This is a genomic window from Acinetobacter sp. Ag2 (genome assembly GCF_001005515.1).
Taxonomy (GTDB): domain Bacteria; phylum Pseudomonadota; class Gammaproteobacteria; order Pseudomonadales; family Moraxellaceae; genus Acinetobacter; species Acinetobacter bereziniae.
This window is the reverse complement of sequence record NZ_LBNA01000059.1, coordinates 173,014-230,684: the sequence shown is the minus strand read 5'-3', so window position 1 is coordinate 230,684 and position 57,671 is coordinate 173,014. Positions and strand designations below refer to the sequence as shown.

The 57,671-nt window shown below is 37.2% G+C and carries 49 protein-coding genes, 1 tRNA gene, 1 pseudogene and 1 CRISPR repeat array (1 of these 52 running past the window's edge); of the genes and pseudogenes, 24 read left to right on the top strand and 27 right to left on the bottom strand.

Annotation, left to right across the window (positions count from 1 at the left end; translation table 11 throughout):
- Positions 1 to 217, top strand: the end of a protein-coding gene (locus AAV97_RS20265; RefSeq protein ID WP_009584207.1) for a tRNA-(ms[2]io[6]A)-hydroxylase. The gene continues 440 nt to the left of window position 1, outside the view; the window shows 217 of its 657 coding nt (coding positions 441–657); its start codon lies beyond the left edge, outside the window; its stop codon occupies positions 215 to 217.
- 79 nt (positions 218 to 296) lie between these two features.
- Here AAV97_RS20265 and AAV97_RS20260 read toward each other — a convergent pair whose 3' ends face one another.
- Genes AAV97_RS20260 through AAV97_RS20250 form a run of 3 tightly spaced genes read right to left on the bottom strand, consistent with a single transcriptional unit; the run spans position 297 to position 2,474 of the window.
- Positions 297 to 1,286 (bottom strand): aldo/keto reductase, encoded by a 990-nt coding sequence (locus AAV97_RS20260; protein ID WP_046761561.1) that lies wholly within the window; start codon positions 1,284 to 1,286, stop codon positions 297 to 299.
- Positions 1,283 to 1,924 (bottom strand): hypothetical protein, encoded by a 642-nt coding sequence (locus AAV97_RS20255; protein ID WP_046761560.1) that lies wholly within the window; start codon positions 1,922 to 1,924, stop codon positions 1,283 to 1,285. Before AAV97_RS20255 ends, AAV97_RS20260 begins: the two co-directional genes overlap by 4 nt.
- Before the next feature lie 10 nt (positions 1,925 to 1,934).
- Positions 1,935 to 2,474 carry a RidA family protein gene (locus AAV97_RS20250; RefSeq protein WP_228136575.1) on the bottom strand — a complete coding sequence of 180 codons (540 nt, stop codon included), beginning with the start codon at positions 2,472 to 2,474 and terminating at the stop codon, positions 1,935 to 1,937.
- A gap of 148 nt (positions 2,475 to 2,622) precedes the next feature.
- Here AAV97_RS20250 and AAV97_RS20245 point away from each other — a divergent pair, with 148 nt between their 5' ends.
- Entirely contained in the window at positions 2,623 to 3,456 is an 834-nt protein-coding gene (locus tag AAV97_RS20245; protein ID WP_046761602.1) for a LysR family transcriptional regulator, read from the top strand.
- A 470-nt stretch (positions 3,457 to 3,926) separates the two neighbouring features.
- A CRISPR array of direct repeats spans positions 3,927 to 4,493; the repeat unit is 28 nt; unit sequence GTTCACTACCGCATAGGTAGCTTAGAAA.
- Between the two features lie 104 nt (positions 4,494 to 4,597).
- Here the strand turns inward: AAV97_RS20245 and AAV97_RS20240 are convergent.
- Positions 4,598 to 4,673, bottom strand: a tRNA-Asn gene (locus tag AAV97_RS20240).
- Positions 4,674 to 4,919: 246 nt separating this feature from the next.
- On the opposite strand from AAV97_RS20240, the gene AAV97_RS20235 reads away from it, so the two are divergent.
- Entirely contained in the window at positions 4,920 to 5,402 is a 483-nt protein-coding gene (locus AAV97_RS20235) for a hypothetical protein (RefSeq protein WP_009584186.1), read from the top strand.
- Between the two features lie 33 nt (positions 5,403 to 5,435).
- Here AAV97_RS20235 and phrB read toward each other — a convergent pair whose 3' ends face one another.
- The 4 genes from phrB to AAV97_RS20215 all read right to left on the bottom strand — a co-directional run bounded on the left by phrB (position 5,436) and on the right by AAV97_RS20215 (position 10,283).
- Positions 5,436 to 6,866, bottom strand: coding sequence for a deoxyribodipyrimidine photo-lyase (gene phrB / locus AAV97_RS20230; protein WP_046761559.1), 1,431 nt, complete (start codon positions 6,864 to 6,866; stop codon positions 5,436 to 5,438).
- A gap of 110 nt (positions 6,867 to 6,976) precedes the next feature.
- Entirely contained in the window at positions 6,977 to 7,459 is a 483-nt protein-coding gene (locus AAV97_RS20225; protein ID WP_004829245.1) for an FKBP-type peptidyl-prolyl cis-trans isomerase, read from the bottom strand.
- 143 nt (positions 7,460 to 7,602) lie between these two features.
- Entirely contained in the window at positions 7,603 to 8,889 is a 1,287-nt protein-coding gene (locus AAV97_RS20220) for an NAD(P)/FAD-dependent oxidoreductase (RefSeq protein ID WP_046761558.1), read from the bottom strand.
- Between the two features lie 125 nt (positions 8,890 to 9,014).
- A complete protein-coding gene (locus AAV97_RS20215; protein WP_046761557.1) occupies positions 9,015 to 10,283 on the bottom strand; it encodes a D-alanyl-D-alanine carboxypeptidase PBP6B in 1,269 nt (422 codons plus the stop codon).
- 178 nt (positions 10,284 to 10,461) lie between these two features.
- Between AAV97_RS20215 and AAV97_RS20210 the strand changes: the two genes are divergently transcribed.
- Positions 10,462 to 12,165, top strand: coding sequence for a M61 family metallopeptidase (locus AAV97_RS20210; RefSeq protein ID WP_046761556.1), 1,704 nt, complete (start codon positions 10,462 to 10,464; stop codon positions 12,163 to 12,165).
- A gap of 79 nt (positions 12,166 to 12,244) precedes the next feature.
- Here the strand turns inward: AAV97_RS20210 and uraH are convergent, their stop codons facing one another.
- Positions 12,245 to 12,646, bottom strand: a complete 402-nt coding sequence (uraH, locus tag AAV97_RS20205) for a hydroxyisourate hydrolase (RefSeq protein ID WP_171249401.1) — start codon at positions 12,644 to 12,646, stop codon at positions 12,245 to 12,247.
- 471 nt (positions 12,647 to 13,117) lie between these two features.
- Between uraH and AAV97_RS20200 the strand changes: the two genes are divergently transcribed.
- Both AAV97_RS20200 and AAV97_RS20195 read left to right on the top strand, forming a co-directional pair.
- Positions 13,118 to 13,621, top strand: a complete 504-nt coding sequence (locus AAV97_RS20200) for a hypothetical protein (RefSeq protein ID WP_009584204.1) — start codon at positions 13,118 to 13,120, stop codon at positions 13,619 to 13,621.
- Between the two features lie 229 nt (positions 13,622 to 13,850).
- Complete coding sequence (locus AAV97_RS20195) at positions 13,851 to 14,270, top strand: hypothetical protein (protein ID WP_004829233.1); 420 nt, start codon at positions 13,851 to 13,853, stop codon at positions 14,268 to 14,270.
- 63 nt (positions 14,271 to 14,333) lie between these two features.
- On the opposite strand, the gene lipA is transcribed toward AAV97_RS20195, so the two are convergent.
- On the bottom strand, positions 14,334 to 15,347 hold the full coding sequence (lipA, locus tag AAV97_RS20190) for a lipoyl synthase (RefSeq protein WP_004829230.1): 1,014 nt from the start codon (positions 15,345 to 15,347) through the stop codon (positions 14,334 to 14,336).
- A gap of 200 nt (positions 15,348 to 15,547) precedes the next feature.
- On the opposite strand from lipA, the gene sthA reads away from it, so the two are divergent.
- A complete protein-coding gene (sthA, locus tag AAV97_RS20185; RefSeq protein ID WP_004829228.1) occupies positions 15,548 to 16,963 on the top strand; it encodes a Si-specific NAD(P)(+) transhydrogenase in 1,416 nt (471 codons plus the stop codon).
- Positions 16,964 to 17,069: 106 nt separating this feature from the next.
- Here sthA and mgtA read toward each other — a convergent pair whose 3' ends face one another.
- On the bottom strand, positions 17,070 to 19,826 hold the full coding sequence (gene mgtA / locus AAV97_RS20180) for a magnesium-translocating P-type ATPase (RefSeq protein WP_046761555.1): 2,757 nt from the start codon (positions 19,824 to 19,826) through the stop codon (positions 17,070 to 17,072).
- 106 nt (positions 19,827 to 19,932) lie between these two features.
- Positions 19,933 to 20,628: a hypothetical protein gene (locus AAV97_RS20175; protein ID WP_042087654.1), complete on the bottom strand. Its 696-nt coding sequence runs from the start codon at positions 20,626 to 20,628 to the stop codon at positions 19,933 to 19,935.
- 569 nt (positions 20,629 to 21,197) lie between these two features.
- Here AAV97_RS20175 and AAV97_RS20170 point away from each other — a divergent pair.
- The 4 genes from AAV97_RS20170 (at position 21,198) to AAV97_RS20155 (ending at position 24,165) form a co-directional block, all read left to right on the top strand.
- Positions 21,198 to 22,265, top strand: coding sequence for a 4-phosphoerythronate dehydrogenase (locus AAV97_RS20170; protein WP_046761554.1), 1,068 nt, complete (start codon positions 21,198 to 21,200; stop codon positions 22,263 to 22,265).
- Positions 22,262 to 23,236 carry an EF-P lysine aminoacylase EpmA gene (gene epmA, locus AAV97_RS20165; RefSeq protein WP_046761553.1) on the top strand — a complete coding sequence of 325 codons (975 nt, stop codon included), beginning with the start codon at positions 22,262 to 22,264 and terminating at the stop codon, positions 23,234 to 23,236. Before AAV97_RS20170 ends, epmA begins: the two co-directional genes overlap by 4 nt.
- An 83-nt stretch (positions 23,237 to 23,319) precedes the next feature.
- Positions 23,320 to 23,793 (top strand): hypothetical protein, encoded by a 474-nt coding sequence (locus AAV97_RS20160; RefSeq protein WP_005032747.1) that lies wholly within the window; start codon positions 23,320 to 23,322, stop codon positions 23,791 to 23,793.
- Positions 23,794 to 23,823: 30 nt separating this feature from the next.
- A complete protein-coding gene (locus AAV97_RS20155) occupies positions 23,824 to 24,165 on the top strand; it encodes a hypothetical protein (protein ID WP_005032744.1) in 342 nt (113 codons plus the stop codon).
- 47 nt (positions 24,166 to 24,212) lie between these two features.
- Here the strand turns inward: AAV97_RS20155 and AAV97_RS20150 are convergent, their stop codons facing one another.
- From AAV97_RS20150 to ahcY, 6 genes are all read right to left on the bottom strand, one after another.
- On the bottom strand, positions 24,213 to 25,451 hold the full coding sequence (locus AAV97_RS20150) for a multifunctional CCA addition/repair protein (protein WP_004829214.1): 1,239 nt from the start codon (positions 25,449 to 25,451) through the stop codon (positions 24,213 to 24,215).
- Between the two features lie 108 nt (positions 25,452 to 25,559).
- A complete protein-coding gene (locus AAV97_RS20145; protein ID WP_009584199.1) occupies positions 25,560 to 27,830 on the bottom strand; it encodes an NADP-dependent malic enzyme in 2,271 nt (756 codons plus the stop codon).
- Positions 27,831 to 27,967: 137 nt separating this feature from the next.
- Entirely contained in the window at positions 27,968 to 30,406 is a 2,439-nt protein-coding gene (locus tag AAV97_RS20140) for an EAL domain-containing protein (RefSeq protein WP_228136574.1), read from the bottom strand.
- A 563-nt stretch (positions 30,407 to 30,969) separates the two neighbouring features.
- A complete protein-coding gene (locus AAV97_RS20135; protein WP_046761551.1) occupies positions 30,970 to 31,683 on the bottom strand; it encodes a 16S rRNA (uracil(1498)-N(3))-methyltransferase in 714 nt (237 codons plus the stop codon).
- A gap of 38 nt (positions 31,684 to 31,721) precedes the next feature.
- Entirely contained in the window at positions 31,722 to 32,558 is an 837-nt protein-coding gene (gene metF / locus AAV97_RS20130) for a methylenetetrahydrofolate reductase [NAD(P)H] (RefSeq protein ID WP_042087640.1), read from the bottom strand.
- A gap of 124 nt (positions 32,559 to 32,682) precedes the next feature.
- Complete coding sequence (gene ahcY, locus AAV97_RS20125; RefSeq protein WP_004829204.1) at positions 32,683 to 34,065, bottom strand: adenosylhomocysteinase; 1,383 nt, start codon at positions 34,063 to 34,065, stop codon at positions 32,683 to 32,685.
- A gap of 287 nt (positions 34,066 to 34,352) precedes the next feature.
- Here ahcY and AAV97_RS20120 point away from each other — a divergent pair, with 287 nt between their 5' ends.
- From AAV97_RS20120 to AAV97_RS21515, 5 genes and pseudogenes are all read left to right on the top strand, one after another.
- A complete protein-coding gene (locus AAV97_RS20120; RefSeq protein ID WP_046761550.1) occupies positions 34,353 to 35,195 on the top strand; it encodes a hypothetical protein in 843 nt (280 codons plus the stop codon).
- A 4-nt stretch (positions 35,196 to 35,199) separates the two neighbouring features.
- Entirely contained in the window at positions 35,200 to 35,760 is a 561-nt protein-coding gene (locus tag AAV97_RS20115; RefSeq protein WP_046761549.1) for a hypothetical protein, read from the top strand.
- A 657-nt stretch (positions 35,761 to 36,417) separates the two neighbouring features.
- A complete protein-coding gene (locus AAV97_RS20110; protein WP_042087635.1) occupies positions 36,418 to 36,600 on the top strand; it encodes a hypothetical protein in 183 nt (60 codons plus the stop codon).
- A complete protein-coding gene (locus AAV97_RS20105) occupies positions 36,590 to 38,008 on the top strand; it encodes an Asp-tRNA(Asn)/Glu-tRNA(Gln) amidotransferase GatCAB subunit A (RefSeq protein ID WP_046761548.1) in 1,419 nt (472 codons plus the stop codon). Before AAV97_RS20110 ends, AAV97_RS20105 begins: the two co-directional genes overlap by 11 nt.
- Before the next feature lie 78 nt (positions 38,009 to 38,086).
- A pseudogene (locus AAV97_RS21515) lies at positions 38,087 to 38,230 on the top strand (DUF4424 family protein); the annotation flags it as partial.
- A 44-nt stretch (positions 38,231 to 38,274) separates the two neighbouring features.
- On the opposite strand, the gene AAV97_RS20100 reads toward AAV97_RS21515, so the two are convergent.
- The 4 genes from AAV97_RS20100 to AAV97_RS20085 all read right to left on the bottom strand — a co-directional run bounded on the left by AAV97_RS20100 (position 38,275) and on the right by AAV97_RS20085 (position 41,314).
- The gene (locus AAV97_RS20100) at positions 38,275 to 38,799 is read right to left on the bottom strand and encodes a tetratricopeptide repeat protein (protein ID WP_046761547.1); all 525 of its coding nucleotides are present in this window, start codon (positions 38,797 to 38,799) and stop codon (positions 38,275 to 38,277) included.
- Positions 38,800 to 38,887: 88 nt separating this feature from the next.
- Positions 38,888 to 39,226: a DUF3325 domain-containing protein gene (locus AAV97_RS20095; RefSeq protein WP_046761546.1), complete on the bottom strand. Its 339-nt coding sequence runs from the start codon at positions 39,224 to 39,226 to the stop codon at positions 38,888 to 38,890.
- On the bottom strand, positions 39,223 to 40,959 hold the full coding sequence (locus tag AAV97_RS20090; protein WP_046761545.1) for a PepSY-associated TM helix domain-containing protein: 1,737 nt from the start codon (positions 40,957 to 40,959) through the stop codon (positions 39,223 to 39,225). The genes AAV97_RS20095 and AAV97_RS20090 overlap by 4 nt, the downstream gene beginning before the upstream one ends.
- Position 40,960: 1 nt before the next feature.
- Complete coding sequence (locus AAV97_RS20085) at positions 40,961 to 41,314, bottom strand: hypothetical protein (RefSeq protein ID WP_042087625.1); 354 nt, start codon at positions 41,312 to 41,314, stop codon at positions 40,961 to 40,963.
- A gap of 295 nt (positions 41,315 to 41,609) precedes the next feature.
- Between AAV97_RS20085 and AAV97_RS20080 the strand changes: the two genes are divergently transcribed.
- Positions 41,610 to 41,864 carry a hypothetical protein gene (locus AAV97_RS20080; protein WP_004829182.1) on the top strand — a complete coding sequence of 85 codons (255 nt, stop codon included), beginning with the start codon at positions 41,610 to 41,612 and terminating at the stop codon, positions 41,862 to 41,864.
- 63 nt (positions 41,865 to 41,927) lie between these two features.
- Here AAV97_RS20080 and AAV97_RS20075 read toward each other — a convergent pair whose 3' ends face one another.
- Together AAV97_RS20075 and AAV97_RS20070 are read right to left on the bottom strand one after the other, a co-directional pair.
- A complete protein-coding gene (locus tag AAV97_RS20075; RefSeq protein ID WP_035300046.1) occupies positions 41,928 to 42,317 on the bottom strand; it encodes a carboxymuconolactone decarboxylase family protein in 390 nt (129 codons plus the stop codon).
- Positions 42,318 to 42,468: 151 nt separating this feature from the next.
- Positions 42,469 to 44,925, bottom strand: a complete 2,457-nt coding sequence (locus AAV97_RS20070; RefSeq protein WP_046761600.1) for an acyl-CoA dehydrogenase — start codon at positions 44,923 to 44,925, stop codon at positions 42,469 to 42,471.
- A 598-nt stretch (positions 44,926 to 45,523) separates the two neighbouring features.
- Here AAV97_RS20070 and AAV97_RS20065 point away from each other — a divergent pair.
- Positions 45,524 to 47,755 carry an NADP-dependent isocitrate dehydrogenase gene (locus tag AAV97_RS20065; RefSeq protein ID WP_046761544.1) on the top strand — a complete coding sequence of 744 codons (2,232 nt, stop codon included), beginning with the start codon at positions 45,524 to 45,526 and terminating at the stop codon, positions 47,753 to 47,755.
- A 114-nt stretch (positions 47,756 to 47,869) separates the two neighbouring features.
- Positions 47,870 to 49,111 (top strand): PD-(D/E)XK nuclease family protein, encoded by a 1,242-nt coding sequence (locus AAV97_RS20060; protein WP_046761599.1) that lies wholly within the window; start codon positions 47,870 to 47,872, stop codon positions 49,109 to 49,111.
- Positions 49,112 to 49,158: 47 nt separating this feature from the next.
- Here AAV97_RS20060 and AAV97_RS20055 read toward each other — a convergent pair whose 3' ends face one another.
- Positions 49,159 to 49,947, bottom strand: a complete 789-nt coding sequence (locus AAV97_RS20055) for an rRNA large subunit pseudouridine synthase E (RefSeq protein ID WP_004829176.1) — start codon at positions 49,945 to 49,947, stop codon at positions 49,159 to 49,161.
- A 581-nt stretch (positions 49,948 to 50,528) separates the two neighbouring features.
- Between AAV97_RS20055 and icd the strand changes: the two genes are divergently transcribed.
- From icd to AAV97_RS20035, 4 genes are all read left to right on the top strand, one after another.
- The gene (icd, locus tag AAV97_RS20050) at positions 50,529 to 51,785 is read left to right on the top strand and encodes an NADP-dependent isocitrate dehydrogenase (RefSeq protein ID WP_005032709.1); all 1,257 of its coding nucleotides are present in this window, start codon (positions 50,529 to 50,531) and stop codon (positions 51,783 to 51,785) included.
- Positions 51,786 to 52,273: 488 nt separating this feature from the next.
- A complete protein-coding gene (locus AAV97_RS20045; protein WP_005032707.1) occupies positions 52,274 to 52,756 on the top strand; it encodes a DUF2867 domain-containing protein in 483 nt (160 codons plus the stop codon).
- A 172-nt stretch (positions 52,757 to 52,928) separates the two neighbouring features.
- Entirely contained in the window at positions 52,929 to 53,285 is a 357-nt protein-coding gene (locus AAV97_RS20040) for a hypothetical protein (RefSeq protein ID WP_042087611.1), read from the top strand.
- A gap of 201 nt (positions 53,286 to 53,486) precedes the next feature.
- Positions 53,487 to 53,726, top strand: coding sequence for a hypothetical protein (locus tag AAV97_RS20035; protein WP_009584119.1), 240 nt, complete (start codon positions 53,487 to 53,489; stop codon positions 53,724 to 53,726).
- A gap of 68 nt (positions 53,727 to 53,794) precedes the next feature.
- On the opposite strand, the gene argG is transcribed toward AAV97_RS20035, so the two are convergent.
- Together argG and AAV97_RS20025 are read right to left on the bottom strand one after the other, a co-directional pair.
- On the bottom strand, positions 53,795 to 55,138 hold the full coding sequence (gene argG, locus AAV97_RS20030) for an argininosuccinate synthase (RefSeq protein WP_005032700.1): 1,344 nt from the start codon (positions 55,136 to 55,138) through the stop codon (positions 53,795 to 53,797).
- Between the two features lie 388 nt (positions 55,139 to 55,526).
- On the bottom strand, positions 55,527 to 56,378 hold the full coding sequence (locus AAV97_RS20025; protein WP_004829163.1) for a LysR family transcriptional regulator: 852 nt from the start codon (positions 56,376 to 56,378) through the stop codon (positions 55,527 to 55,529).
- 150 nt (positions 56,379 to 56,528) lie between these two features.
- On the opposite strand from AAV97_RS20025, the gene AAV97_RS20020 reads away from it, so the two are divergent.
- A complete protein-coding gene (locus AAV97_RS20020; RefSeq protein ID WP_046761543.1) occupies positions 56,529 to 57,446 on the top strand; it encodes a DMT family transporter in 918 nt (305 codons plus the stop codon).
- Positions 57,447 to 57,671 lie beyond the last annotated feature (225 nt).

Genomic DNA, 57,671 nt, shown 5'->3' with positions numbered 1-57,671 from the left:
GCGTTATTACCGTTATTTGCTAAAATCAGAGTCACGCCACTATGAAGACTATTTGGCATTGGCTTTAGATGTTGCTCAAACTGCAAAATTAAAAGATCCTGAAGAAGATATTCAACAACGTATTGAATTGATTCGTGAAGTGGAAAAAGAGTTGATTTTAACTCCAGACAAAACTTTCCGCTTCCATAGTGGAGTACCCCTCAAGGGACGTGCTTAAGTCGAGATCTGTAGAAAAGACCAAAGTACTATTTTGGTCTTTTCGATTTTATAATCAAAAAAACGATAAAAACACTGATTTAAAATTTTTCTATTCCAGCCCAACCTGCTTGAGGATAGCGATCTCCTTGTATGTGCTCAGGGCTAAAGAGTTGATCTAGTTGCTGAATCTGTATATCACTCAACATGACCTGATTAGCTTTTAAGTTATCTTGTAAATAACGTGATTGTCGGGTTCCAAAAATAGGCGTGACATGAGTAAATTTACCCATTAACCATGCTAAAGCGACTTGGGCATTGCTATGTTTCCATGAAGCACATATTTGACTAAACTTTTCTAGCAAAAGCTGATTTTTATGGAATGAATCCCCTTGTAATCGAGGGAGGTGTTTTCTGAAATCTTGTGCATCCATTGTTGCTGGATTTAAATCAGCCGTTAAAAATGCACGTCCTAATGGACTATAGGCAACAAACTCAACATTGAGTTCTGAGCAGGTCTGGAGTAACTCTTGCTCTGGCTCTCTTGACCAAAGTGAATACTCACTTTGTACTGCCGTAACAGGTGCAACCGCATTTGCTCTTTTGAGCGATTGAGCAGAAATTTCGGAAAAACCAAAACTTTTGATTTTGCCTTGTCGAATTAAGTCTGATAGTGTCCCTGTTACATCCTCAATCGGGACTTCAGTTTGTCGACGATGACAATAATATAGATCAATCTGCTCAATGCCTAAACGTGTTAAAGATGCTTCACAAGCTTGGCGAATATATTTTGGCGTGTTGTCGATACGTCGTTCATAGTGATTTTGATCACGTACAATTCCAAATTTAGTTGCAATCACTATCGCATCTCGTTGATTTCGATAATGTGCGATAAACTGTGCTAATAATTTTTCGTTGTGTCCATGTCCGTAAGTATCTGCGGTATCAAAAAAATTAATCCCAGAATCAAATGCTTCCTCTAAAATTCTAAGTGAATTTTGATCATCTGTTTGACCATAAAATTCACTCATTCCCATACATCCTAAGCCCATTGCTGAAATTTCAAGTGATGTCTGATTTAAATTCTTCATTTTGCTTGACCTATATAAGAGGGTTCATCTTTCAACCATGAGTCGTGTAGCCATTTTTCTGTTTTGCGATGTCCAGGAAAGTTAATCCAAACAATATCTCTTTCAAAAATAATTGGATGTTGATTTTTTCCAACTATGACCCAAAACCAACGACCATCATTTAAATTGCGCATTTTGACTTTCATGCCTGAAATTTTTTGATTATTTCCATTGAGCTGTATAGTTTCATCATGCTGATCAACCCATTGAATTTTTCTATGTTGCAGTAAATCAGGTGCATAACGTTGTAAAAAATCATCAGCAATTTTTTGTGCCTGTACTTTGCTGGGTAAATTTCCATGAACCAGACTTGCATCTAAATAAGAAAATCCTTTCAAATTATGTGCAGCGTCTGATAAATAGCTAAAGTTTTCTTCACCTAATCTAAATGATGGTGATTTTTGAAAGCGTATCCATTGCACTTGTTGAGCATCAGTCGGGACAGGTTGCTCATGTACTTTTTGATAATGTGTGGGCATAAATTCAGCCAAAAATTGAGATACTTTACTTTCCTGACTGGGGGTATTTATCGGTGCTGTAACATTTGCAGAGCATGAAGCAGTAAATAAAGCACTGCCAAAAATTAAGGCGTATTTCATAGGGTGACTCCTAAATTGTTAAGTTAAGATTTGCGGGAATAACAGCAATAGCTTCTACTTCAACTAAAACATCAGGGTGAAATAATTGTGCAACTCCGATCAGACTACTTGCAGGTGGCAATTGCGGATCAATAAATTTGTCTCTAACTTTACGAATCATGAGCAACTGATCAGGCTTTAGATCACGGATATAAATAGTCACTTTTACTAAGTGTTGAGTGCCGATACCTGCCTGATGTAGTGTTTTTTCAATATTTTGAAAGACTAAATGAAGTTGTTTCTCCAGATCAGCCAGTAAAATTTCTCCTTGTTCTGTTATTGGCACATGCCCTGACAAGTACATGAGTTGTCCTTGTTGCACGACGATTGCTTGTGAAACATTAGGAATATTCAAATGGATCGGATTGATTGCATGGATGATTGGATTGGTTGATGGTGTTGTTTGTTGATACATATCGACCTCATGTGAATTGTTATTGTGTGCGTAGCTTAAATTGCTGATAAAGAGCAAAACGAAGAAAAATGGAAAAGCAAAGTAGCGGTAACGCATATTAGTCAACCTATTTAAAAAGCTGATTTATTGTGCTTCGATTTCATTTTTTATAGAATGATGATTATTAGTAGTTATAAATTCCAAAAATGAAATGTTAGATGATTTGAGTTTATTTATAGCGATTGTCAGAGCTGGAAGCTTGAATATGGCATCTGAACAACAAAATATTCCCGCTGCTACATTGACCCGTCGTTTAAAAAAATTAGAAGAAAGCTTGGGCTGTAAGTTATTACATCGAAACAGCCGAGGAATACAGTTAACTCAAGAAGGGCAACGTTATTACGAACGTTGTCAGCCTTTACTGACCGCGTTATTGCAAAATACACATGAAATAAAAGAAGAAACAACTCAAGTTAAGGGTCGTATTAAAATTTTGGCGCCGATGAATCTTGCGATTTTTCCTTTGCAAGAATTTTGGAATACTTTTCTAAAACGCTATCCAGAGATTGAACTTGAATTGCAATTAGACAATGTACTTGATGATTTAATGACTCAAGGCGCAGATTTAGCTTTGCGTGTCGGTAAAATGCCCAATAGTGTATATATTCAAAAACGATTAGCCAGTATTAAAACCTGTATCGTGGCTTCTCAAGACTATTTAAATCAGCATGATATTCAGACGCTAGAAGATTTAGCGCAACAAGACTGGTTATTGGCTTATCCTTTAGAACAACTTGAACTACGGTATCAACAACAAAATTATCAATTTAAAATTCAAACTAGTCGCTTAAAAGTGAATGAAATCAGTCTATGTGTCAGTCTTGCAGAACGTGGCTTGGGCTTATGCTATGTTCCATTTACCCAATGTGAAGATGCTTTGAAGGCTGGAAGACTCAAACAGGTTTTACCTGAATGGCAATTGCCAATCAGAGATGTCTATGCTGTTTGGCATGCTCAAAAAGTCATACCTGCAAGAGTCAAAGTTATCATTGAAGAGTTAGCTATTTTTTTCCAGAAACAGACTTGGAATCATACATAATTCAAAATTTTATTCTTATAAAAACAATAAGCACTATTTTTGATGAAATTTACGTTATAGCACAAGTTTTATTGAACTTTAACATCATATAAAAATAATCTTTTTTAGCAGTTTATTGAGTTGCAAAGGAAGTATGTATTATCGTTTGCAAGATAAATTAAATTTTAAATATTTGATTGATAAATAAATTATTTTATATGAGGTATGTCGTATGATTCTAAGGAGTGAATCTATTAGAGTTTGTATTATATACTGCTATAACTTGTTGCTGATGAGGCAAAAGGGAACAATTTAGGGAAATATGCTTTTAATAGAATTACGATTGTTCGAATATTTTAACCCAATATTTTTTTACTCTTTAGCAACTGAAAAAAATCAATAAGTTATATTGGTAAGTAAAAACTTGGGTCATTTGATGATTTTTAGGTTTAACTTACTGTTATCACTTTATTTTTTGATCTAAAATTATAGTTCACTACCGCATAGGTAGCTTAGAAAATCGCAGTATCTTCAGTAATGTTGTTGGTGATGTTCACTACCGCATAGGTAGCTTAGAAAAACATAAGAGTGCCCACGCACCGCATGGGCGAGTTCACTACCGCATAGGTAGCTTAGAAATTAAAAATAAGATATGAGAAAAAAGACAGTGTGTTCACTACCGCATAGGTAGTTTAGAAATAAAGTTTGACTTTTTTAATGCCATATTCTGAGTTCACTACCGCATAGGTAGCTTAGAAAAAAAAGTTAATTCAATTTACTGATATGGTTAGTTCACTACCGCATAGGTAGCTTAGAAAAATCATTTGCTTGAATAATTGCTCTGCAATTTGTTCACTACCGCATAGGTAGCTTAGAAATGACTTCGAGCTACTGCACAGCCGTCATTGTTGTTCACTACCGCATAGGTAGCTTAGAAATAATAGAAACGAGAAATAATCACGAATAATATGTTCACTACCGCATAGGTAGCTTAGAAATACCAATATTTGGGATGATGGTACATTTACTTGTTCACTACCGCATAGGTAGCCTAGAAAAATTGTTAAACCTCTCTGATGATTTTAAAAATTTATAGTTGTATAAATTGTTTATTTTATAGCAATAAAAAAAGCCCACTTGAATGAAGTGGGCTTTTAGAATTTGGCTCTCCAACCTGGGCTCGAACCAGGGACCTGCGGATTAACAGTCCGTCGCTCTACCGACTGAGCTATTGGAGAATCTGCATGCGATTATAAGGATATATCACGAGTGGTCAAGCCTTTGATGTCATCTTTTCTTCATTTTTGACTTGTATGCTTTTTATTTAAACAAATAAGATCAAAATTAAAAAAATGGATTTGAGTGGTTGCAAAGCGAGAGCTGACTTGTTAGATTAAAAACATAAAGAGCGTTTAAGTTTAACTTAAACCGTGTGGATTTAACCAACTTGCCAGCACTAAAATGGCTAAATAGGAGACAGCGCGATGACGACGCTAACTATTTCTCAAATTTTTGAAAAATTTTCTTTTTATCAAGAAAACTACCTTTCTATCCTGCAAAATCCTGAACAATATCATATTGAAGTTGAGCAAGCATATTTAGATGTTTGGCCTTTTTCTGAGAAAAAACTGTACTTAGGCGATTTGTTACAACTGTGGTTTAGTGAAAAGTGGTTGATTAATTCAACATGCAGATTATTACTGAATTCATCGACATTAGATTCATCTGATTTAACTGCTGAACCCACTCAAAAACAGATCCAAAGAATACAGGATTTATATTTATTTCAATTAAGTGGCAGTACTTTATCAGGTTCAAACCATGCACAAGTCTGGTCTGTTTCTGAACAGAAAGTACTGTATGTCTCTTTAAACAGTATTTTTAAATATTACTGCTATTTTGAATCGATTGAACGTCCAAAAAATTACCCAAACCATCAATTTAAAACTTTTGGTCAAGCCATCTAATCCACAATTTGAGAAGCTTTTAAGTTGAGTATTTTAAATCTGCTTAAAAGCTTCAATTGCGCGGATGCGACTTTGTTTTAAATCAACAATAGGTTGAGGATAATTCAGTTGTATTTCTGAATTTTTGGCATAAGGTTCGTGAATGGTTTTTGCATCCAAATCAGCAAGTTCGGGTACCCATTTTCGGATATATTCACCTTCAGCATCAAACTTTTGTGATTGGCTGACTGGATTGAAAATACGGAAATAGGGAACTGAATCTGTGCCTGTTGAAGCGCACCATTGCCAACCACCATTATTTGCAGCCAAGTCGCCATCAATTAAATGTTGCATAAACCATTGTTCCCCTAATCGCCAATCAATCAAAAGATTTTTGCTCAGGAACATGGCAACAATCATTCGTACACGGTTATGCATCCAACCTGTTTGTAGTAATTGGCGCATCCCAGCATCAACAATCGGGATGCCTGTCTGCCCCATTTGCCAAGCGATTAGATCCTCAGGCGCATCACGCCATGCTAATTTTTGTGTTGTTTGTTTAAATGGTAAGTGCTTTGATACACGAGGAAAATCAAACAGTATATGTTGATAAAATTCTCGCCAAAGCAACTCGTCCATCCATGTTTGTTGACCTATATTTTCAATCGTAAATTGACCGTGTTGCGCTCTAAATAAAGCATTTAAACACTGTCGAATCGAAATGATGCCAATATTTAAATATGCGGAGAGTTGACTGGTGGCTTCAAGATTTGGAAAATCTCGATGTACTTGATAATTTTCAATATGATTGTCTACAAATTCATCTAAAAGATGCCATGCATGTGCTTCGCCTACTTGCCATTGCGTTTTGGTATTTTTCTCTACACATTCAAATCCGAGAGTTTTTATTGTTGGAAGCGGATTTAATTTATCTTTGTAAATACTCATATCCAAAGATTGAGCTTCAGGGGCAGGATAACACTGAGGTACTGAAATACTCAGTTGTTCATAACAATATTTTTTAAATGCGCCAAAGACTTGATAGGGTTGATTTGATTTATTACGGATCGAGCCTACAGGAAACAATGTACGATCATGATATAAAATTAGATCATGTCCATTTTTATTTAAACGCTTTTGAACGTCAAAATCTCTATTTAACTCATTGACGCCACACTCAATATTGGCATGAATATTTTCAATATTTAATTTTTGACAGAGTTGAGTGACTTCTGTTGCTATATTTTCCCACAATGGAATGGTTTGAATGATCAGCGGAATATTTAGCTTAGCTAGAGCGTGTTGCAGCACCTCTATTTGACGTAGATAGAAGTCGATTTTAATCGGTGCATCATCATGTTTTTGCCATTGTTGAGGTGAAAGTACAACCAGTGCGATCACCGTGCCTGACTGGCGAGCATGCCAAAGGGCGGCGTGGTCATGGATACGTAAATCTTGTCTAAACCAAATGAGTTGTTTTTGCATAAAATTTTCACAAATCGTTTTATTGATACATGATGCAAATCACTTTAACGCGATACATATAAAAAAGGCAAAGTAAAAACTTTGCCTTTTCAGATCAGATGAAACAGATCTTAGTGGTGATGACCACCTGCGCCATGTACATGACCGTGTTCTAATTCTTCTGGAGAAGCGTCACGTACTTCTACGATTTCTACTTCAAAAGTAAGATCTTGACCAGCCAATGGGAAGTTAGCATCAACGATTACGTTTTCGCCTTCAACTGCTTTAACTGTAACGATTTGAACGCCATCATCAGTTTGAGCTTGGAACTGCATACCCGCTTCAATGTTTTCAACGCCTTGGAACATTTGAGCAGGAACTTCTTGAACAAGGTCAGGATTGTATTCACCATAACCTTCAGCAGCAGGGATAGTCACTGTAAATTTGTCACCTACAGTTTTACCTTCTAAAGCTTTTTCTAAACCAGGAATGATGTTACCTGCGCCATGTAAATATGCAAGTGGTTCACCTTGAGATTTATCAAGAGTTTCACCCTCAGCGTTAGTTAACGTATAGTGGAAAGAAACCACGTTGTTATTTGCAATAGCAGTCATGTTATTGATCCATTCGGTAATCGATAATTTTAAGGCTACATCATAAAGTGAAAAGCAATTTTTGTAGACTAAATTTAATAAAAAATTGCATTTTCAGCTGTATTTTGACCATTTTTTCATAGATTGGGACTAAAAATTAGATTTCAATGCAATTTAATTTTAGGTGCAATTTTTCGTGTAACAAAATCTTTGGCTGTTAATAGACCTGCATGTGCATAACCATAAATGGTAGCTTGATGGATACGGTATAAAGAGACATACATTGATTTTGCAACAAAGCCTTGCACATTGACTTGACCCAACAATTCACCCACAGCTTTATTTTCGCTTAGAGAGACCAGTGAACCTTTGTCTGCAAATTGGAACATCGGCTGTTGGTGTCCTTTGATACGTGCATGCATGGCATCTACCAGAAAAGCGGCTTGTTGACTTGCTACTTGTGCACGTGGACCAAGCGGGGCTTCACGTGCATCTAAGATACAGTGTGCGCAATCTCCAAAAGCAAAGATATTTGGATCTGCTTGGGTTTGTAAGGTTGCATATACTTTCAAACGACCCATGCGGTCTTTTTCAAAACCTTCTAGGTTTGCAATTACTTTAGGTGTTTTGATACCCGCCGCCCAGACTTTTAATTGTGCTTCTACAGATGTACCATCATTGAAATAAACCGCTTCAGCATCGACTTTTTCAACACGCTTTCCAGTTAAGACATCAATTTTCATGCGTGTTAATTGCTGAGTTGCATGTTCAGCCATTTTTTCAGACAGTGCAGGCAAGATACGGTCAGCACCTTCAACCAAGGTGATTTTGACATTGTTAGGATTGATTTTATTCAAGCCGTATTTATAAAAGTTTTGTTTGGCTTGAACCAGCTCAGCGGAAAGTTCAACACCTGTTGCACCCGCACCAATGACAGCAATATGCAGTTCACGATCAATATTTTTATTTTGTGCGTCTAAGTACAAGTGGAGCAAGTCTTGTTGGAAAATTTCCGCTTGTTGTCGGCTATCCAAATAGTGACAAAACTCTTTAACGCCAGGTGTATTAAAATCATTGGAAACAGAACCAACAGCAAGAATCAAAGTGTCATAACTGAGCACTATTTTTTCTTGGTTGGATTCATACTTACTGATTTGCGTCTTACTTAGCTCAATGGTTTTATGCTCACGATCGAGCTGTTCAAACCGCCCTAAAACAAACTCATAATGATGTTTAGCAGCATGTGCATAGTAGTTGGTTTCTTCATCGCTTGGATTCATGGTTCCTGCAGCGATTTCGTGGAGTAGCGGCTTCCAAATATGGGTAAGTTTTTGGTCGACAAGGGTGATTTTGGCTTTCTTACTTTTACCAAGCGTATCACCCAGTTGTGTCACCAGCTCTAAACCACCAGCACCACCACCAACAACCACAATATGATGTAGATTAGACATAAAAAACCTAAATAGTTGTTATAAAAAAGGATGGCTTAAATATGCCATCCTATTTAATTATTTAGGTTTTTTTTGTATTACAGGTTACATAATTACAATAAATCTAAGTGAATTGGTTGGTTTTATTAAATCCCAAAAATTGACTTGATCCACTCCATTAAACGTTCGAACCAAGAGGCTTGTTCAATATGAACCTCATCTTCAATGTCGAAGCTTTGGATAAGTTGATTGTCTTGATAAACATTCACTTTAGCCAAATGCATGATTTTTTCTAAAGGTGCGGTCAATGATGTTTCATTGAGTTGAACATTTAAACGCGTTTGTGTTGTTGTCAAAGGTTCTACAGCTGTTAATAATCCATTGCTATCAGTTTTCATGACACGGCTATTGACTACATCAAAGGTGTTTAGATCAATTGGATTTACATCGTTATAAAGTGAGGTGGTAACCAACTGAGGCTTTCTTGCCTCAACTTTAAACATTTTTAATGTGGATTTGACCACAGGGAGTTCAGCAATTAATTGTTTGTCTTTGATTGCTACTTCGTCTCGTGTATAGGCATAGCCCAAATTTAACAGCTTATGGGCAATTTCAGCACGTTTAACGGCACTTTTAGCACCCATGACCACAACAATTAAACGACGGTCAGGAGACTCAGCAATAGCAGAAGGGCGGTGTGCTGTTAAAGCCAAATTATAACCAGCAGCTTTGGTAAAACCTGTTTTTAAACCATCAACACTTGGGTCTGTTTTTAAAACAAGATTGGTTGCATGATGAAAATGTTGGTTATAACTGAAACTTGGCATGACTGAATAATGCATATATTCAGGAGTTTGTGAGGTTACAGCTTGACCCAAGATCGCCATGTCATGCGCAGAAGAAAAATGATCTGGCATGGTGATCCCTGGTGGATTGGCAAAATGAGTATCTTTCATTCCCAAAGCTTGTGCTTCTAGGTTCATACGCGCAACAAATGCGGGTACGCTACCAGAGATGCGCTCTGCCAAAGTCACTGCTGCATCATTGGCAGACATGACAATCAATCCAGCAAGAAGTTGATCAATCGAGATCTGCTCACCTTGTTTCAGGTACATCTGAGATTCATCCCACTGTACGACTTGAACCACAGGTGTCGCGGTAATAATCTCTTCTTTTTTAAGATGACCTGCTTTTATTTCTTTTAAGGCAATATATGCCACCATCATCTTGGTCATGGATGCAGGTGCACGCTGAACATGACTATTATATTCCGCAATGGTCTGACCTGATTGCGTATCTAATATTGTCCAAGCTTCAGCTTCAACAGATTGCGGGTTAATATTTAAGAGAGCGGCATTAACAAACGTGGAACAAACCAAGCCCGTTATTGCAATAAAAGAAGCAAGAATTTTCAACAGATTTACCTTTAAGCCAATCCAATGGCAAGAGTAGACAAACTGTGCGAATGCTATGCCTTTTTTGCATTCTACGCTAGTAAGAATTGCAGACAATTTCGACTAAAATCGCCCGACTTTGTAAAAAAATGCTAATCTAATTGGTAATTTCTCACTGTCTATTTTCGAATATATATTTATGTTGCATTATCAGATTGAATTTGACGATTATCGTCAACACCTCATCCATGTCACATTGCGCTTTCTTGCGAATCCAACTCAAGTGTTGTCACTGCCGACATGGATTCCAGGAAGTTATTTAATTCGCGAATTTTCAAAGCATATCGAATCGGTTAAAGCTTATGATGAAGCTGGTCGTCAACTTAAAATAAATAAATTTGAAAAAAATAAATGGCGTTTATATAACACAGATCATGAACTGATTACGGTTGAGTACGATGTTTATGCCTATGATCTTTCAGTGCGAGGTGCATATGCTGATCAAAGCCGTTTGTATGTGAATCCAGCTTGTGTATGTTTAGGGCTTCAAGATCAACAAGATTCTGCGATTGAAGTTGAAGTGTTTTTACCCGAGGAGTTAAAGCATTTTCAACTTGCGACGGGTTTAGTATCGAAGAGTTTGGTGAAAGGTCGTTTTACCTTAAAAGCCGATCATTATGCTCAACTGATCGATGCACCATTTGAGTTGGCAGAACAAACAAGATTTAGCTTCGAGGCGAATGGAATTCCACATGAGTTTGTGGTTTCTGGTCAACATGCAATGAATGCTGAGCGTATGAAGCAAGATCTTGAAAAAATCTGTAGTACAGAAATTAGCATGTTTGGTTCAGCACCTTTCGAAGACTATACGTTCATGACAATGGCAACGGGCAATAGCTATGGCGGGTTAGAACACCCAAATAGCACGAGTCTGATTACTCCACGTAGTGACTTGCCAAAGTTGAACGAGCCTGAGGAACCATCGACAGATTATCAACGATTCTTGGGGCTTTGCAGTCATGAGTATTTTCACTCATGGTTAGTTAAATTTATTCGACCAGAAAACTTTGCCAATTATGATTTAGATCAGGAAGGTTACACTTCATTGTTGTGGATTTTCGAAGGTTTCACTTCATATTATGATGATTTGATTTTGTACCGCAGCGGTGTGATTTCTCAAGCGTCATATTTGAGTTTGCTGAAAGGACAAATTGATCGTTATTTGCAAAATCCGGGACGTTTTATTCAGTCTGTTTCTGAATCAAGTTTTGATGCTTGGATTAAATTTTATCGTCAAGATGAAAACTCAAACAATGCTGGAACCAGTTACTATAACAAAGGCTGTTTAGTAGCACTAAGTTTGGATTTGGGATTACGTTTACGTGGCTCTAGTCTAGATGCTTTGATGCGCCGTTTGTATGAAAATACTCAAAAAGGTATTCAAGTCAATGAGCGCACAATTGTTGAATTATGTAATGAATTGACAGGCAGCAATTGGATTGAACAAATTAATCATTTGATCAATACCACTGATGAATTGCCACTGGATCAATTGTTCCCTGAATTTGGTTTGAGTTATCGTTTAAAAAATGAAAAGGCATTGCCATTTGGACTGAAATTGGTGGATAAACCTGAAGGGGTGCTTATTCAACAGGCGAGACGTGAAGGTACCGGTGCGATTGCAGGACTTTCAGCCAATGATGTGATAGTTGCGATTGATGGGTTAAAAGCCTCAGAAAAACTTTTATCCCAATATTCCAAACAACAAGATAGATTTACCGTGTATGCCTTCCGCCGAGATGAATTTATGCAGTTCGAGCTTCAAGGTGGGGAAATTGATTTAACTACCGTTGAATTGACTGTTTTAGATCAAGACAAAGCAGAAAAATGGCTCAAGGTTTAAATTGGCTTGAACTGAAAACCGATGTTTGATACATCGGTTTTTTTAGGGCGGAATTTAAACTAGGGTTGATTATTTAAGTTTAATTACCACGATAAGTCGAATAACCATATGGGCTGATGAGTAACGGAATATGATAATGCTCAAGCGTACCATCGATTACAAAAACCACAGGGACTTCAGGAAAAAAGCTTCGTTGGTTCTTTTGTTTAAACCATTCACCTGTTTCAAAAGTAACTTTATAGACACCTTTGTCGAGCACTTTATTTTCAGGGTATAAGGCTAAAATTCTTCCATTACTGTCAGTAGTGCCTTCATTAATTTTTATCCATTTATCTTTTTGCTGCGCTTCAAGAATGACTTTAACATTGCTTGATGGTAGACCACTTTCAAGATTTAGAACATGCACACTCAATGGATTTTGAGCAAAACAAAGCCCAGAAAAAAAAGTGGCGAACATTAATAAGGTGAGTTTTTTCATCATCATGTTTAGCTTAGATTAAAATCTCTATGTTAAAGTCAATGTACAATTGTGCCGCTAAAAAAATGTAAGATTATATTAACTGTTCAAATTTATTTTACTTACTTTCTTTTATATCATTTATTAAACAATGATTTAGTTGAAGTTTTTTCATTTATTTAAAACTGTTCTTTTATTCATTTGATTTGCTGATTCAAGGCAAAGTACGATATTTTCTCAATACAAAGCAAATTTTCTCCTGTGTCTAATCATTACTTGGCATCATTTAGATTTGATTTTGTATAGTAAAAAGAATGAGCAATTCGCTTTTTTGAATTTTCGATGATATATTTAAATTTTATTGTTTAGTTTTATAAAAATAATATATTAATTAAATTTTACAGTAAATTTTTAAATTTATATTGCGGCAACGAGTTGGAAAAATAAAAAGTTGTTTGCAATATTTGATTAAATCAGAAAACAAGGAAATACAAAATGGGACAATTTCAAATGTATATTTTACGTATCGTGCTGTGTTGTAGCCTTTTATTCACAGCATCAGTTACACGAGCAGATAATACCGGAAAACTACAGTTTTTATATACAGCATATTTGGATGTACCAGCACTCATTTCAAATGTGCTCGAGTCTTGTGAGCAATTCGATCCCTCGACCAGAAAAGAGTTGCAGAATATGTATGATGAATGGAATCAAAAACATGGGCGCTATCAAAATGAGTTACAACAACTTTTATTTAAATTTCTCAGTCAGCAGATGGGAACGGAAAAAGCGCAGGAGTTGGTGACTTATCTCAAAGTACAAGTTCAAAAAGAGCTAGGAAGTTTGCATTTTCCTCAGAATCATACATGGAAAGACAATTGGTACTGTACTCAAGGATTACCTGATGACTTAAGAGGTAAAGGTTTAATGCTGGATTATGCAGACTACGTAAAAGAGCTTAAGCAAAATTTGGATCAACTTAAACAGGAAGTAGAATAAGTTATTTTATTGATTTCAAATTTTAACTGATTTTGTCTTGGTGGCAATTCAGTCTTATTCATAAACATGTAAGCACAATTCAAATAAAAACAAATAAGTATTTTTGCTTACTTTTGATTAATAAATGACAACATATTTGTCATTCAACCCCTAAACGACATATTTTAAGATCGATAAATAATAAATTTAATTTTTAAATTTAAAATGAATAATTCAAAGGGTTGTATCAATGAAAAAACTTTTCCTAAATACCATCATCATTTCATGTGGTTTAACGGCTGCGCAACTTGGATTTGCAGCAAATTGCACAGGTGCAATCAACAATAATGCGGTGTCGAATTTAACAGTACCCGCAGGTGCAACTTGTACCTTAAATAGTAGTTCTGTCGATGGTAATGTTAATGTACAAAATGGAGCCAGTTTGATTCTCAACAATTCTTCGGTGAGTGGTAGTGTCCAAGCCAATTCCGCCAAAGTATTGAAGTTAGTCAACTCTTCAGTAGAGGGGGATGTGGCTGCATCTCAAGTCTCAACGACATTGAGCTTAAATAAGTCGATGGTTTCGGGAAATTTACATTGTTCAACATTAACAAAATTACAAAGCAATATGAGCAGTATCGAAGGTAAAACAATTGGAAAGTGCCGTTAACAACTGCTGATACTAAAAAAGCACGCTTTAGAGCGTGCTTTTTGGTATATGCTTGAATCAGTTTTAAGCTTCGATCGCTTGGACTGCAATTTTCTTAGCAGGATCTACTTTACGACGAACTTGTGGAACAGGCTCTCCATAATATTGACGATCAGCAAAATAACTTGAGCGAACCATCGGTGCTGCCCAAATATTTCTAAAACCTAGTTTTTGTCCATGCGCAGTATAACGTTCAAACTCTTCTGGCGTTACAAAACGATCAATAGGAGCATGTTCTTTTGATGGCTGTAAATATTGTCCAATAGTGACATAGTCAACACCATGAGCATGCAAGTCATCTAACAATGCAATCACTTCGTCTTCAGTTTCACCAATACCAACCATTAGACCACATTTGGTAGGGACATCAGGACAGTATTCTTTAAACATTTTCAATAGATTTAAAGAGTGCTGATAATCTGAACCTGGACGCATCGCCTTATATAAACGAGGTACTGTTTCAATGTTGTGGTTAAACACGTCAGGCGGACATTCAGTCATGATACGCAATGCAATGTCCATACGACCACGGAAGTCAGGCACTAAAATTTCCAGTAAAGTTTTTGGACTAAGCGCACGAGCTTCTTTAATACAGTCTACAAAATGCTGAGCTCCACCATCCAATAGATCATCACGGTCTACTGAAGTGATCACAGCATATTTCAAACCTAAGTTTGCAATCGTTTCAGCCATGTGACGTGGTTCATCTGGGTCAAGCGCATTTGGTCGACCATGTGCAACATCACAGAAAGGGCAACGACGGGTACAGATATCACCCATAATCATAAAGGTTGCAGTACCACCACCAAAACACTCAGGAAGGTTTGGACAAGCAGCTTCTTCACAGACCGTATGTAATTTTTGCGCACGTAATGTGGTTTTGATACGTTGAACTTCATCAGGCGCAGCCATTTTCACACGAATCCAATCCGGCTTTCGTGGTGCTTCAACCGTGGGAATAACTTTTACAGGTATACGAGCAACTTTTTCCGCGCCACGTAATTTGACACCCTGTTCTGGTTTACGGTTCTCTGACATATTCAACTTTTCCACTGTTTTCTACGGGGGAGATAAACCATTATAGCGGAAATGCAAAACGATAGGGCAAAAACACTATTCATATACTAAATGTCGTTATCACAGAATATATGCATGTGAAATACAGAAAATTGTTTCGGTTTAGTTCATAATATCGCATGAGAAAAGATATAGACTGAATTTACTATAAGGAGCTTTGAATGCCACGTAAGAAAGAAGTCGTTAGTGGGAATTTTGTGAAATACGATGCAGTCGTACTTGGCTCTGGTCCTGCTGGTGAAGGCGCGGCAATGAAGCTTGCTAAATCGGGTAAGCGTGTTGCAATTGTAGATATTCGTGAGCAACTGGGTGGTAACTGCACGCATGTCGGTACTATTCCAAGTAAAGCTTTGCGTCAAACAGTTTCAAGTATTATCCGTTACCAACGTGATCCAATGTTTAAAAAAGTGGGGGATTGGAAACAATTCACCATGAAACAAGTATTGCGTAATGCACATAAAGTGATTCAACAGCAAGTTGATACACATTCACGTTTTTATGACCGTAATAATATTGATGTTTTTCATGGTCGTGCATATATCCAAGATAAAAATACCGTCATTATTTTTAGTGAAGATGGCATCAAAGAAACTTTGGGCTTCAAACAACTCGTTGTTGCGACTGGTAGCCGACCGTATCATCCACAAGGTTTAGACTTTAATCACCCACGTGTATTTGATTCGGATAAAATTTTAGATCTCGATTTCACTATTCATAAGATTATTATCTATGGTGCAGGTGTTATCGGCTGTGAATATGCGTCTATTTTCATTGGCTTGGACCATAAAGTTGATTTGATTAATACTCAACATCAACTCTTAAGCTATTTAGATGACGAAATTGCAGATGCATTGTCATATCACTTACGTGAACAAGGGGTGTTGATTCGCCATAATGAACAAATTGATCATTTAGAGACTTTTGATGATCATGTTGTGCTTTATTTACAAAGTGGTAAGAAGATTAAAGCAGATGCCATTCTTTGGTGTAATGGTCGTTCAGGAAATACGGATGGCATGGGACTTGAAAATGTCGGTCTTACGCCAAACAGTCGCGGTCAACTTGCAGTCAACGATCAATATCAAACAGAAGTTGAAAATGTGTATGCTGCGGGTGATGTGGTAGGTTGGCCATCGCTTGCTTCGGCTGCATATGACCAAGGTCGTTGCGCAGGATCGAACATGGCTGGTGAAAAAGATGTCAAGCCTGTAAAAGATATCCCAACAGGAATCTACACGATTCCAGAAATTTCTTTCTTTGGTAAAACTGAAAGTCAGTTGACTGAGGAAAAAATTCCATATGAAGTGGGTCAAGCATCTTTCCGTCATTTGGCTCGTGCGCAAATTACGGGTGACACAGTGGGTGAACTTAAAATTTTATTCCATCGTGATACCTTGGAATTGTTAGGTGTCCATTGTTTCGGTAACAATGCCGCTGAAATTATTCATATTGGGCAAGCTGTGATGCAAAGCGGTAACAACACCATTAAGTATTTTGTTGAAACCACCTTCAACTATCCGACCATGGCGGAAGCTTATCGTGTTGCGACCTTGAATGGTATGAACCGATTATTTTAGTCAAAGCGGTTCATGTAAGTAAGTACTAGTACGACCATTGAATAAAAAAACGAAAGCCTTTCTCTTGAATAAGGGAAAGGCTTGTTAGTTTCAATGACGCTGGTTTTTATTGCCAACCATAACGGCGGATGTACATTGTTTTAACCCACTGTGTCAGACACATATAGGCAATTAAAATAAATGGTAAGTAGAAGAAATAACTCAGCGGTAATGCTTCCAGTTTTAAATAACTCGCCAATGGTCCCATAGGTAAGAATATACCAATACACATAATGATTGCGGTCATGACCAATAACGGCGTTGCGGCACGGCTTTGAAAGAATGGTACTTTGGCTGTGCGAATCATATGTACGATCAGTGTTTGAGTGAGTAGTCCCACCACGAACCAGCCTGATTGGAATAAGGTTTGTTGTGCTGGCGTATTTGCTGAAAAAACAAACCACATTAAGGCAAAGGTTAAAATATCAAAAATTGAGCTGATTGGTCCAAACACAATCATAAAACGACCAACTTCACCCGGCTGCCAACGTTGTGGTTGAGCAATTAATTCTTCATCCACATGGTCAAATGGAATAGCGATCTGAGAAATATCGTAAAGTAGATTTTGAATCAATAGGTGAATCGGCAACATTGGTAAGAAAGGAATAAAGGCACTGGCAACCAATACTGAAAATACATTACCAAAATTGGAGCTTGCGGTCATTTTGATATACTTCAGCATATTGGCAAAAGTTCTACGACCTTCAATCACGCCGTTTTCCAAGACCATTAAGCTTTTTTCAAGCAGAATTAAATCTGCGGATTCTTTGGCAATATCCACGGCTGTATCAACCGAAATCCCAATATCGGCAGCACGAATTGCTGCCGCATCGTTGATTCCATCACCCAAGAAGCCAACCACATGCCCATTGGCTTTGAGTTGTTCAACAATACGTTCTTTATGAACAGGACTAAGTTTTGCGAAGATATCATAGTGCTCAACGGCTTCTTTCAATTGTTTATCTGACAGTGTTTCAATAATTCCACCAAGTAAGATGCGTTCACATTGAATACCAATTTCACGACATACTTTCTGTGTGACAAATTCATTATCTCCAGTCAGTACTTTGACAGTGACACCATGCGCATGCAGGCTTTTTACAGCAGCCGTGGCTGATTCTTTCGGCGGATCTAAAAAGGCAACATAACCAATTAAAATCAAATCACTTTCATCGGCAACAGAAAAATTTTCTTGGTCAATTGAAAATTCACGATAAGCCACAGCTACGACACGCAAACCATCTTGGTTATAACGTTGAGTCAGTGTTTCGATAGCCGTTTGCTTTTGTACGGTTAAAGCTTCTACTTTGCCATCAATTTCAACATAACGGCAAACTTTGAGCATTTCCTCAACTGCACCTTTGGTGATCATGCGGACTTTGTCTTGAGGGGTTTTGACTACCACTGACATGCGTCGACGATCAAAATCAAAAGGTACTTCATCTATTTTTTTATAACGTAACTTTTGTGTTTTGATCTCTGGGTCAACGGCGTCTAATACAGCAACATCAAGTAGATTTTTCAAACCAGTTTGATAATAACTGTTTAAAAATGCCTGCATTAAAACATAGTGTGAGGTTTGACCATGGATATCGACATGTTGTGATAGAAAGATTTTGTCCTGAGTTAAGGTTCCTGTCTTATCTGTACATAACACATCCATTGCGCCAAAGTTCTGAATGGCGTCCAGACGTTTAACAATGACTTTCTTCTTAGATAAAAATACTGCACCTTTTGCTAAAGTTGAAGTGACAATCATCGGCAACATTTCAGGTGTTAAGCCGACTGCTACTGAAAGTGCGAATAAAAAAGCTTCTGTCCAATCGCCTTTAGTGAATCCATTGATAAATAGCACAACAGGTACCATGACCAGCATAAAGCGAATCAGTAACCAACTGACTTTGTTGACCCCCATTTGAAAAGCGGTTGTACCACGATCTGTTGCCGTTACACGATGAGCCAAAGCACCAAAATAAGTCTGTATTCCTGTGCTCACTACTATTGCATGTGCTGAACCTGAAACCACATTGGTTCCCATAAATACAATATTTTCTAGCTCCAAAGCATTGCTTTGCTCTAGATTTGACTGCACAGAGAATTTTTCTACAGGCATCGATTCGCCTGTCATGGCTGCTTGCGAGACAAATAGATCTTTAGCAGAGAGAATGCGGCAATCAGCAGGAATCATGTCTCCAGCGGAAAGTAGAATAATATCACCAGGAACCAGATATTGAATTGGCATTTCAAATTGGGAATTTTTTTGATGTTTAACATCAATTCCATAGCGTTGTTGCATCAGGACAAGATCATCATAACTCAGCTGATCTCTTAAAACTGTTGCGGTATTAGTCACCATCGCTTTTAAGGCATCGGCGGCTTGGTTGGATTTAGATTCCTGCCAGTAGCGAAGTAAGGTGGAAAGAATCACCATGACACTGATAATACATGTGCCTGTCAAATCATCGGTAAGAAATGCCACCAGCGCTAAAAGACTTAATAAAATATTGAAAGGATTGCGATAGCAATACCAAAGGTGTTGCCACCACATCAATGGCTTTTCATGGGAGACTTCATTTAAGCCGATAACCTTTTGTTGGGCATTTGCTTGTTGTTCGGTTAAGCCTGCTTCTGAACTGTTAAATTTGTGGAGCAGTTGCGCAGAGTCAAGTTTCGCAGCCTTCACTAATCTGGTAGATAATGTTTTGCTGATTTCTTGTGCATAACTGGATTGATGCAATTCTTTAAAAGATTGACTGCGCCCAAAGAAACGCATGAGGTGAAATCTTTTGAGAAAGGTTGTAAATAGCTTGTGCCAGAGTTTCATATCGAAGTCCTCTTTTTTTAGGCGTGCAAAGTCTCTGACCTTATGGTTAAAATAAAGCCGATTTAAAAAATATTTTATAAAATTAAGGGGTTAATTAAGCTTGTAATTAAGGTGTGTAACTTAATCCAAGTCCAAACCATCGCTGTCGGAAAGCATTGAAACGATCACCGAAAGTAGCTTCAAGTGTTATGATATTTGGGATCAGGCGATAGTGCACAGCGGTCTGAAAGAAGGGTGCATCACGATCTTGATTATAGGTTTCTGCACTTAACGCCCAACGATCGTTAAGCGAATAATGCGTTGCAATTCCCCAACGAATTAAACGTGAATGATCAGGCGCATATTGGTAACCCAAGTTGGTATCAAGTTCTAAACGCGGAGTTAAATTAAAACTCATCGGTAGATTGAGAAACCAATCGAGATCAGAAGAATGCTGAGACTGTTCGTCTTGTGACAGCATCAGACTACTTGCAATTCCCCAGAACTGATTCATAGGTTTTAATACAGTTTTTGCTTGAGCTGAAAAACCATGGACATTATCAACATCTTTCGATGCATGATATCCTACTGAAATTTCTAAATTTTCAGAAAAGTTACATGCAGGAGTGACTTGGTATGACCATGTACCTGATGTACTATGTGAATAAGCACTTTCTAATTGGCAGCGGTGTGCTGCAGTAATGGATGCATCGTCAGTATTTAAAAGAGGATCAGCTTTACTCTTTTGAGCAAGCACAATAATCCCACAGAGTAAAAATACACTGATTGCACAATACCATTGAATGGAAGCATGTAAAAACATCGGCTTCTCCCCATTTTTAGGTGAGAAACTAAACGGGTTGTAGTCAACACATTAAATTTTTGCTGATATGTAAAAATTTTATAGGGGGGATTAAAGTATAATTTTTTCAAGGCTATCTCATTGCAAGATAGCCGACCTAATAGGCTATATTGCTCAGTATTCGCTTTGATTTAAAAGATAATTAAACCCGAACCTCGAACAACTTCCCATTTAGGATCTCCATTGAATAAACTCAACGGCATTATAGTGCAAGTGCTTGGATTAACAAGTCCTATTTGATGAATTTTTTATTATAAATTTAAAATTAACAATCAATGCTTTGTAAATAAAGGACTTGGCTGAGTTTTTTTATTTTCTAAGCTTCTTAATAATTATGAGTCGTCAGAATAATTCGATTTAATTATTTAGATAATATTTGTTTCTAACAAGACTTAAAAGTCTAAATAATGATATTGAATATGGCTGTTTGACTTAAGCGGCGTACTTTTTAGAAAATTGATCTATGAACTACATAGTTTTAATAGGTTCAAAGGTTTATCATAGCTACAGCTTAATGTGTGGATAGTGTTATGAAAATTGTTGCAGATGAAAATCTAGCATTTACTGAATATTTCTTTTCAGAATTCGGAGAAATTCATCAAGCAGCAGGGCGCAATCTTAGCCATGACAATGTTAAAGATGCTGATGCTTTATTGATTCGATCGGTCACAAAGGTTAATCAACAGTTAATCGCAAATACTGCATTAAAATTTGTAGGAAGTGCGACGATTGGTACAGATCACTTAGATATTGAAGCTTTAGAAAATCATCAAATTAGATGGTCGAATGCAGCAGGATGTAATGCACAAGCTGTTGCAGAATACGTCATCACCGCTTTATTACATCTTCATCCAGAATTCTTGGACGCAGGAAAACAGTTTACTTTAGGCATTGTGGGTTTAGGTAATGTGGGAACACGTTTAGCTTACATGGCGCAATTATTGGGCTGGAATGTGATCGGTCATGATCCTTTTGTGCAAGATGGTAGCATTCGACAAGTTGAACTTGAAGAATTACTTAAAAATTCCAACGCAGTGACCCTACATGTACCTTTAACACACACAGGGCAACATCCAACACATCATTTAATCAACGCTGAAACATTAGCGATGATGCATCCAGAAACAATCCTCATTAATTCTGCACGTGGTGCAGTAATTGAAGAAGCGGCATTGATTGCAGATATTTTAACAACACGACGTCAAGTGGTGCTCGATGTATTTGAACATGAGCCTGAAATTTCGCAACGCTTACTTGATTTAATTACTCTCGTAACACCCCATATCGCAGGCTATAGTTTAGAGGGCAAGGCGAGAGGGACACAGATGATCTACGAAGCATTTTGCAAACGATTTGATTACTCAGCACACAAAAAATTTGAATCACAATTGCCTGCTTGCGAACAATATTTCTATGGCAATAGTATTAAACAGACACTGAAAAACTATTTGACTGAAATCTATAATATTCAGCGTGATGATGATAATTTGCGCGATTGTCTAAAAGATGGAAAGGTGGATCAAAAAGCGTTTGATTATCTCCGTAAAAGCTATCCTTTACGCCGTGAATGGTCTGCTCATGGAGGTCCAAAAGCATGATGACTAACTTTAAACCGACTTGTGATCTTCGGGCACTGAAAGCACGTGCAAAATTGTATCAGCAAATTCGTCAGTTTTTTGAGCAACGGGATGTTTTGGAAGTTGAAACACCTATCTTGTCGCAAGCAGGTGTCACAGATGTTCATTTGGCTTCCATACAAGCGCAACGCCATCTACAAGGTAAAAAGCTGACGCATTATTTGCAGACTTCTCCTGAATTTGCGATGAAGCGTTTATTGGCAAGTGGCAGTGGGGCAATTTATCAAATTTGCAAAGTATTCCGAGATGATGAGCATGGTCGCAAGCACAACAGTGAATTTACCATGTTGGAATGGTATCGTCCGCACTTTAGTTTAAAAGACTTGATGTTTGAAGTGACAGATCTATTAAATGTTGTTTTGGCTGAACGTTTTGGTGATGTTTGTCCAACAGTCTTGAGTTATAAACACGCATTTATTGATCGTTTAGATTTAAATCCGCTTAAGGCAACTTTGTCAGAACTTAAAGATGCAGCCCACCGAGTCGGGTTAAATCTGGATTTGGGTGATGACCGTTTGGCATATATTGATTTGTTATTTTCACATATGGTTGAACCGAGTTTAGGCTTTGATACACCTGTATTTTTAACTGATTTCCCACCAGAATTGGCATCATTGGCGAAAACTAAAATTGATGAAGATGGTGAGTTAGTTGCTGCACGTTTTGAGCTTTATATCGAGGGACTTGAGCTTGCCAATGCCTATGATGAATTGATAGATGCAGCAGTTTTACGTAGTCGTTTTCAAGCGGATAATGCTGAGCGTGAAAAACTTGGTTTACATGTCATGCCTATCGATGAGTATTTATTGACGGCTTTGCCGAATATGTCAGAATGTGCAGGGATCGCTTTAGGAATCGATCGTCTATTGATGGTGGTCATGAACCAAATGAAGCTGGAAAAGGTGATTACATTTCCTGCGGATGTGTCGTAGTTAATTTTGCATACCTAGTTAGTTTTTAGTTGGGTATGCAATCATATTATTTTAAATAAAATAAATAATTAAAGAGTGACTAAATGAAACCATACTTTATACAAGATGATGATGGAAATTACTTAAATCCAGATTATATATTTAATATTCAAGTTATTAGATTTTGTAATTTAGGCTCATTATTTGCATTTGAGACTGTAAAAAAAGTAAGAACGAGTAGTCCTGATTTACCAAGTTTTAAAAATATTGAAACGTATAATGTTCATAGTTGGATGGAAAGTTTTCATAAAATATTCCCTGATTTTGAAGAAGAATTGAATAGTTATAGTTGTGAAAATTTAAACTTAAAATCTTTTGAAATATCTGATCTAATCAATGTAGAAAAACATACAGCATTGGATAGTGATAAAATTTCACATATAAACTCTATTTATGGAAACAATATTTTAAAGTATTTTGAGATCATCTATATAGATTCTGATCAAGCTACTATCAAAGAATTTGAATCAGAAGAACTAGCACAAGCTTGGATAAATGAGAATTTTACGATTATTTAAATATCAGTAAAATGATTAAAGGAGACGGTCATGAGTTTTTATACAGAATTACATATAACCAATAATAACTTTGAAGAAATTGATATCTCTGAGCATAAGCAAAAAATTCTTGAAATTTTAAAAGAAGATGCTATTCATGAGGATGTGTATCTTGATTTACTGAATGCTTTTAGCGAGGGGAAAGCAGATTTTGCAGTTCATTCACTTTATCTATTTGAATTATTGGTGAAAATTGTACCATTATTACCTCAAGCAAGTTTTGAAAGTCGAGGTTTAGGTGAAGAATTTTTTTACACATGGATACTCTGTGTAGAGGACGGTAAAATTATTTATAGAAATGAGCCATGGAATACACCAAACCCATTTAGCTAACATTTTGAATTTACAAAAACATCTCAAATTTCTGAGAGGTTTTTTGCTTAAACCGTATGATGATGACCTAATTGATCTTTTACGTGCACAATCGCCTCGATGCGTTTTTGAATCAGCATCTCACCAATATCTGCACCTTGAACTTCTGATGGTAAGTCTGAGGCTTTGATGCTACGTACAGTTTTCATCACCTCTAAAAGGAAATGGGCTTGAGGGTATTCACGATCTTCTAAACCCAAACGACCTTTTGCATCACATTCACAGGCTTGAACAAACGCTTCAACACGCTCTGGACGGCGCAATACGTCTAAACGTTGTAGTAAGCGCCATAATGTGCCTGCTTTTAAAGTAAAGGCTTGGTGGCATTTTAAATGCTCTTTACATACAGCAAGAGCAAGTTGTTTGGTTTGAGTTGGTACACGCAAACGATCACACACCGCCGTAACAGGTTGAATACCACGTTCTTCATGCATGATATGCCGTGGCAACTCATCCTTCGGCGTAAGCGCTTTACCCAGATCATGTACCAGTACAGCAAAGCGCACATCTAAAGCATAATTGGCTTTACATGCTTGTTGCAGAGACATCAGGGTATGAATACCACAGTCAATTTCAGGATGATATTCAGGTCGTTGTGGTACACCAAACAGTGCATCAATTTCAGGGAATAAAACTTTTAAAGCACCACATTCACGTAATACTTCAAAATAAACATCAGCATGATCTTCCAATAATGCACGAGAAGTTTCTTTCCAAACTCGTTCTGGTGTTAAAGCTTGTAACTCACCAGACTCAGCCAATAGGCGCATTAAGCTGATGGTTTCATCAGCGATACGGAAACCATATTGGGCATAACGAGCAGCAAAACGTGCTACACGCAACACACGTAAAGGGTCTTCTGCAAAAGCACTAGAAACATGACGTAAAACTTTATGTTCAAGGTCATCTTGTCCGTGATAAGGGTCATAAACTTGACCAGCATCATCCATTGCCATGGCATTGATGGTGAGATCACGGCGAATCAAATCTTCTTCTAAAGTGACATCGGGATCAGTAAAAAACTCAAAGCCATGATACCCATGTCCTGACTTGCGTTCAGTACGTGCGAGCGCATATTCTTCTTTTGTTTCTGGATGTAAAAACACAGGGAAATCTTTTCCCACAGGTTGATAACCTTGGGCAAGAAGTTGTTCTGGTGTAGCACCAACCACAACATAATCTTTTTCGTGATAGGGATGACCGAGTAAATGATCTCTAACGGCACCGCCTACTAAATAAACTTGCATGAAAAAACCTCTATTCTTGATGCCATCATGCAACAGAATAGAGGTTTTCTCAAGTACAGAACTTGAGTTGCTTGACTAAAGTTCTGCAGTATTTACAACTAAGCTGGGTTAGCCTTGAGCTTGTTGAATTTCAGCAACAGTTAAAGCAGTCATATTCACCAAACGACGTGTTGTTGCAGTTGGTGTTAAGATATGAACTGGCTTCGCAGCACCAAGCAAAATAGGACCAATCGTTACATTATTGCCTGATGTAGATTTTAACAAGTTGAATGAAATGTTTGCCGCATCAAGATTTGGCATGATCAACAAGTTTGCAGAACCTTTGAAGCGAGAATTTGGGAATGCAAAATGACGAATATTTTCGTCTAATGCCGCATCTGCGTGCATTTCGCCTTCCACTTCCAACTCTGGTGCAATCTCAGTCAAGATTTCAAACACTTTACGCATTTTCTGTGCGCTTGGATCGTTTTGGTCTGAACCAAAGCTTGAATGCGACAATAAAGCAACACGTGGCGTCATACCGAAACGACGAACTTCTTCAGCAGCTAAAATTGTCATTTCAGCAAGCTGTTCAGCCGTTGGGTTGGTGTTTACATAAGTATCGGCAATGAAAATATTGCGATCTTCAAGCATCAATGCGTTTAGAGTAAAGAATGTGCTACGACCATCTTTCAGACCAATCACATTTTTAACAAAGTCTAAATGAATGTCATAACTTGCATAAGTACCACATAACATACCGTCTGCTAAACCATGTCGAACCAACATTGCAGCGATCAGCGTAGAACGACGACGTGACTCACGTTGAGCATACTCAGGCGTTACGCCTTTGCGTTGCATCAAGTTGTAATAGTCATCTGCAAACTTATCGTAATCAGGGTTTTTCTCTTGATCAACGATCGTGATGTTTACACCATGTTCTAGACGTAAGCCCAATTTCTTAATGTTGGTTTCGATGACAGAAGTACGACCCACAAGAATAGGTTGTGCTAAACCTTCATCAACTGCAATTTGTACTGCACGTAATACACGAAGATCTTCACCTTCAGCATAAGCAATACGTTTAGGTGCAGTTTTTGCTTGCGCAAAAATAGGTTTCATCATCAATGCTGAGTTATAGACAAACTCAGATAAACGTTGACGATAAGCAGAGAAGTCAGCAATTGGGCGACTCGCTACACCTGAGTCCATCGCAGCTTGAGCGACAGCAGGTGCAATTTCTAAAATCAGACGTTGATCAAGTGGACGTGGAATTAAATAATCACGACCAAACGATGCAGATTTTTCACCATAAGATGCAGCATCTGCTTCAACATGTGCCATACGTGCAATTGCATGCACACAAGCAATTTTCATCTCTTCATTAATTGTTGTTGCACCCACGTCAAGCGCACCACGGAAGATATAAGGGAAGCACAGCGCATTGTTGACTTGGTTTGGATAGTCTGAACGACCTGTCGCCATAATCACATCTGGACGTACTTCATGTGCATGTTCAGGCAAAATTTCAGGATCTGGGTTGGCTAAGGCAAAGATGATAGGATCTGCTGCCATCACTTTAACCATTTCTTTGGTCAAGATACCTGCTGCTGAAAGACCTAAGAACATATCCGCATCTGCAATCACATCTGCGATTTGAGAGCCTTCAATATCTTGTACATAACGCTTTTTCGACTCATCTAAGCCTTCACGTTTTGTGGTTAATAGACCACGTGAGTCTGCCACAATGATGTTTTCTTTTTTCGCACCAATCGCGCAAAGTAAATCTAAACATGAAAGTGCCGCAGCACCAGCGCCAGAAGCGACAATTTTGATTTCATCAATTTTCTTACCGTTTAATTGTAAGGCATTGAGAAGTGCTGAACCAACAATGATAGAGGTACCGTGTTGATCATCATGGAACACAGGAATTTTCATGCGTTCACGAAGTTTTTGTTCAATATAGAAACATTCTGGTGCTTTAATGTCTTCGAGGTTGATTCCACCAAAAGTAGGTTCTAATGCTGCTACGATATCAACAATTTTATCAGGATCATTTTCAGCAATTTCGATATCGAAAACATCGACACCCGCGAATTTTTTAAATAATACGCCTTTACCTTCCATTACTGGCTTAGATGCCAATGGACCAATGTTACCCAGTCCTAAAACGGCTGTACCATTACTGACCACTGCGACCAAGTTACCACGCGCAGTATAAAGCGCAGCTTTAGAAGGGTCTTTTTCAATTTCTAAACAAGGTGCTGCGACGCCAGGAGAGTAGGCAAGTGCTAGATCATGTTGATTGACCAATTGCTTGCTTGGTGTAACGCTGATTTTTCCTGGTGTTGGAAATTCGTGATAGTAAAGGGCTTGCTGTTTTAAAGATTGATCATCCATCTGAATCTCGATTATTACATGTTCCAGCGAGGCTGGTGGTTTGACTAAATTTGATCGAATATAACATTTGTTGAACAATACCGACAGTCAAAAAGCAGTTATTTCCAACAAAGTTATAGATTTAAAGTCTAAAAAAATTAGCAAATCGTAATTAGCTTATGCTGTTCTAAATATTTTGTACTGTCTGCTGAAGAAAGTGCTTTAGAAAAATAGAATCCTTGTAAAATATAGCATCCATGTTTTTCTAAAAATAATGCCTGTTCTTTGGTTTCTACACCTTCAGCAACAAGCGTAATCCCTATGGCATTTCCCATGGCAATAATTGCATTCACAATCGCTTCGTCTTTTTCTTGACCAATTTTTGAAATAAAAGCTTTATCTATTTTTAAAATATCAAATGGATAACTGGTGAGATAGGCGAGGGAAGAATAACCTGTACCGAAATCATCTAAAGAAATTGAAATATGACGATCTTTCAGTTGTTTTAAAAGTAAATTGACTTGGTCAGACTTTTCAAATAAAGAAGATTCGGTTAATTCAAGTTCAAGCATATCACCAGAAATATTATATTTTTTTAGCGCATAATCAATATCTTCAATCAACTGACCACGATAGATTTGTTGGGCAACAATATTGATGGATACTCTAAAGTGATCAAAGCCAAGAGATTGCCAATACTGAATCTGTTTACAGGTTTCATGCAATACGATCAATCCAATATCAGAAATTAAACTGGTTTCTTCTGCCAGTGGAATAAAAATATCAGGCAAAATATAGCCCAGTGTAGGATGATGCCAACGCACTAAAGCTTCAAAACCATAAATACGTTGTGTTTTAACACAGATTTTAGGTTGATAGTGGACAGTCAACTCTTTATGTTTAATCGCTTTTCGAAGTTCGCTTTCTAAGTTTATACCTTGATTGAGTAAAGGTGTTTTCTTATCAGAATAAAAATAAACTGTATTGCCACCTAAGTGTTTGGCTTCTCTCAAAGCAGATTCTGCGTGACCATTTAAACTATCCAGTTGCAGCCCATGCTCTGGGTACAGGGCAATCCCAATTGAAAGCGTAATGGTTTGTTCTTGTGCATTGATTTCAAATGGCTGTTTAAATGCATCTAAGATGTTTTGTGCATGCTGATGAATATTGATATTACTGTTTAAATTATATATCACAGCAAAATCATCATTGTTCAAATAGGCAATAAGCGAGGCATTGCTACAACATAATCTTAAACGATGTGCCACTCGTTTGAGTAATTCATCACCTTCTTTATGGCTCATGAACTCATTAAACAGTTTAAAACGATCAATGTTAATGCGTAAAACCGCAAAGTTTTTAAATGTACTCGAATAATGGGTTAAATAATGATGAAGTCGTTGCTTGAAATAAAAGCGATTAGGCAGATCGGTGAGAATATCATAATGCTCTAAGTAAGAAAGTCGTTGTTCCTGCTTTTTACGATCAGTTAAGTCCGTAATAATGCCCACATAGTTTGAAATTTTATTTTTTTCATCATAAATCGCATTAATATGTACCCAAAGTACCAACTTTTTTCCTGATGTGAAATCAATTTGTAATTCTGATTCAAATTCACCATGTTGGACTAAACTTTGGGTAATCACCGTATACATCTTTTGCGTACGTGCATTGTTGTTGAGTGTAATATCAAAGAGATGGCGACCAATCAAATCATTTTCGGTATATGCCAGAAGTTGTTCAAAATAGGGATTTACTTCTAAATAACACAAATTATTGTCTAAAATAAATACACCTTCAGCCACTTGTTCTAAAACATTCGCAGCCAGTTTTAATTTTTCTTGATCTGTTTTTTCTTTTTGAATATTGCGTTGAATACCCACCATTCTTAATGGTTTATTGTTAAAGTTCTTTGAAACTACTTTACCAATATCCTGAATCCAGCACCATTGATCATCGCGTTTTACACGATAAATTGCTTCAAAACGTTCAGTCTTGCCTTTGAGATGTTGTTTAAGTAGCGTTTTATAATTTTCAATATCTTCAGGATGAATGAAATCATCTACACTGTTCTGTTTAAGATTTAATTGTCTAAATTCAGCATCACTCTTTGAGTCGGCTATTTCAAAGGTCCGTTTCTCTATGTTCCAGACCCATGAATGGATTCCAGCGGTTTCATGTGCAAAGGTAAGATTGGCTTGATGATTCTCAAGACGATCATTCATTTGCTTAAAATCATATGTTCGCTCTTTAACTTTTTGTTCTAATAAATGATTATGCAGTTGCAACTCATTTTTCATGGTTTCAGTTTTGGAGATTTCATTTTTGAGTTGAAGCTGTAAACTTTTTGATTGTTCAAGTTGTTGCTGAGATTGTCTAATCAATACACGATTTTTTAGATTTAAAATTTCCGAATTCAAGTAAATTTTATGTGAGATATACGCACTGAAAAATAACAATGCGAACCAAACAATAAATACTGTGCTATACACTTCATTGGTATTTTGTGGAAATAGTAATGGAATGCTGAAAACAGGAATCGAAGACGGGACAAACAAAGCGGTGAAATAACTGAATCGTTGATTCAGAAAGTTCATCGCCATAACATAAGAAAAACTCAACAAAAAACTGGATAAAAGAAAAGAATAAAAAGGGTTAAGTGTATCGGGTAATCTGGTCAATTCTAAATTGATAATATAGATGCCAATACCAAAGAGACTGCCTAAAATTAGACTAAAAAATTGAAAAAATACATGCATATGCTTAAAAGATTTTTTTTTCTTTTGATAAAGCATACAGGTTAGAAAAATACAGGTCGACAGGATAAATAAAACAGTGGCAGCAAACCAAGATGTCAGTAAATCGGTATGTGTCTTAAACAAATAAAGATAAATAAAGGCATCACAAATGCACGTAAATAATACCCAAATAAAAAAAATTCGGATATTTTTAACAGTCTTTCTGATGTTCGATGAATTCACATCATATGAAAGAAGCTCTTCCTGAACATCATTCATTAGCTGTTGCACCTCTGCTATTTTTAGAATGCGTAGGTTTAAGGGGAGCAACTATTGAAAATTTGTTAATTAATAGTCTCTTTGCTACTAAAATACTGTGAAATCACCAAATTTGCAATTGCTTTGTGTGATAGAAGTCACTTTTATGGGAAATAATAATTCAAAATAGACAGGGCAACGATAGGTGCAGTCTCGGTTCTTAATACACGTTGACCAATACACCAATTTTTAAAGCCATATTGGTTCGCTGTCAAGATTTCTGCTTCACTGAGTCCACCTTCTGGACCAATCAACAGTGCAAGATTTGAGGATGCATTTGCTAGAACATCGGTTTGCTCTTTTTCAGGAGCAAGAACAAAACGAGTCTCTGGTAATTTACTTTCCAGCCAGCTTTGTAAGCTCAAAGGAGCAAGAATTTCAGGCACAATATTCATCCCACACTGTTCACAAGCAGCAATCGCAATACCTTGCCAATGATCAAGCTTTTTTTGATCGCGGTCATATTTTAAACGCATTTCACAACGCTCAGAAGTCAGTAATTGAATTTTGGATACACCAAGTTCAACTGCTTTCTGTATGGCATAATCCATACGATCACCTTTACTCATGACTTGTCCTAGCAAAGCATTAAAAGCAGGCGTCCGATTATCGGAGTGAAATGATTGCACCGCAACAGAAGCTGACTTTTTAGCAACCTCTGTTAAGCGCACTTCATATTCTCCACCTTGTCCATTGAACAAAGTGGCTTGTTCACCGACTTGTGCACGTAATACCTTAACCCAATGATGAAATACGGTTTCAGTCAGTTCAACTGTCGTATCGACAGCCAGATCCGTTTCAATATAAAAGCGAGGCATTCAGTTTAACTCACAAGTAAGGAATTCAATTTTTTGATTTAAGCTAAGCCAAGATCAAGGACAAGTTGACGGTTCGGTTCAGTGTGGTTCATTGTATAGAAGTGCAAACTCGGTGCACCACCTGCAATGAGGCGTTCACACAGCTTAATCACAACCTCATGACCAAAGGCTTTAATGCTGGCAGAGTCATCACCATAAGTGGCAAGTTGCTTACGAATCCATCGTGGGATTTCAGCACCCGTACCATCAGCAAAGCGAATTAAATTACTGGCATTGGTAATTGGCATAATGCCTGGTGCAACAGGAATATCAATTCCTGCTTTTTGGATACGATCTACAAAATAGAAATAGGCATCTGGATTAAAGAAAAATTGAGTAATGGCTGCATTTGCTCCAGCATTTACTTTTTCAATAAAGTGTTGAATATCTGCATCATAGCTTTCCGCTTGAGGATGCATTTCTGGGTATGCTGCGACTTCAATTTTAAAGTGGTCACCCGTATGTTCACGAATAAAACGAACCAAATCGGTCGCATAAGGGAGTTCACCTAGCCCAACTTGACCTGATGGTAAATCACCACGTAATGCAACGATACGATCAATACCCTGTGCCTTATAAATATCTAATAATTCAGCAATGCGTGCCTTATCATCTCCAATACATGAAAGATGTGGGGCAACAGGTGTACCTTTACCATTAAAATCATTAATTGCGGCTAAAGTACGTTCACGGGTAGAACCACCAGCACCATAAGTAATCGAAAAAAACTCTGGATTGAATTGTTGCAATTCTTGATGAACGATTTTAAGTTTTTCCGCACCTGCATCGGTTTTGGTTGGGAAAAACTCAAACGAAATGGGAATACGTTTGCTCATGATTAAATCCTTTTTTATAAATGCTTTTTAATGTCTTTCACTTTTACCCAATCCTCTCCCTAAAGAGAGGATATCCACTTTCAATATATAAACTTTGAAAGTGTAGGGTAGATAGGATGAAAACTTAGTATTTATAAGCTTCAGATTTAAACGGACCCTCAACTTGCACACCTAAGTAGTCTGCTTGTTCTTGAGTCAATTGTGTCAATACACCACCAAAACCAGCAACCATTGCAGCAGCAACTTCTTCATCCAGTTTTTTAGGAATTAATTCAACACGGATTTTTGCTGCTTTTTGATCTTCTGGAAGATCTGCAAATTTTTCAGCAAATAGATGCATTTGACCTAATACTTGGTTGGCAAAAGAACCATCCATTACACGAGAAGGGTGACCTGTTGCATTGCCTAAGTTAACCAAACGTCCCTCAGATAAAAGGATCAAATAATCGTTTTCATTTTCTGTACGATAAACTTGGTGTACTTGTGGTTTAACTTCAACCCATTTGTAGCCACGTAAATAGTTGGTATCAATTTCAGTATCAAAGTGACCGATGTTACACACCACTGATCCTGCTTTTAACGTATCCAACATTGCTGAGTCACACACGTGGTAGTTACCAGTTGTGGTCACAATGAGGTCAGTATTTTGAAGAAGGTCTAAGTTAATATCTTCTTTCTTGCCTGTTTGAACACCATTTTTGTATGGAGAAACGACTTCATAACCGTCCATACATGCTTGCATTGCACAGATTGGGTCAATTTCAGTTACGCGAACAATCATGCCTTCTTGACGAAGAGATTGAGCAGAACCTTTACCCACATCGCCATAACCGATCACCAATGCACGACGTCCAGATAAAAGCATATCTGTACCACGTTTGATGGCATCATTCAGAGAATGGCGGCAACCGTATTTATTGTCATTTTTAGACTTGGTAATCGAGTCATTGACATTGATTGCTGGAACTTTCAATGTTCCATCACGGAACATTTCATGTAGACGTTGTACGCCTGTAGTTGTTTCTTCAGTGATACCATGAATTTTAGCGATGAGTTCAGGATATTTTTCATGAACAACAGCCGTTAAATCACCGCCATCATCTAAAATCATGTTGGCATCCCAAGGTTTGCCATTTACATTGATTTGTTGTTCAAGGCACCACATGTATTCTTCTTCAGTCTCACCTTTCCAAGCAAATACTGGAATACCAGAAGCAGCAATAGCCGCAGCAGCATGGTCTTGAGTCGAGAAGATGTTGCATGAAGTCCAACGTACTTCTGCACCAAGTTCAACCAGTGTTTCAATCAAAACAGCGGTTTGAATGGTCATATGGATACAACCAAGAATTTTTGCACCAGCAAGTGGTTTTGCTGCTGAGTAACGCTTACGTAAACCCATCAATGCTGGCATTTCTGCTTCAGCAAGTTTGATTTCTTTACGACCGTAATCGGCTAGGGAAATATCAGCAACTTTATAATCTGTAAATGAAGCATTAACCGCGTTCATCACGATCTCCTTTATAAATAACAAATATTGATCATTCAGTTCGCGGATGCCGTTGTTGACCAGCACGAATGTCTGACCGAATCGTCGAGCCTAGCGATTTCACATTTATGTGCCTGTGAAAAAGTCGCAGCATCCCTCGACTGGCGACTATTGTACCTAGATTTTAGTAGAGTTCAAATGTAGTTGGTTAATATTCAACTAAAAGATAGAATTAGTTTTTGGGCAAAATCTGTATGAAAAATAGTTCAGTATCAATAAAGCGATCAACATCATAATAAAGGCAAATAATGCATTCACATCAAATCAAACAATATTTAGGCGTTATATTTGTAGCTGTATTTGTGATTTTTGGCATATTTTTCTATTTTATTGCAGATGAAAATATTCACATTTTTCTCTATGTGTTCTTGTTCTATATCATTTTCTCTGTATTTCTAGGGCGCAAATTTTCTCTTTCCAAACACAGCCATGTGCATGCTTTGGTGTTGATCTGTAGTTATTTTATTTTGCAATGTGTTTATACCGCTTCACCACGTATACAATTTGAAGAATTTAAACTCTGGCATCCGACTTGGGAAAAAGTACAACACGTTCGTATCATTGATTACTCTGCTGAACAGTATCGAATCGGGCGCAGTACCAGTTTTGCTTATATGAATGTGATCTATGAGTATCGTTATCAACAAAAGATGTATACAGTCGAACAACCTGATATTACTCGGCAGTATTATCTGTGGGTTACAGATCAATCTGATACTTTAAAGCAATCTTCACAGCAAAAGTTTGAACATTCAATAAACAAGCATGAATTTGAGGTTTGGGTTAACCCAGCACAACCCCAAGACGCTTTTTTATTTTATTCTCAGAGGTGGTTTGATTTAAGAGGGTCGTGGCTCGCTAAAATCTTTTTTATTGCCCAGTATTTTTTGGTTTTTGCCGTGGCTATTGCCGGTTCGATGTATGTAGTGGGACGATTAAGAAAGCATTTGTCAGGTTTTAGCCAAGCACTGAATCGTCAACCCGCTTGGTTGAGATATGTGCTGATCAGTGTGATAGTTATTGTAAGTGTGATGACGTTACTTTTTCTTTGGATTGGTTTTATGGTTTTAAAAAGTCAGTATTGGGGCTGAAAAAATGATAGATATCGTTAAAATTATTGATTTACATACTTTTGCACTCAAACAAGCGATTGAACAAGCCTCAATTGAACAACGTAAAAGTTTGGTCAAAGCCCTTTTTAGTTTTTATGAAAAATTACCTCATTTTTATGTTTTTATTGAAAAAAATTATCAAATTACCATCAATAAATCCCAACTATTTAATGATATTGATCATGAGCTTTTGATTCACTATCAACAAAAGATTCAGCGCTCTAATGCGGCAATTGATGAATATGTAGATGATTATGAGGAACTGGATGAAATTGAAGTGATTTGTTTAGATGCTTTTGCAATGATGGTTTCAAAACAAGATAAATCTCAAGCATTGGTGGCTTTATTAAGTGAGGTCATCGAGGTACTAGACTACTATCAAAACTTTTCAGATCAACCTAAGTATTGGAATGCCATATTAGAAAAAGAAGTCCTTTTTCAAGAACAGATCATGAATGATATTTCGACTCACATTACTTTAGATGTCGCTATTTACGCTCATCGTTATCAAAATATTGAATTTCCTGATTTGGATGGAATTTAATATTGTGATAAAGAGAAATAGAATTATTCGTCAAAGTGGGTAGAACTGAGTGCTTGGATAGGGCAGATTATTTGTTTATAAACGGTCCTAAATAGATATTTTTCATAAATAAAAAAATGATCATGTTGAACGAATCATATTAATATTGAAAGTTCGTTCTCCCAAAGGGAGAAGGCAAGGATGAGGAAGATTTTATATTGAATTATATTTTTTTAAAAATGCCTGATGCAAGAAACCTAATATCGATATGAATAAAGATTAGTATTTTTAATGTAAATATGGGTTTAAAATTTATATATATTTTCTCCTATTTTATGAATATATTTTTTTAACTTTTGATGTTTAAGTTTTTATAATTAATGAAAATATACTGGTAATAAATGTATAAATTTATTTTATTGAGTGTGAGATGGTTTTATTTATAATAATTTTTTTATTTTAACTACATTGAGTGATTTATTGTGTTGGGGGTTTTATTTGTCAATACAACCTAGGTCTAATATTATATTTTTTATATCCAATTAAATTGGAGCTGATTGTCTATTAAATGATCTTTATAGGTGAAATTCAATAATTATAATTTTATTGAGGCTCCAGCTTTATGGGAATCGAATGGTCAATCTGAAAATATAATTTTCCAAAAGGACGGTGATAATAATGGATATTAGTGCAACAAAAATATTGGGACAGTTGAATATACCAGTCAATCCGAAAACTCAAGCAGAATTAGAACAAAGATGGCAAGGAATCAAAGCGCTCAAAAAAGCGGTTCAAACTCAAACTAAAAATGACCATGATATTTGTGTCACAAATACAGCTGGAGGCGATCATGTTAAATAAAGACCTCTTAAGCCTTTCAGTTGTCGAGTTGGCTAAACGCATTCAAGACCGTAGTGTAAGTTCAGTAGATTTAACTCAACTCGTATTGCAATATGCTCAAGATTACAATGCAGAAATCAATGCATATATTTCATTTCGCGCAGATAAAGCCTTAGCAGAGGCTGCTCAAGCAGATGTAGAGATTGCGCAAGGAAACTATAAGGGCATATTCCACGGTATTCCAATGGGGATTAAGGACAATATTTATATTGGTGGTGAAGTGACCACTATGGCTTCTAAGATTCATGCCAATTTCATTTCTAGTGATGATGCAACTGTGATTTCCAAACTCAAGGCTGCGGGCGCAATCATTATCGGTAAGTTAAATATGCATGAGTATGCATGGGGCATTACCAATAACAGTCCACATTTCGGTCCGTGCCGTAATCCATGGAATCTTGATAAGATTCCTGGAGGGTCAAGCGGTGGTTCAGGTGCAGCTGTTGCTTCAGGAATGTCGACCATTACATTAGGAACTGACACAGCAGGTTCAATTCGTATCCCATCTTCAGCATGTGGTTTAGTTGGGTTAAAACCAACTCATGGTTTAGTTGCAAAGTATGGTTGTTTTCCATTGGCATGGACTTTAGATCATATTGGACCAATGGCTAAAACTGTTGCAGACGCTGCTGCCATGTTAAAAGTAATAGCAGGATTTGATGAGCGAGATCCGACCTCTAAACACGTTGAAATTCCAGATTATATTGCCTTGCTCAATAGTGATGTCAAAGGTAAAGTCATTGGTATTAACGAAGACTATTTCTTTCATCAAGTCGATGCGCCGATTGAAAAATTAGTTCGTGAACAAATTGCTCAGCTTGAGCAGCGTGGTGCTATCATTAAGAAGGTCGCAATCCCAGCATTGAAAAATGCTGAATATGTAGAATTAGTGACGAGTCTGTCAGAAGCCGCTACGATTCACCATGATGATTTACAGCAGCGTCCAAATGATTTTGGTGATGATATTCGTCTATTATTTGAATTGGGTGAGTTGCCAACGGCAGTAGAATATTTACAAGCTCAACAATTAAGAAGGGAACTAAAACAACAGTTTGCCCAAGCCTTCAAAGAAATTGATGTTTTGATTGCACCAACATTACCTATTTTGCCACCTGATATAGGCAGTTCAGTTGCAAAACTTAATGGTGAGCGTGTTGATCTATTAAATCATATTATTCGTTTTACGGGTCCGAGTAATTTAACAGGTTTACCTGCATTAACTATCCCATGTGGTTTAATTGATGGGCAACCAGTCGGATTGCAAATCATAGGTCCTGCTTTCCAAGAACCAAAGGTATTTAATATCGCCTTAGCTATTGAAGAACAGGTTAAGTTTAATTATCAACAGCCAGTTTTAGACCGCATTTAAACCTTTTAACGTTTAAGTGCTAAGACAGGATGATAGAAATATGAGTCAAGGCTTGTATTTCTATTGGTTAAAATCATCATGCTGAGTTCAATTTTTGCAATGATACCCGTATTTGCCAATGATTCAACTGGTTATGTGAGGACAGGTGGAATTGAATACCTTAAAAATAAAAATATTGCGGTGTACAGTGAAGATTTATGGATCAGTAAGAAGTTAATTAAAGAAACTCAGCATCAAGCCCATATTATTAGACTTGATGCACTGCTTTATTTTTCAGTATCTTCAATCGTTTGGACTTTATCTGCCCAGAAGTCTGCTTTTTCATCATCAATATCAACACCTAAGCCATGCTCATAAACACAGACCAAATCACGCATGGCTTGAATTTCACCTAATTTCGCGGATTGTTCTAGCAGTTCCACAGATTTAAGTAGATCTTTTTCAACCACATCACCACGACGATAAAAATTAGACAATTCTAATAATGCAGCAGGGTGTTGATGTTTTGCGGCTTGTTCTAACCAGCGATGTGCATGCTCGAAGTAGGTTTTGGATTCATCTGGATCTTCTTCCAAAATTTCTTTTGCATAATAAGTATAGCCTTCACCTAACCAGTACATGGCTTCTACATGCCCTAATTGTGCTGCTTTCAATGCCCATTCTTCGGCGAGTTGATTGTTATCTTCATCCTCACTTTGCATGTAAATTTCAGCAAGTTCAAATTGTGCAGCAGGATTTCCTATCGCAGCACGATTTAACAATTCTGAAGGGATTGAAAGTGGTTTAGACATAAAAATACCAATGTAAAGACAAAAGAGTTTTAACAAAAAAGCCAATCTAAGATTGGCTTAAGAGTATAACTGATTTTGACCAAACAATTTAGACCAGTAGGATGATACCTGTGATACAACTCACAATGAGGCAGATGATTGCTACAGTTTTTATTTTAGCGCTGTAATAGCTCAACAATGATCCTACGAATAATGCTGAAAAAGTGAGTATGCCTACCCATAGACTCAGCATACTACTCGGTTTTCCTGACATTAAGCAGATGATTAAAGAGATGAACAATAAGCCCCAACCTGACATTGTCGCAAATAGGGTGGTTTTTTTTGCTAATTCATGACCATAAATTTGTTTTTGATGCTTTGACATAGCGCTGGCAAGTGCAATCATCGCTAAACTGGATATAGACCAAATCAATAAGAAGAAAATCATACAGCAATCTCCTTGGTTGCTGGTACATTTTTAGCTTTTTTGATTGGAAGCCCTTTATGTTTTTTGACTTTATAAAATGACAAGAAAAACAAAATTGCGATCGCCCATGTCATTAAATCAAAAGATGCAATCATCCATTGACCATTGGCAATACTGTTCCAAAGTGCTTGACCGCCTGTCATAAAATTAATGAGTGGTAACAGGGCATAGGCAACTGTTGCCAGCATTAAAAGTTCTAACCAAGCCTGACGATGTGGTCGGATTGCCGCATAAATTAAACTTGCAAGCCATGCGATAAAGAAGGCACGAATTTCCCAGTTTAGACGTGCTTCTACTTCAAAAGGAATAAAACGATTGGCATAGAAATAAGCTGCACAAGCAATTGGTAACCCAATCACTGCAGCAATATTCATGACCTCTACAAAGCGATAGCCAAAAGATTTATAACCTTGTTTTTGCTGTTGAGGTGCTCTTTTTACACACCACAAGATCAAGCCCGTAGCCACCATTAAAGTGCCCAGAACACCAGAAAAGAACAATAACCAGCGGAAAGTCAAATCTAGTCCACGTGCTTCATGTAAGACAGTCACAACGTTGTAGATACCCATTGGAACAGAAGTATTTCTGGCTTGTAGATCATCAGAGATGTTTTTCCCCGTAACACCATCAAACTTTAAAACAGGATATACACCACGTTGTATTACACTTTTTGCATAAAGTGCTCGAAGTTCAATACTTGCATTGGTGGTGTTTGGTGCAATGATCTGAATTGACGCAATTGGATTGTCTTTCCACTGGATTTGTGCATTTGCAATAATTGGTGCTAAATCAGTGAGTGCTGCGGGCTGTCCTGCTTCTTGTTGATGTTTAGCACGTCTTTCACCACGTGAACGTTGTTCATTGCCCGCAGTTTGTTGAGCTTGACCAGTTTGCCCCTGAGCTGTGTTTGCAGTTCCGTTACGATTTTCTGTTGTTCGATTACGTGTATTATTCTGTTGAACACCACCACGCATTTCCTGAAAAAACTCTTGTCGATCTTCATAAACTTGGTTGATCCCCCAAGGCATAAACATAAACATGAGCAGTAACAGACCACTAAATGTGATCATGATATGAAAAGGGAGTGCAAAAACCGCTGTAGCATTATGTGCATCTAACCAAGAGCGTTGTCCTTTCCCAGAACGGAAAGTAAAGAAATCTTTAAAGATTTTTTTATGTGTAATGATGCCACTGATGATCGCAACAAACATTAACATGGTTGCTAGACCGACCAACCAGCGCGCCCAAATCCGATCTACGCCATAGAGTTCAAAGTGAAAGCGATAGAGAAAACCACCACCCCGAGTGTCTCGTGCTTCGATCACTTGACCGGTTGCACTGTCAATAGTAATGCGCTCACCACCACGGCGGGCTTGTAAATCTTCACCTTGTTTGCGGATGTTTAACTCAGTGGTGGTTTGTCTCGAATTTGGTAATTGGATGGTCCAACTGCCTGCATCGGGATAATTCTTCTGTAAATAATTTAAAGCAACTTGAGTTTGTTGTAATTGCGATGAGCTTGGAACAGATTGGTGAGTTTCAGGTTTCATCCAAACAGAAATTTCTGACTGAAAAAAGCTCAATGTTCCTGTTAAAAAAATCGCATAGAGTAACCAACCCAAAATTAGACTTGCCCATGTATGTAGCCAAGACATCGATTGACGTGGACCCTCAACTTTTGCATCTACACGCATGTTAGTTCCCCATCATTTTTAAAATGATCAATAAAATGATGCATGGAACAACGATCCCTAAACTGGCTTTGAAGGTTTTGTTGACCATAAATACCCAAATGAAAGCGGCGCAATGAATACAGAAAGCAAGCAGGGTAGATGCCATCGCAGCTGAGGCTCGATAATCTGCAAAAGTTTTTGCGATCACCATAGCGGACAAAGAGGCAAGTAAATAGCCACCTAAAATTGCTAAGGCAAATCGATAAAAAATCATGAAGCGGTATTTTAACAGGGAGGGTGTGGATTTAGCTCGTGCAGAGACAGTCGGAGTTGAAACTGATGCACTCAGCGCATCGAGTTCAGTCTGGCTATTCATAGGCAATCAAATCAATAAAGGTTAAAAATTAAGTAAATAATAACAATTATCATTTACTTTTTAAACATAAAAGTTAAATTTCATTCAAATAAAGCAGTGGATTTATTTTAAATTTTATGAATTGATCGTATATAAACCGCTCAGACCTGTTGAAAAAAATGTGAAAATTGATCGATCTAGCGAGCTTAGCCTTAATTTGAATTTTAAAGATATCTTAGCTAACACAAACCACACAGCGTATTTTTACTTTTATTTATATCTTGTATTAATGTTAATAAAAATATGGAAATAAAAAATGTTTATTCATGCCGATGATGCCAAACAGCTGGCAGCAAACTCAAATCTCAATATCGAATTATACAAGATTCGCCTTGCTCAAATGATTGAAGAAAATGCAAAGCAGGGCAATACCGCAGTATTTACAGTTTTACCCAAGCATTTAGCCTTAGAAGATATACGAGCACTCTCCTCAGAGTTGACACAATTGGGTTATCACATTCGTTTTGAAGTCGATGAGTTTTTTTATACGTTCAATGTGTTTTGGAACTAATGATTCAATCGTAGATATATCTTGTAAATATCGACGATTGATCAAAAGCAAAGCTCTATAAAACTAAGACTGCTGGCTTTGATATTCGTTGATGACTTCAAGTGCAGCTCGAAAAGCTTCTTGAGTTGTTGGTGCGCCACAGTAAGGAAGGCTGTGTAAAAGAACTTCCTGTATTTCTTCTACGCTTGCACCATTGTTTAAAGCACCACGAATATGACCTTTAAGTTCAGTTGGACTTTTTTGTGCGACCAAAAATGCGATGGTGATCAATGAGCGATATTTACGAGGCAATACACCTTCACGCTGCCAAGTTGAACCCCATGCGTGCTCATTAATCCAGTCTTGCAATGGTTCAGTAAATGACACGGTGTTGTCTTGAGCACGTTTGACAAAACTTTCACCCATCACTTCTGTACGGACTTTTAAACCATTCTCATAATCTTGTTTAGACATCATCGTTTTTCCTGTGCTGTTCTATTTTTGACACTATACTGAAATAGTTTAATGCCCTCATTGGCAATAGGTCTAAGAAAAAGCAGTGAAAATGATTCACTGCTTTTGATAAAAGCTTATAGCATTGAGAATAGTGTATTCCCAAATATTTCTATGTTTGATGAAGATGGGGATTATCTAGTTCCAATACGCGTTCCAGTTTTTCGTCAAAAATATCGGTGAGCATACTGTCATAGCGTAACGCATTATATTCCGCCAACTTATTTGCAAGATCTTGCTGAATTGCCCCACGACTGACTGCATCAGCCAAACGGTCCTCAAATGTAAGACCTTGATATTCACCTTTAGATTCCGCTTTTTTAAAGTGATTCCACTCATTTTCTACTGTTGTCAGTAGATTAAAGGTTGCTTCCATTCGACCAAAGGCATCCTGAGGATCAACCGAATAATAGACTTGAGTTTTTAGATAATCACGGAATGGATTGTTCTGCATGATCAATTCAGCAGCTTCACTCTTTTGACGATCACTTGGTTTTTTGAGTGGTCTACCGAATGGGAAGCAAACAAACTTCACCAGACCTGAGGCGATTGGAATCGGGAAATTATCAAACAAGCCGAAAAATGCTTCTTGTGCCAGATAAAGCGTTTCATCTAAAGCAAGTTGGGCATGTAATTGTTCGGCTTCACTTCTTTGACCATGTTCATAAAATTTGAGAATTGCCGTTGCAATGAACATATGTGAATGAATATCGGCTAATCGCCCTGAAAGCATTTCTTTACGTTTAATATCTCCAGCTAAGAGCCCTAAGCACATATCTGCGGTCAGCGCAAAATCTGCACTGAAGCGATTGATGATTTTGTAATAAGGTTGAGTAAACTTGTCTGCGGAATTTGGTCGATGCTGGCTTGAACCAAACCAACCATATGTAAATGCTCGAGCAGCTCGGTTCAAGGTATAACCTAAATGCTGGTAGAGCATGGTATTAAAGGTTTCGAGAGCCGCATTTTTATCCTCAGCTTGTAAAAGTTGTAGCTCTTCAAACAAATAGGGGTGACAGCGCATAGAACCTTGCCCAAAGATCATGAGGGAGCGACTTAAAATATTTGCACCCTCGACAGTAATTGAAATTGGAATAGCTTGGTACATGTTGGCAAGGAAGTTGCGTGGACCTTGTTGAATACCACGACCGCCTGTAATGTCCATACCATGATTGACCAGTTTACGCATGGTCTCAGTTGCATAGTATTTTGCCATTGCTGTCATCACAGCAGGTTTACCTCCTTGATTAAGCCCACAGGTGACTAAATAACGGAAAGATTCAAGTTTATAAGTGCCACTGACGATTTCACTGCTAACTTCTTGTACCCCTTCAAACTGACCTACCGAAAGCTTGAATTGTTGACGAATTTTTGCAAATGCACCGACAGATAAATAGGTCATTTCACTGGCTGCGGTTGACAGGGCAGGCAGTGAAATTCCACGTCCGACGGCAAGACATTCCATCAACATTCGCCAACCTTTACCTGCGTTTTTAGCACCGCCAATGATCCAGTCGATTGGAATAAAAACATCTCGTCCCTCAACCGTACCATTCATAAAGGGTGAACCGCCCGGATGGTGGCGAGGTCCTACAACAACACCTTCATGAGATGCAGGAATAAGCGCACAAGTGATGCCATATTCAGTTTTGCTTTTATCCCCCAATAGCCCTTCGGGATCATAAAGTTTAAAGGCTAAGCCGACTACAGTGGCGACTGGTGCTAAGGTAATCCAGCGTTTGGAGAAATTCATCTTTAAACCGAGGGTTTGTTGTCCTTCAAAATCGCCATAACATACAACGCCTGTATCTGGAATTGCTCCAGCATCAGAACCAGCTTCTGGACTGGTCAAACCAAAGCATGGAATTTCTTCACCTTTGGCTAAGCCAGGAAGATAACGATTTTTTTGTTCGTCAGTTCCGTAGTTGAGCAATAACTCACCAGGTCCCAATGAATTTGGCACCATACATGTCACTGCCGCAGTCAATGAGCGAGATGCAATCTTGCTCATAATTCGGCTTTGAGCAAATGAAGTGAATTCACGTCCACCATATTCTTTGGGGATGATCAGTCCAAAAAAGCCTTTTTCTTTAATGAATTGCCAAGTTTGTTCATTTAAGTCTTTATTTTGATGGATTTCCCACTCATTCAATAATTGACACAGTTGTTCAACTTCGTTATCTAAAAATGATTGCTCTTCTTTTGAAAGTGTCGGATAAGGGTAATCATTGAATTTTTCCCAATCGGGTGCACCCATAAACAATTCTTTTTCCCACCAACTGGTACCTGCATCAAGCGCTTCACGTTCAGTGGTGCTCATACTTGGCATCGCATTGGCAAGCGTATTGTAGGCAGGCTTGGTCAATACTTGCATCCGCAGAGGTTCTATGACTAACACCAGACTGATCAGAATCAGTGGAAGACCAATGATCAGAGACCATGGGCTGATCAATGCAGCTAAGATTGAAACCACTATGGTGATCACAGCCCCTATGTTTCGAGACAGCGCGAAAAAGAAAATAGCCCAAAGTGTGATAATTTGAATAAGTATCGCAATGAGTAACAGCATAAACATATTACCTCTAGAGTTTTAATATTAGTTTTGAGAAATACGAAGACCTGATGACATTAGATTTATTCTTTCATTAAAAAATAAGGTGAAAAAATAAACATATTATTTATTAATAACGATTTTTTATCTAAACATTAAGGTAAAAGTATTGTTGTTTTGTGAGTATAAGTTAATCAATCTTGGTCACGATCTTACTCAAAGTCCATATAAGTGTGATAAGCAGAGTTTATTGGGTATTTATTCTATGAATACTTTTCAATTTTTTAGCAGCCTCAGTTTTGAACTGATTGAGCGCAATCCAGCGTGGATCCTATATTTATTTTAAAAAATGAATCTGCTGATGTTATAAATTTGTGTTAATTTCCAGAATATTGATGATTTTTATTAAAAATGCTTATTTTTTGTGCAAATATTCGCTTTGATGCAATATTTGTGATGTACCATTTTTTTTCGAAATGTCGTTATCACAGATCTTGCGTTGACTCTCATAGCATGAAGGCTGATACTCTCAGGGTTAATTTTAAGCAAATCGGTTCGTAGGAGTCGGGTCACAAGCTCGGTTCTCAAAAACACAATCAACAGCAAGGGGCTATATATGGCTGGTGGAAAGTCAACAATCATTTACACACTGACTGACGAGGCGCCACTATTGGCGACTTATTCGCTACTGCCGATCATTGAGACCTTTACTAAGCCAGCTGGCGTAGAGATTGTCAAAACTGATATCTCTGTAGCTGCACGTGTCCTCGCTGAATTCGCGGACTATTTAAGCGATGAACAGAAGGTATCTGACAACCTTGCACAGTTAGGTCGTCTTACTCAAGATCCAGACACTAATATTATCAAACTCCCGAACATCAGTGCTTCTGTTGCTCAGTTAACAGCTTGCATTAAGGAACTTCAGTCTAAGGGTTATGCAATCCCTGATTATCCTGAAAATCCGACTACTGAAGAAGAAAAAGTAATCAAGACCCGTTATAGCAAATGTCTTGGTTCAGCAGTAAACCCAGTATTGCGTGAAGGTAACTCTGACCGCCGTGCGCCTGCTGCTGTTAAAAACTATGCGAAAAAACACCCACACTCTATGGGTGAATGGAAACAGTGGTCGCAAACTCACGTTTCTCACATGGATGAAGGTGATTTCTACCACGGTGAAAAGTCAATGACACTTGACCGTGCGCGCAACGTGAAAATGGAATTAATTACAACAACAGGCGAAACGATTGTACTTAAGCCAAAAGTTGCACTCCAAGATGGTGAAGTGATTGATTCAATGTTCATGAGCAAGAAAGCACTTTGTGATTTCTATGAAAAAGAACTTGAAGATTGCCGTGAAGCAGGGATTTTGTTCTCTTTACACGTAAAAGCAACCATGATGAAAGTTTCACATCCGATTGTATTCGGTCACTGTGTGAAAATTTATTACAAAGATGCTTTTGAAAAACACGGTAAATTGTTTGATGAGCTCGGCATCAACGTGAATAACGGTATGGCGGGTCTATACGAAAAAATCGCGACTTTACCAACATCTCTACGTGAAGAAATCATTGAAGATCTTCATGCTTGCCAAGAACACCGTCCTGCATTGGCAATGGTGGATTCTGCAAAAGGTATCACTAACTTCCATTCACCAAATGATGTCATTGTTGATGCGTCAATGCCTGCCATGATCCGTGGTGGTGGTAAAATGTGGGGTGCTGATGGCAAACCTTATGACTGTAAAGCAGTAATGCCTGAATCTACATTTGCCCGTATTTACCAAGAAATGATTAATTTCTGCAAATGGAATGGTAATTTTGACCCACGTACGATGGGTACTGTGCCAAACGTAGGTTTGATGGCGCAAAAAGCTGAAGAATATGGTTCTCATGACAAAACTTTTGAAGTTTCAGCTGCTGGTGTTGCAAACATCACTGACCTAGAAACTGGTGAAGTTTTGATGTCACAAAATGTTGAGGAAGGCGATATCTGGCGTATGTGTCAGGTGAAAGATGCACCAATTCGTGACTGGGTAAAACTTGCTGTAACTCGTGCGCGTAACTCTGGTATGCCTGCAATTTTCTGGCTTGACCCATACCGTCCACATGAAAACGAATTGATCAAGAAAGTACAAAAATACTTGAAAGAGCATGATACAACGGGTCTTGATATTCAAATCATGTCTCAAGTTCGTGCGATGCGTTATACACTTGAGCGTGTTGCGCGTGGTCTAGATACAATTTCTGTAACCGGTAACATCTTACGTGATTACCTCACAGACTTATTCCCAATTATGGAATTGGGTACTTCTGCGAAAATGTTGTCTATCGTTCCGTTAATGGCGGGTGGTGGTATGTACGAAACAGGTGCGGGTGGTTCAGCGCCTAAACACGTACAACAACTTGTAGAAGAAAACCATTTGCGTTGGGATTCTCTTGGTGAGTTCTTGGCATTGGCTGTTTCTTTAGAAGAAATGGGTATTAAAGAAGACAATGCACGTGCAAAACTACTTGCCAAGACTTTAGACCAAGCGACTGGCAAGTTGCTCGACAATGACAAATCACCTTCACGTCGTACAGGTGAGTTGGATAATCGTGGTAGCCATTTCTACCTTGCGAAGTTCTGGGCTGAAGCTTTGACTGAACAAGAAGAAGATGCAGAATTAAAAGCAAAGTTTGCACCTCTTGCAAAAGCGTTAGCGGACAATGAGGAAAAAATCATTGCTGAACTTGCAGCAGTTCAAGGTAAACCAGCAGATATTGGCGGCTACTATGCTGTAGACACAGCCAAAGTTGAAGCTGTAATGCGCCCAAGTGCTACACTGAATGCAGTGCTAGAAAAAATCTAGTAAACCATTCAATTCATAGATAAAAAAATCGGTGCTTAGGCACCGATTTTTTATATACATGTTTTAAAAATGTACTTAAGATTGATTATTAGGAAAAAAGCTACTGGGGGGAGTATGATTTGTGATATCGAAAATCAATTAAAAAGCTTAATTCTTGATGAGGATTTTACAAATTTACAAAATTTAGCCAATGAAGAAGTAAATTTGATGGATATTCTCAAAGTTTCTCATCGAGAACTTCAGCATTCAAACTTTTTATCTTGGTTATTTGATCCTAATGGTACACATGGGTTAAATGATCATGTTTTTAAAGAATTTATTAAAATTTATTACAAAGAAAATGAATATCAAAATTTAGGAATTGAAGAGGGTTTATCTGTTTTTGACTTTATACATTTGGATTTTGAAGATTTGATCATAAAAAGAGAATTTAAAAATATTGATTTACTTTTTTTATCTCCTAAGAATAAATTTGTTATGTTGATTGAAAATAAAATTTATTCTGGTGAGGGAAAAGGGCAGCTTATAAAATATAGAAATATCATCAAGGATTTATATTCCGAATATGATCATCAAATTTACATTTATCTATCATTAAAAGATCAGGAGATTATAGGTGAGGGTGCTAAATATTATGTTCAATTAAACTATACCCATATTATTAAACTTTTAGAACAGTTACTTTTAGACCAAAGATTGAATTTAGCGGATAAAGTTAAATTTGTATCTGAACAATATCTGGGGACATTAAAATCCATGTTAAATCAAAATAAGGAAATCGAGTACATTACCAAAAAATTATATAAAAAATACAGGGCTGCATTTGAGCTAGTTTATAAGTACAATGCACCAACTGTAACTACAGAAATAAGTGAGATTATTAAAGAGTTAGTAGAGAGTGAAACCAGTCTTGTTAGTTTTCATAGCAATAAAACATATATTCGATTCCAACCAATTTTTTTGCAAGAAAATATTAAAAATCTAGTAAAAAGTAAACTACTTAGTATAGATGAAAACTTAGAAGATAATTGGGTGTATTTATTTGAATTTAATGTCAGAAATAATTTTGTTAAATTTGATTTAAAAATAGGGAAAGGTGATCAAAGTGTTAGAGAGAATTTATATAGAATATATTCAAAAAATAAGCATTTTTTTTCTAAAATGGGGAAAAAGCAGATGTCGCCAGAGTGGCATTTATCATTTCAAAAGACAATTTTAACTCAAGATGAGATATTAAATTTTGTAGAAAACGGAGATTTAGAAGAAGTGAGGAAAATTATAACTTTACGATTTAATCATCTTATTAAAGATGATTTGCCTAAATATGAGGAAATCATCAAAGCAGAGATGGTCTAAGTTTATAAAGAACCACAAGAATATATCATATTCTTGTGGTAAAAAATCTAACGACCATTACGTCCACGACCACGCGGAGCTTTGGTATTTGGACGTGTAGTTCCATTGGTTTTGCGACGCGGTTTTTCGCTGTCATCCATCTGCCAAATACGTTTGGTTCCAGATTTTTTAGTAGAACCATCTTTGTTCTTACGTACCATCGGTTTTCCGCCAGTACCGCCTGGTTTTTTGACATAAGAACGCGAACGATACGGTTCTTCCGCAGGTACATTTTGAAAATCAGGATAAAGCAATGGTTCGATTTCTTTTGTTTCGCCCGGTTGTAAACCCATCTGAACTAAATCAATTGCACCGATTTTGGTGCGAATCAAACGTAAAGTTGGGAAACCAACAGCAGAGGTCATACGACGCACTTGACGATTACGCCCTTCACAAATCGAAATTTCTACCCATGAGGTGGGGATATTGGCACGGAAACGTACGGGTGGATCACGGTCCCACAACCATTCTGGTTGTTCCACTTTAGCGGCTTGAGCGGGTAAGGTTATACCGTCTTTTAACTCAACACCTTTGCGTAACTGTTCAAGTGCTTCTTCAGTAATATCACCATCGACTTGAACTAAATAGGTCTTAAACTTTTTATTGGTTGGATTGGTAATATACTGATTTAGACCACCATGATCAGTTAAAAAAACTAAACCTTCAGAGTCCATATCAAGACGACCAGCTATACGCAAGCTAGGATCGTCAACGAAGTCAGATATGGTCATATGTGCTTCGTCTTTACGAAATTGGGAGAGGACGTCATAGGGTTTGTTCAGAATGACAATTTTCACTTTAAGCCACTAATATATATAAATAAAATTTTTTGGGTTTGATTTGTTACCCGATTGAATACCCGTTTTGATAAAAATGGGGTGGTTTAGGTTGCAAAAAGCCCAGTTGATTGTGGACTACTATAACAGATTCAGCTTTGTATTCTTCAACTTTATTTGTCATTCAACAGGAGGAGTAAAAGAGCGCCTGACTTTGATTTTAGATTTTTGAATATTTACACGGGCGCTGGTTTTCCTTAAAAAATACTGCCTACACTCATTTAATTGGTTTTTTAATGCATTAAGATTCAAATGAGAGGAGCGTTCTGTGATCTTTATTGATTTATTTTAAGGATCAAAATTTATTGATTTTGTAGAAATAAAAGAAAGCTATGATTTTTATAAAAAATACATTCTAGAAAAGCATTAAATCATGAAACAATGCGTTTTATTAAGTTGAGAAATGTTGTTATTCCTCGTATAAATCTCAAAAAATTATCGAATTCGATTACACTGATCTTGCTAAAAAAGTGGTCGCAAATATTGCTCATAGCGCAATTTTTTTGGATTTACTCACTATAAGAAAATGGAGATCCTGAACAATGGGTTATCAGAAGATCGTAGTACCTGCAGATGGTAGCAAAATTACTGTAAATGCAGATTTGTCACTGAATGTTCCAAACCATCCGATTATTCCTTTTATTGAAGGAGATGGTATTGGTGTGGATATTACACCTGCTATGAAGGCAGTGGTCGATGCCGCAATTCAAAAAGCTTATAGTGGCAAACGTTCGATCGAATGGATGGAAGTTTACTGTGGTGAAAAAGCCAATAAAATTTATGGCACTTATATGCCAGAAGAAACTTTTGAAGCACTCAGAGAATTTGTAGTTTCGATAAAAGGTCCACTCACAACGCCTGTAGGCGGTGGAATTCGCTCACTTAACGTTGCTCTACGTCAAGAATTAGATCTATATGTCTGTGTGCGACCTGTGCGTTGGTTTAAAGGTGTACCATCACCTGTTCAACATCCCGAACAGACAGATATGGTAATTTTCCGAGAAAATTCAGAAGATATCTATGCAGGTATTGAATGGAAAGCTGACTCCCCAGAAGCAAAAAAAGTGATTAAATTTCTTAAAGAAGAAATGGGGGTCACTAAAATCCGTTTTGAAGATAATTGTGGTATTGGGATTAAACCTGTTTCAAAAGAAGGTACCCAACGTTTGGTGCGCAAAGCGATTCAGTTTGCGATTGATAATGATAAGCCGAGTGTAACTTTAGTGCATAAAGGCAATATCATGAAATACACTGAAGGTGCTTTTAAAGAGTGGGGGTATGAACTAGCATTAGATCGCTTTGGTGGTGAACTGATTGATGGTGGACCTTGGGTCAAAATTAAAAATCCAAGAACAGGCAAAGACATTGTTATCAAAGACGTGATTGCCGATGCATTTTTACAGCAAATCTTAATGCGTCCTGCTGACTATTCCGTGATCGCTACTTTAAATTTAAACGGTGACTATATTTCTGACGCACTTGCAGCAGAAGTAGGTGGTATTGGTATTGCGCCGGGTGCAAATATTGGTGGCGCAATTTCTGTATATGAGGCAACACACGGAACAGCACCTAAGTATGCAGGACAAGACAAGGTAAATCCGGGGTCTATTATTCTTTCAGCAGAGATGATGCTTCGAGATATGGGTTGGACTGAAGCTGCCGATTTAATTATTAAAGGCGTTTCAGGCGCGATTTCTGCAAAAACTGTTACTTACGATTTTGAGCGTTTAATGCCAGGAGCTACTCTACTTCGTTGTTCAGAGTTCGGGCAAGCGATCATTGAAAATATGGATAATTAATCAAGAGACAACTTAATCTAAGGTCTGCCAAGTGCAGACCTTTTTTAATCAAGGTTCTTCATTAGCCATGCACAGCTACTGCAATAAAATCAAATCATGGTTCTGTTTGCAATGTAAATATTGGTATTGTCTGAGAGGAACATTGCCTGTGTGAATCATTCGAAATTTTTTCAAAATATTAGGTAGTAGCAATAGCTTAATGAGGTAGATTTCCAAACAGGAGGTACGCTTTCTATCTCTTTAAAAAGCTGTACTTTTTTCAATATCTATTTATTTCAAATCGCATGCTATAGATACTATGTATATCACTATCATTAAATAATTTATATTCATCTTTGAATACAGTTATTTATTTGAAAAATTGCCTAATCATTCATGATTTTATTCAACTTTAGGCGGCTTGTGATTGTACTTCATTTGGATTGCTGTAGACTGAATTTAGATTCTATTCATACGTTAAATTATTATATTTAAAAAGGTTTCGTTCCATGAATACAGAAATAGATCCGTATGTATTGGTTGCACCTGTTCATCAACTTAATTTTATTCATCAAGACCAACAATGTATTGATAAAAATATCACAGCATCACAAGCTTATCACCTAATGACCAGTACACCACCAAAATGGTTAAAGATTGCTTTTAAAATTCGAGACTTTTTCAGTCTGCATCTGGGTGGTGTACAGCCTATACAAGGTTTTAACTCTCAATCTATGGCACTTGAGCAGGGTGGAAAAGCAGATTTTTTTGATGTTATTCAAGTTTCAGATCATGAACTTTTTTTACAATCAAGCGATAAGCATTTAACTGTATTGGTGGTATTAAAGATCGAAAACTATGATGAGCAGAAAAATCTGCTTAGAATTTTTACCAGTGTTGTCACTTATAATTTTTTTGGGAAAATTTATATGCTTCCCGTTTCTATGGTACATGGTGTGATTGTACGTCGCCTATTGAGAAATTTGAAATAGCATGAAATTTACCATAATGTGAACATGACAAAATGCTGTAAAGATTTGGCAAAAAAAGTCATATTTCCCCCTTTATTGTGACAAGAAAAGCAATAATTAAAAAAACTCCTGTGTAAATAGCAATTTAGCTTAAATGTTGATACTTTGTTAAAACTTAAATGGAGTGTGTGTTGTGAATAAAATCGTGTTGGTTGTTTTAGCTTTAGGGTTTTCTCATCACGTTTTAGCTAAAGAAGTACATAAGTGTGTGTTGAAGGGCTCAGTAACTTATCAGTCTCGACCATGTGCAGGAATGGCTGTACCAAATCCACAACAACAGCTTCAACAGAAGCTAACGCAGCGAACAGCTACACAAAACTCCCAACAAAACGTAAAGCCTCAACCTGAGATGCACAAATATTCTCAACAGCAGCATCTTCAGCGTCATTCGAGTAATGGTACGAGCAATGAGATCCCAGATACCGTTGAAGGAAAGAAGAAGAGTTTAGCAATTGCGCAAGCTGCTTATCAGTCTGCTAAAGATCGATGATTTCTTTGAATTTATGATTCATGATTTGTTAACTAAGCGTTTGATCTTTAAGTTAATATTTAAAAGGAAAGCTAAAGTTGTATCTTGAATAAGCCTTCATGATGAAGTGTTGGTTTTTCAAATTTCGATTTTTCATATATTGAATAAGTTTGTTCTGTTATATTATTACGCCTACTTAAATTTATTGAAAGATTTAAATGTATGTCACAGACAAGTTCGAAGAAGTTTCCTAAAATTTATTTGCTCGCTGCATTGGGATTATTATTTCCAGTTTTTTTAGTGGGAATGGCATTTTTAGCTGCAAAAAGTGATGCAGAAACTCAGCGAGAGTATGATCGAATTCGTCAAGAACATGCAGAACGGATTGAGTTACAAAAACAACAACAAAAATCGCAACAAGACACCACTCAAACAAACCAGAATTCTGCGGCAACATCTTAATTAGATCACAGCAAAAAGTCTTGACCAATAAAAACCGCCATTTGGCGGTTTTTATTTTTTAAACTGAATTATTTGTTTTTGTCTTTTAACTGAGGAACTGCAGAACCCGTACCTACAGCCAATAAGCCTGTATTTGTATAGATGCTGAGTTTTGCACGTGTATCGGTAATATCAAGATTACGCATGGTTAATTGACCAATACGATCGGCAGGGCTAAACATTGAATCACCTTTTTCCATCGTCAAACGCTCAGCTTCATAAGTGAGGTTTTCAGATTCAGTGTTCAAGATGGTGTAGTCATTACCACGACGTAACTCTAAAGTTACTGTACCTGTTATGGCTTTTGCTACCCAACGTTGTGCTGTTTCACGAAGCATTAATGCTTGAGAATCAAACCAACGACCTTGGTATAATAAACGCCCTAAACGTAAGCCGTTAATACGATATTGTTCGATAGTGTCTTCATTGTGAATACCAGTAACAAGGCGTTCATATGCAATATGAAGAAGAGCCATACCCGGAGCTTCGTAAATACCACGAGATTTTGCCTCAATGATACGGTTTTCAATCTGATCAGACATACCTAGACCATGACGTCCACCAATACGGTTTGCTTCAAGAATAAATTCAACAGGATCTTCGATACGTTTGCCATTTAATGCAACAGGGAAGCCTTCTTCGAAAGTAACAGAAACTTCTTCAGCTTCAACTTTTACATCATCTTTCCAGAACGCAACGCCCATAATTGGATCAACGATTTTGATACCCGCATTGAGATATTCAAGATCTTTAGCTTCATGTGTCGCACCCAACATGTTTGAATCTGTTGAGTAGGCTTTCTCTTTCGACATTTTGTAATCAAAACCATTGTCGATTAAGAATTGTGACATTTCAGCACGACCACCCAACTCATCAATAAACTGTTGGTCTAACCACGGCTTATAGATTTTAAGTGCAGGATTAGTCAACAAACCATAACGGTAGAAACGTTCAATATCGTTTCCTTTGTAAGTTGAGCCATCACCCCAAATATTTACATCATCTTCTTTCATTGCGGTAACAAGCATTGTCCCTGTTACTGCACGACCTAAAGGTGTAGTGTTGAAGTAAGGAACACCACCAGTACTGATATGAAATGCGCCACACTGAATCGCAGCAATACCTTCTAATGCAAGTTGTAAGCGGCAGTCCACTAAGCGTGCTTTAACAGCACCATAGTTTTCAGCTTTACGCGGAATTGCATCGTAGTCATCTTCATCAGGTTGCCCTAAGTTTGCTGTATAAGCATAAGGTTCTGCGCCTTTTTGCTTCATCCACAATAAAGCTGCTGAAGTATCTAGACCACCAGAAAAAGCGATACCCACTTTTTTGCCTACTGGTACATTCTGCAAGATCGTTGCATTGTCAGTCATTGCTCGTCCTAACTATTTCGAAAGAGGCACCACATACATGGGTGGCCATTGAGAATTTTATAAACGCGGTATTGTAGCACTTTTTCGGTCAATGTTTTATGGGATTTAAATGTTATCATTGAAAAAAATAGCAATTTATGCAGTTAAAGTAATCTACTTAAATTCCGGTTCGTGCCGCTTTTGAAATTATTGAGATAATTCAAAATTCAGATCAACTGGATTTTTAGATGTACTGTTTGCTTTGGCTTATATGGTTAATTTTTTGGAAAACTCATACAGTAAAATTAATTTTAATTAATAAATAAAATCAACAGAATATATCTATTTTTTTAATTTAACAAAAGTCAGAATCCATTCATGAAGCGAAAATAAGTCTGACTTCTGATTTTTAAAGCTGATCATTCAAGCCGATAAATTGCTTTTCAATTGGGGTAAAGACATGCTCACTTCGAGCAATTAAATAAAATCCTATATCTCGATATTGTTCAGGTGTTTCACGATAATACTCAATATTAAATTTTTTGATCAGTGATTTTGCGATCATTGAAATTCCCATACCCAATTGAGTGAAATTCACCAGCGCTTCATGATCATAAATATGGGTGAGCTCACCTTTTGTTAAGTTGTAGTCCGTATAAATATGATCTAAGGTTGTGGCATAACAACATTCTTCTGAAGCCAACAGAATATTTTGGTGATTGAGACAATCCTCAAGATTCTCATGGTTAATAACACTTTTACCAATGATGACCAGTTGATCTTCTGCCTTTTGGATGTACTGTATGTTTTTCTGTTTGGGATGCCCAAGTACATAACCGATATCTAAATTGCCTGATAAAATTTCATCTTCGATGTAGCCTGTTGCACCAGTTTTCATTGTGATTGAAAGCTCTGGATAGGTTTCGTAAAGTTGGCTAAAAGACGGGTAGAAACGCATGCCTCCTAAGCTGGTATTGGTACCAAAACGAAGGTATTTTTCTTGCTGATAAATCTTATTTTCAGTCTCTTCCCAAGTAAAGATCATCTTTTTGTATTGTTGGTAAAGATTCATACCAGACTCAGTCAGTTCAACGCCTTTGGGTTTGCGGATAAATAACTGACGTTTGTAGTGGTTTTCAATTTTTTTTATTTTTGCGGTCATATTTGACTGCAAATAGTTAAGTTTGTGGGCAGCAGCAGAAATACTCTTCATTTCGGCAACCGTTACAAATGACTTAATATCTCCGATGTCGATATTCATGACAATTCCTCAAACCTATTCGCTTTTAATAACAATGTTGAATTTTCAAGTGTATTAAAAAAAATGATGGATGTATTAAAACATAGCATTATTCATGATGTCATTTATTTTTTAAACTAAGTCTACTTTCCATCTGTATGAGTAAAGCAAATGAATCTTAGAGTAATGGGTGCAATCGTTTTGTTGTGTCTCGTTTGGGGATCATTGTGGGGGCTGGTCAAACACAGTTTGCAGGTTTTTCCACCATTTTTATTTATTTCTACACGGTTGATTTTAGCTGCCTTGACTTTGATGTTGGTTCAACGTTTATTGCGTAAATCTATTTTTCCACAAAGAGGAGAATGGAAAAAACTGATGATTTCAAGCGTGATGATTTGTATTGGTTTTTATGCGACTCAAACTTTTGCCATGCAATTTGTAGATTCAGGCTTATCTGCGGTTTTGGTGTTTACGATGCCGATTTTTATTGGTGTACTGGCACATTATGTACTTAAAGAACGTTTAAATACCCAGAAAATGCTTGGACTGATTTTAGGTACTTTGGGGCTAGTCGCAATTCTTTGGCCACAATTGCATGATTTACATTTCAACCTATCTTTGATTGGACAGGCTTTCTTGATTTTATCGGGCTTCTTCTGGGCACTGACAACTGTTTATATCAAACAGAATTTTGCCACTTATGACAAAATGAAACTGACCATTTGGCAGTTGTTAATCGGTGGTTTTGTTATTCTGATTGGTGCTGTTATTTTTGAGCCTATTGATGTGCATATATGGATAAATCCACTCAATGACTCGATGTTGTTTTATATTGCTGTGGTCGGAACAGGGTTTGCTTTTGCGCTCTGGAATTGGATTGTGAGTCAGGTGGATACTTTTGTGGCGTCAATCTCGATTATGTGTATTCCTATTTTAAGCTTATTTTTTGGCTATATGCTTTGGCATGAACCGATTACTTTGAATATCTTGATTGGTGCGGCATTTATTTGTACAGGTATTATGATGAGTTCTTTAAAGATTCAAATGAAAAAGAAGGTCGTTACACCTTTGAATTGTGAGCATCGCTAAGGTAGAGCAAAGGAATTTATATTCATAATAATTTCTGTATCGTATCAATCCACAAAATCAGTAAAACTTTACTGATTTTATTTTTTTATATGATCTATAACATGCATCAAAATTGTAAATTTTTAAAATGATCAGACCAATAATGAAAGTGTGTGATTAATATCGTAATAAAAATATGTTTTGATATTGGTTAAAATTTGCTTTTTAAATATCATTTTAGACTAA

Coding starts and splice junctions, on each gene's coding strand:
- AAV97_RS20260 (WP_046761561.1), bottom strand. CDS start 1,286: ATGAAGAATTTAAATCAGACATCACTTGAAATTTCAGCAATGGGCTTA.
- AAV97_RS20255 (WP_046761560.1), bottom strand. CDS start 1,924: ATGAAATACGCCTTAATTTTTGGCAGTGCTTTATTTACTGCTTCATGC.
- AAV97_RS20250 (WP_228136575.1), bottom strand. CDS start 2,474: ATGCGTTACCGCTACTTTGCTTTTCCATTTTTCTTCGTTTTGCTCTTT.
- AAV97_RS20245 (WP_046761602.1), top strand. CDS start 2,623: ATGGCATCTGAACAACAAAATATTCCCGCTGCTACATTGACCCGTCGT.
- AAV97_RS20235 (WP_009584186.1), top strand. CDS start 4,920: ATGACGACGCTAACTATTTCTCAAATTTTTGAAAAATTTTCTTTTTAT.
- phrB (WP_046761559.1), bottom strand. CDS start 6,866: ATGCAAAAACAACTCATTTGGTTTAGACAAGATTTACGTATCCATGAC.
- AAV97_RS20225 (WP_004829245.1), bottom strand. CDS start 7,459: ATGACTGCTATTGCAAATAACAACGTGGTTTCTTTCCACTATACGTTA.
- AAV97_RS20220 (WP_046761558.1), bottom strand. CDS start 8,889: ATGTCTAATCTACATCATATTGTGGTTGTTGGTGGTGGTGCTGGTGGT.
- AAV97_RS20210 (WP_046761556.1), top strand. CDS start 10,462: ATGTTGCATTATCAGATTGAATTTGACGATTATCGTCAACACCTCATC.
- uraH (WP_171249401.1), bottom strand. CDS start 12,646: ATGATGAAAAAACTCACCTTATTAATGTTCGCCACTTTTTTTTCTGGG.
- AAV97_RS20200 (WP_009584204.1), top strand. CDS start 13,118: ATGGGACAATTTCAAATGTATATTTTACGTATCGTGCTGTGTTGTAGC.
- AAV97_RS20195 (WP_004829233.1), top strand. CDS start 13,851: ATGAAAAAACTTTTCCTAAATACCATCATCATTTCATGTGGTTTAACG.
- lipA (WP_004829230.1), bottom strand. CDS start 15,347: ATGTCAGAGAACCGTAAACCAGAACAGGGTGTCAAATTACGTGGCGCG.
- sthA (WP_004829228.1), top strand. CDS start 15,548: ATGCCACGTAAGAAAGAAGTCGTTAGTGGGAATTTTGTGAAATACGAT.
- mgtA (WP_046761555.1), bottom strand. CDS start 19,826: ATGAAACTCTGGCACAAGCTATTTACAACCTTTCTCAAAAGATTTCAC.
- AAV97_RS20175 (WP_042087654.1), bottom strand. CDS start 20,628: ATGTTTTTACATGCTTCCATTCAATGGTATTGTGCAATCAGTGTATTT.
- AAV97_RS20170 (WP_046761554.1), top strand. CDS start 21,198: ATGAAAATTGTTGCAGATGAAAATCTAGCATTTACTGAATATTTCTTT.
- epmA (WP_046761553.1), top strand. CDS start 22,262: ATGATGACTAACTTTAAACCGACTTGTGATCTTCGGGCACTGAAAGCA.
- AAV97_RS20160 (WP_005032747.1), top strand. CDS start 23,320: ATGAAACCATACTTTATACAAGATGATGATGGAAATTACTTAAATCCA.
- AAV97_RS20155 (WP_005032744.1), top strand. CDS start 23,824: ATGAGTTTTTATACAGAATTACATATAACCAATAATAACTTTGAAGAA.
- AAV97_RS20150 (WP_004829214.1), bottom strand. CDS start 25,451: ATGCAAGTTTATTTAGTAGGCGGTGCCGTTAGAGATCATTTACTCGGT.
- AAV97_RS20145 (WP_009584199.1), bottom strand. CDS start 27,830: ATGGATGATCAATCTTTAAAACAGCAAGCCCTTTACTATCACGAATTT.
- AAV97_RS20140 (WP_228136574.1), bottom strand. CDS start 30,406: ATGAACTTTCTGAATCAACGATTCAGTTATTTCACCGCTTTGTTTGTC.
- AAV97_RS20135 (WP_046761551.1), bottom strand. CDS start 31,683: ATGCCTCGCTTTTATATTGAAACGGATCTGGCTGTCGATACGACAGTT.
- metF (WP_042087640.1), bottom strand. CDS start 32,558: ATGAGCAAACGTATTCCCATTTCGTTTGAGTTTTTCCCAACCAAAACC.
- ahcY (WP_004829204.1), bottom strand. CDS start 34,065: ATGAACGCGGTTAATGCTTCATTTACAGATTATAAAGTTGCTGATATT.
- AAV97_RS20120 (WP_046761550.1), top strand. CDS start 34,353: ATGCATTCACATCAAATCAAACAATATTTAGGCGTTATATTTGTAGCT.
- AAV97_RS20115 (WP_046761549.1), top strand. CDS start 35,200: ATGATAGATATCGTTAAAATTATTGATTTACATACTTTTGCACTCAAA.
- AAV97_RS20110 (WP_042087635.1), top strand. CDS start 36,418: ATGGATATTAGTGCAACAAAAATATTGGGACAGTTGAATATACCAGTC.
- AAV97_RS20105 (WP_046761548.1), top strand. CDS start 36,590: ATGTTAAATAAAGACCTCTTAAGCCTTTCAGTTGTCGAGTTGGCTAAA.
- AAV97_RS20100 (WP_046761547.1), bottom strand. CDS start 38,799: ATGTCTAAACCACTTTCAATCCCTTCAGAATTGTTAAATCGTGCTGCG.
- AAV97_RS20095 (WP_046761546.1), bottom strand. CDS start 39,226: ATGATTTTCTTCTTATTGATTTGGTCTATATCCAGTTTAGCGATGATT.
- AAV97_RS20090 (WP_046761545.1), bottom strand. CDS start 40,959: ATGCGTGTAGATGCAAAAGTTGAGGGTCCACGTCAATCGATGTCTTGG.
- AAV97_RS20085 (WP_042087625.1), bottom strand. CDS start 41,314: ATGAATAGCCAGACTGAACTCGATGCGCTGAGTGCATCAGTTTCAACT.
- AAV97_RS20080 (WP_004829182.1), top strand. CDS start 41,610: ATGTTTATTCATGCCGATGATGCCAAACAGCTGGCAGCAAACTCAAAT.
- AAV97_RS20075 (WP_035300046.1), bottom strand. CDS start 42,317: ATGTCTAAACAAGATTATGAGAATGGTTTAAAAGTCCGTACAGAAGTG.
- AAV97_RS20070 (WP_046761600.1), bottom strand. CDS start 44,925: ATGCTGTTACTCATTGCGATACTTATTCAAATTATCACACTTTGGGCT.
- AAV97_RS20065 (WP_046761544.1), top strand. CDS start 45,524: ATGGCTGGTGGAAAGTCAACAATCATTTACACACTGACTGACGAGGCG.
- AAV97_RS20060 (WP_046761599.1), top strand. CDS start 47,870: ATGATTTGTGATATCGAAAATCAATTAAAAAGCTTAATTCTTGATGAG.
- icd (WP_005032709.1), top strand. CDS start 50,529: ATGGGTTATCAGAAGATCGTAGTACCTGCAGATGGTAGCAAAATTACT.
- AAV97_RS20045 (WP_005032707.1), top strand. CDS start 52,274: ATGAATACAGAAATAGATCCGTATGTATTGGTTGCACCTGTTCATCAA.
- AAV97_RS20035 (WP_009584119.1), top strand. CDS start 53,487: ATGTCACAGACAAGTTCGAAGAAGTTTCCTAAAATTTATTTGCTCGCT.
- argG (WP_005032700.1), bottom strand. CDS start 55,138: ATGACTGACAATGCAACGATCTTGCAGAATGTACCAGTAGGCAAAAAA.
- AAV97_RS20025 (WP_004829163.1), bottom strand. CDS start 56,378: ATGAATATCGACATCGGAGATATTAAGTCATTTGTAACGGTTGCCGAA.
- AAV97_RS20020 (WP_046761543.1), top strand. CDS start 56,529: ATGAATCTTAGAGTAATGGGTGCAATCGTTTTGTTGTGTCTCGTTTGG.